Annotated in this window: 65 protein-coding genes and 4 tRNA genes (2 of these 69 running past the window's edge); 40 read left to right on the top strand and 29 right to left on the bottom strand. The window is 52.2% G+C overall.

Annotation, left to right across the window (positions count from 1 at the left end):
- The 4 genes from H3L93_RS08965 to H3L93_RS08950 all read left to right on the top strand — a co-directional run.
- A tRNA-Pro gene (locus H3L93_RS08965) sits at positions 1-19 on the top strand; it begins 59 nt to the left of the window's first position.
- Between the two features lie 22 nt (positions 20-41).
- Positions 42-115 (top strand) — tRNA-Arg (locus tag H3L93_RS08960).
- Between the two features lie 30 nt (positions 116-145).
- A tRNA-His gene (locus H3L93_RS08955) sits at positions 146-221 on the top strand.
- A 72-nt stretch (positions 222-293) separates the two neighbouring features.
- A complete protein-coding gene (locus H3L93_RS08950; RefSeq protein WP_040558104.1) occupies positions 294-920 on the top strand; it encodes an HI_0552 family protein in 627 nt (208 codons plus the stop codon).
- Between the two features lie 6 nt (positions 921-926).
- Here the strand turns inward: H3L93_RS08950 and H3L93_RS08945 are convergent, their stop codons facing one another.
- The gene (locus tag H3L93_RS08945) at positions 927-1082 is read right to left on the bottom strand and encodes a hypothetical protein (RefSeq protein WP_155802942.1); all 156 of its coding nucleotides are present in this window, start codon (positions 1080-1082) and stop codon (positions 927-929) included.
- A 96-nt stretch (positions 1083-1178) separates the two neighbouring features.
- Here H3L93_RS08945 and ppk1 point away from each other — a divergent pair, with 96 nt between their 5' ends.
- The 5 genes from ppk1 (at position 1179) to moeA (ending at position 6032) form a co-directional block, all read left to right on the top strand.
- Positions 1179-3230, top strand: coding sequence for a polyphosphate kinase 1 (gene ppk1, locus H3L93_RS08940; protein ID WP_003793924.1), 2052 nt, complete (start codon positions 1179-1181; stop codon positions 3228-3230).
- A 64-nt stretch (positions 3231-3294) separates the two neighbouring features.
- Positions 3295-3453 (top strand): hypothetical protein, encoded by a 159-nt coding sequence (locus H3L93_RS08935; protein ID WP_155802943.1) that lies wholly within the window; start codon positions 3295-3297, stop codon positions 3451-3453.
- Between the two features lie 83 nt (positions 3454-3536).
- On the top strand, positions 3537-4085 hold the full coding sequence (locus H3L93_RS08930; RefSeq protein WP_003793930.1) for a nitroreductase family protein: 549 nt from the start codon (positions 3537-3539) through the stop codon (positions 4083-4085).
- 147 nt (positions 4086-4232) lie between these two features.
- The gene (locus H3L93_RS08925) at positions 4233-4625 is read left to right on the top strand and encodes a DUF4870 domain-containing protein (RefSeq protein WP_003793932.1); all 393 of its coding nucleotides are present in this window, start codon (positions 4233-4235) and stop codon (positions 4623-4625) included.
- A gap of 183 nt (positions 4626-4808) precedes the next feature.
- Positions 4809-6032 (top strand): molybdopterin molybdotransferase MoeA, encoded by a 1224-nt coding sequence (gene moeA, locus H3L93_RS08920; RefSeq protein WP_003793936.1) that lies wholly within the window; start codon positions 4809-4811, stop codon positions 6030-6032.
- 27 nt (positions 6033-6059) lie between these two features.
- Here moeA and H3L93_RS08915 read toward each other — a convergent pair whose 3' ends face one another.
- Positions 6060-6203 (bottom strand): hypothetical protein, encoded by a 144-nt coding sequence (locus H3L93_RS08915; RefSeq protein WP_155802945.1) that lies wholly within the window; start codon positions 6201-6203, stop codon positions 6060-6062.
- On the opposite strand from H3L93_RS08915, the gene moaA reads away from it, so the two are divergent.
- The 7 genes from moaA (at position 6202) to H3L93_RS08880 (ending at position 12709) form a co-directional block, all read left to right on the top strand.
- Positions 6202-7173, top strand: coding sequence for a GTP 3',8-cyclase MoaA (gene moaA, locus H3L93_RS08910; RefSeq protein WP_003793938.1), 972 nt, complete (start codon positions 6202-6204; stop codon positions 7171-7173). The genes H3L93_RS08915 and moaA overlap by 2 nt on opposite strands.
- A 450-nt stretch (positions 7174-7623) precedes the next feature.
- Positions 7624-8142 carry a molybdenum cofactor biosynthesis protein B gene (gene moaB, locus H3L93_RS08905; protein ID WP_040558106.1) on the top strand — a complete coding sequence of 173 codons (519 nt, stop codon included), beginning with the start codon at positions 7624-7626 and terminating at the stop codon, positions 8140-8142.
- A 94-nt stretch (positions 8143-8236) separates the two neighbouring features.
- Positions 8237-10762: a hypothetical protein gene (locus tag H3L93_RS08900; RefSeq protein ID WP_182077684.1), complete on the top strand. Its 2526-nt coding sequence runs from the start codon at positions 8237-8239 to the stop codon at positions 10760-10762.
- A 105-nt stretch (positions 10763-10867) separates the two neighbouring features.
- Positions 10868-11497 carry a molybdenum cofactor guanylyltransferase gene (gene mobA, locus H3L93_RS08895; RefSeq protein ID WP_081446076.1) on the top strand — a complete coding sequence of 210 codons (630 nt, stop codon included), beginning with the start codon at positions 10868-10870 and terminating at the stop codon, positions 11495-11497.
- A gap of 59 nt (positions 11498-11556) precedes the next feature.
- On the top strand, positions 11557-11739 hold the full coding sequence (locus H3L93_RS08890) for a hypothetical protein (RefSeq protein ID WP_003793948.1): 183 nt from the start codon (positions 11557-11559) through the stop codon (positions 11737-11739).
- 203 nt (positions 11740-11942) lie between these two features.
- A complete protein-coding gene (gene moaC, locus H3L93_RS08885) occupies positions 11943-12437 on the top strand; it encodes a cyclic pyranopterin monophosphate synthase MoaC (RefSeq protein WP_003793951.1) in 495 nt (164 codons plus the stop codon).
- 50 nt (positions 12438-12487) lie between these two features.
- Positions 12488-12709, top strand: a complete 222-nt coding sequence (locus H3L93_RS08880; protein ID WP_003793953.1) for a DUF1653 domain-containing protein — start codon at positions 12488-12490, stop codon at positions 12707-12709.
- Here H3L93_RS08880 and H3L93_RS08875 read toward each other — a convergent pair.
- The 3 genes from H3L93_RS08875 to H3L93_RS08865 all read right to left on the bottom strand — a co-directional run bounded on the left by H3L93_RS08875 (position 12706) and on the right by H3L93_RS08865 (position 14160).
- Positions 12706-12984, bottom strand: a complete 279-nt coding sequence (locus H3L93_RS08875; RefSeq protein ID WP_155802947.1) for a hypothetical protein — start codon at positions 12982-12984, stop codon at positions 12706-12708. The two genes, H3L93_RS08880 and H3L93_RS08875, sit on opposite strands and share 4 nt — an antisense overlap.
- A gap of 94 nt (positions 12985-13078) precedes the next feature.
- Positions 13079-13504 carry a TOBE domain-containing protein gene (locus H3L93_RS08870; protein WP_003793955.1) on the bottom strand — a complete coding sequence of 142 codons (426 nt, stop codon included), beginning with the start codon at positions 13502-13504 and terminating at the stop codon, positions 13079-13081.
- Positions 13505-13608: 104 nt separating this feature from the next.
- Positions 13609-14160 (bottom strand): thioredoxin family protein, encoded by a 552-nt coding sequence (locus H3L93_RS08865; RefSeq protein WP_003793957.1) that lies wholly within the window; start codon positions 14158-14160, stop codon positions 13609-13611.
- 75 nt (positions 14161-14235) lie between these two features.
- On the opposite strand from H3L93_RS08865, the gene H3L93_RS08860 reads away from it, so the two are divergent.
- Positions 14236-14889, top strand: a complete 654-nt coding sequence (locus H3L93_RS08860) for an IS1595 family transposase (RefSeq protein WP_003793959.1) — start codon at positions 14236-14238, stop codon at positions 14887-14889.
- Positions 14890-15034: 145 nt separating this feature from the next.
- On the opposite strand, the gene H3L93_RS08855 is transcribed toward H3L93_RS08860, so the two are convergent.
- The 3 genes from H3L93_RS08855 to H3L93_RS08845 all read right to left on the bottom strand — a co-directional run bounded on the left by H3L93_RS08855 (position 15035) and on the right by H3L93_RS08845 (position 18143).
- Entirely contained in the window at positions 15035-15640 is a 606-nt protein-coding gene (locus H3L93_RS08855) for a phosphatidylserine decarboxylase (protein WP_003793961.1), read from the bottom strand.
- A 150-nt stretch (positions 15641-15790) separates the two neighbouring features.
- On the bottom strand, positions 15791-16783 hold the full coding sequence (locus H3L93_RS08850) for a virulence RhuM family protein (RefSeq protein WP_003793963.1): 993 nt from the start codon (positions 16781-16783) through the stop codon (positions 15791-15793).
- Between the two features lie 454 nt (positions 16784-17237).
- Positions 17238-18143, bottom strand: coding sequence for a hypothetical protein (locus H3L93_RS08845; protein ID WP_003793968.1), 906 nt, complete (start codon positions 18141-18143; stop codon positions 17238-17240).
- Positions 18144-18331: 188 nt separating this feature from the next.
- Here H3L93_RS08845 and H3L93_RS08840 point away from each other — a divergent pair, with 188 nt between their 5' ends.
- From H3L93_RS08840 to H3L93_RS08790, 11 genes are all read left to right on the top strand, one after another.
- Positions 18332-18658 carry a hypothetical protein gene (locus H3L93_RS08840; protein WP_003793970.1) on the top strand — a complete coding sequence of 109 codons (327 nt, stop codon included), beginning with the start codon at positions 18332-18334 and terminating at the stop codon, positions 18656-18658.
- Positions 18655-18918: a hypothetical protein gene (locus H3L93_RS08835; RefSeq protein WP_003793971.1), complete on the top strand. Its 264-nt coding sequence runs from the start codon at positions 18655-18657 to the stop codon at positions 18916-18918. The genes H3L93_RS08840 and H3L93_RS08835 overlap by 4 nt, the downstream gene beginning before the upstream one ends.
- On the top strand, positions 18915-20417 hold the full coding sequence (locus H3L93_RS08830; protein ID WP_182077683.1) for a replication initiation factor domain-containing protein: 1503 nt from the start codon (positions 18915-18917) through the stop codon (positions 20415-20417). Before H3L93_RS08835 ends, H3L93_RS08830 begins: the two co-directional genes overlap by 4 nt.
- 24 nt (positions 20418-20441) lie before the next feature.
- Positions 20442-20708, top strand: a complete 267-nt coding sequence (locus H3L93_RS08825) for a hypothetical protein (RefSeq protein WP_003793977.1) — start codon at positions 20442-20444, stop codon at positions 20706-20708.
- A gap of 75 nt (positions 20709-20783) precedes the next feature.
- Complete coding sequence (locus tag H3L93_RS08820; protein WP_003793978.1) at positions 20784-21113, top strand: hypothetical protein; 330 nt, start codon at positions 20784-20786, stop codon at positions 21111-21113.
- Positions 21114-21310: 197 nt separating this feature from the next.
- Positions 21311-21553: a hypothetical protein gene (locus H3L93_RS08815; protein ID WP_003793981.1), complete on the top strand. Its 243-nt coding sequence runs from the start codon at positions 21311-21313 to the stop codon at positions 21551-21553.
- Positions 21554-21572: 19 nt separating this feature from the next.
- Positions 21573-21881, top strand: a complete 309-nt coding sequence (locus tag H3L93_RS08810) for a hypothetical protein (protein ID WP_003793982.1) — start codon at positions 21573-21575, stop codon at positions 21879-21881.
- Positions 21882-21893: 12 nt separating this feature from the next.
- Positions 21894-22586, top strand: coding sequence for a hypothetical protein (locus H3L93_RS08805; protein ID WP_003793984.1), 693 nt, complete (start codon positions 21894-21896; stop codon positions 22584-22586).
- Between the two features lie 118 nt (positions 22587-22704).
- Positions 22705-24372 carry a virulence factor TspB C-terminal domain-related protein gene (locus H3L93_RS08800; protein ID WP_155802949.1) on the top strand — a complete coding sequence of 556 codons (1668 nt, stop codon included), beginning with the start codon at positions 22705-22707 and terminating at the stop codon, positions 24370-24372.
- Between the two features lie 12 nt (positions 24373-24384).
- Positions 24385-24672 carry a DUF2523 family protein gene (locus H3L93_RS08795; RefSeq protein ID WP_003793989.1) on the top strand — a complete coding sequence of 96 codons (288 nt, stop codon included), beginning with the start codon at positions 24385-24387 and terminating at the stop codon, positions 24670-24672.
- A 90-nt stretch (positions 24673-24762) separates the two neighbouring features.
- Positions 24763-25881: a zonular occludens toxin family protein gene (locus H3L93_RS08790; RefSeq protein ID WP_003793990.1), complete on the top strand. Its 1119-nt coding sequence runs from the start codon at positions 24763-24765 to the stop codon at positions 25879-25881.
- A gap of 1 nt (position 25882) precedes the next feature.
- Here the strand turns inward: H3L93_RS08790 and H3L93_RS08785 are convergent, their stop codons facing one another.
- Positions 25883-26389, bottom strand: a complete 507-nt coding sequence (locus H3L93_RS08785) for a TonB family protein (RefSeq protein ID WP_040558113.1) — start codon at positions 26387-26389, stop codon at positions 25883-25885.
- A gap of 286 nt (positions 26390-26675) precedes the next feature.
- Here H3L93_RS08785 and H3L93_RS08780 point away from each other — a divergent pair, with 286 nt between their 5' ends.
- Positions 26676-27674 (top strand): IS110 family RNA-guided transposase, encoded by a 999-nt coding sequence (locus tag H3L93_RS08780; RefSeq protein WP_003797591.1) that lies wholly within the window; start codon positions 26676-26678, stop codon positions 27672-27674.
- A gap of 317 nt (positions 27675-27991) precedes the next feature.
- Here H3L93_RS08780 and H3L93_RS08775 read toward each other — a convergent pair whose 3' ends face one another.
- Positions 27992-30820, bottom strand: a complete 2829-nt coding sequence (locus tag H3L93_RS08775) for a valine--tRNA ligase (protein WP_003793995.1) — start codon at positions 30818-30820, stop codon at positions 27992-27994.
- Positions 30821-30858: 38 nt separating this feature from the next.
- Complete coding sequence (locus H3L93_RS08770) at positions 30859-31074, bottom strand: hypothetical protein (RefSeq protein ID WP_003793997.1); 216 nt, start codon at positions 31072-31074, stop codon at positions 30859-30861.
- A gap of 17 nt (positions 31075-31091) precedes the next feature.
- On the opposite strand from H3L93_RS08770, the gene H3L93_RS08765 reads away from it, so the two are divergent.
- From H3L93_RS08765 to H3L93_RS08745, 5 genes are all read left to right on the top strand, one after another.
- A complete protein-coding gene (locus tag H3L93_RS08765; RefSeq protein WP_003793999.1) occupies positions 31092-31667 on the top strand; it encodes a GNAT family N-acetyltransferase in 576 nt (191 codons plus the stop codon).
- Positions 31668-31759: 92 nt separating this feature from the next.
- Positions 31760-32269 carry a hypothetical protein gene (locus tag H3L93_RS08760; protein WP_003794000.1) on the top strand — a complete coding sequence of 170 codons (510 nt, stop codon included), beginning with the start codon at positions 31760-31762 and terminating at the stop codon, positions 32267-32269.
- A 103-nt stretch (positions 32270-32372) separates the two neighbouring features.
- Entirely contained in the window at positions 32373-32573 is a 201-nt protein-coding gene (locus H3L93_RS08755; RefSeq protein ID WP_003794001.1) for a hypothetical protein, read from the top strand.
- Between the two features lie 98 nt (positions 32574-32671).
- Positions 32672-33286, top strand: coding sequence for an LOG family protein (locus H3L93_RS08750; protein WP_003794002.1), 615 nt, complete (start codon positions 32672-32674; stop codon positions 33284-33286).
- A gap of 294 nt (positions 33287-33580) precedes the next feature.
- Complete coding sequence (locus tag H3L93_RS08745) at positions 33581-34996, top strand: alanine/glycine:cation symporter family protein (protein ID WP_003794005.1); 1416 nt, start codon at positions 33581-33583, stop codon at positions 34994-34996.
- A 128-nt stretch (positions 34997-35124) separates the two neighbouring features.
- Here H3L93_RS08745 and H3L93_RS08740 read toward each other — a convergent pair whose 3' ends face one another.
- The 8 genes from H3L93_RS08740 to H3L93_RS08705 all read right to left on the bottom strand — a co-directional run bounded on the left by H3L93_RS08740 (position 35125) and on the right by H3L93_RS08705 (position 42557).
- Positions 35125-35286: a hypothetical protein gene (locus H3L93_RS08740; RefSeq protein ID WP_003794007.1), complete on the bottom strand. Its 162-nt coding sequence runs from the start codon at positions 35284-35286 to the stop codon at positions 35125-35127.
- A gap of 114 nt (positions 35287-35400) precedes the next feature.
- Positions 35401-38295, bottom strand: coding sequence for an Eco57I restriction-modification methylase domain-containing protein (locus H3L93_RS08735; protein ID WP_003794010.1), 2895 nt, complete (start codon positions 38293-38295; stop codon positions 35401-35403).
- Between the two features lie 52 nt (positions 38296-38347).
- The gene (gene murU / locus H3L93_RS08730) at positions 38348-39055 is read right to left on the bottom strand and encodes an N-acetylmuramate alpha-1-phosphate uridylyltransferase MurU (RefSeq protein WP_003794012.1); all 708 of its coding nucleotides are present in this window, start codon (positions 39053-39055) and stop codon (positions 38348-38350) included.
- Positions 39056-39193: 138 nt separating this feature from the next.
- The gene (accC, locus tag H3L93_RS08725; RefSeq protein ID WP_003794016.1) at positions 39194-40561 is read right to left on the bottom strand and encodes an acetyl-CoA carboxylase biotin carboxylase subunit; all 1368 of its coding nucleotides are present in this window, start codon (positions 40559-40561) and stop codon (positions 39194-39196) included.
- 218 nt (positions 40562-40779) lie between these two features.
- A complete protein-coding gene (locus tag H3L93_RS08720) occupies positions 40780-41178 on the bottom strand; it encodes a hypothetical protein (protein WP_003794020.1) in 399 nt (132 codons plus the stop codon).
- A gap of 38 nt (positions 41179-41216) precedes the next feature.
- On the bottom strand, positions 41217-41408 hold the full coding sequence (locus H3L93_RS08715; RefSeq protein ID WP_003794023.1) for a YqaE/Pmp3 family membrane protein: 192 nt from the start codon (positions 41406-41408) through the stop codon (positions 41217-41219).
- Positions 41409-41441: 33 nt separating this feature from the next.
- Positions 41442-41903 (bottom strand): acetyl-CoA carboxylase biotin carboxyl carrier protein, encoded by a 462-nt coding sequence (gene accB, locus H3L93_RS08710; RefSeq protein ID WP_003794024.1) that lies wholly within the window; start codon positions 41901-41903, stop codon positions 41442-41444.
- A gap of 294 nt (positions 41904-42197) precedes the next feature.
- A complete protein-coding gene (locus tag H3L93_RS08705; RefSeq protein WP_003794028.1) occupies positions 42198-42557 on the bottom strand; it encodes a hypothetical protein in 360 nt (119 codons plus the stop codon).
- A gap of 470 nt (positions 42558-43027) precedes the next feature.
- On the opposite strand from H3L93_RS08705, the gene guaA reads away from it, so the two are divergent.
- Together guaA and H3L93_RS08695 are read left to right on the top strand one after the other, a co-directional pair.
- Positions 43028-44590, top strand: coding sequence for a glutamine-hydrolyzing GMP synthase (gene guaA, locus H3L93_RS08700; RefSeq protein ID WP_040558116.1), 1563 nt, complete (start codon positions 43028-43030; stop codon positions 44588-44590).
- 218 nt (positions 44591-44808) lie between these two features.
- Positions 44809-45357 carry a hypothetical protein gene (locus tag H3L93_RS08695; RefSeq protein ID WP_003794034.1) on the top strand — a complete coding sequence of 183 codons (549 nt, stop codon included), beginning with the start codon at positions 44809-44811 and terminating at the stop codon, positions 45355-45357.
- A 267-nt stretch (positions 45358-45624) separates the two neighbouring features.
- On the opposite strand, the gene yidD is transcribed toward H3L93_RS08695, so the two are convergent.
- Complete coding sequence (yidD, locus tag H3L93_RS08690) at positions 45625-46242, bottom strand: membrane protein insertion efficiency factor YidD (RefSeq protein WP_050755537.1); 618 nt, start codon at positions 46240-46242, stop codon at positions 45625-45627.
- Between the two features lie 91 nt (positions 46243-46333).
- Entirely contained in the window at positions 46334-46846 is a 513-nt protein-coding gene (locus H3L93_RS08685) for a universal stress protein (RefSeq protein WP_050755538.1), read from the bottom strand.
- Positions 46847-46938: 92 nt separating this feature from the next.
- Here H3L93_RS08685 and H3L93_RS08680 point away from each other — a divergent pair, with 92 nt between their 5' ends.
- Complete coding sequence (locus tag H3L93_RS08680; protein WP_003794040.1) at positions 46939-47730, top strand: tRNA threonylcarbamoyladenosine dehydratase; 792 nt, start codon at positions 46939-46941, stop codon at positions 47728-47730.
- Between the two features lie 372 nt (positions 47731-48102).
- Here the strand turns inward: H3L93_RS08680 and H3L93_RS08675 are convergent, their stop codons facing one another.
- Together H3L93_RS08675 and H3L93_RS08670 are read right to left on the bottom strand one after the other, a co-directional pair.
- Entirely contained in the window at positions 48103-48795 is a 693-nt protein-coding gene (locus H3L93_RS08675; protein WP_003794046.1) for an epoxyqueuosine reductase QueH, read from the bottom strand.
- Between the two features lie 2 nt (positions 48796-48797).
- Positions 48798-49019: a zinc-finger domain-containing protein gene (locus H3L93_RS08670; RefSeq protein ID WP_003794048.1), complete on the bottom strand. Its 222-nt coding sequence runs from the start codon at positions 49017-49019 to the stop codon at positions 48798-48800.
- Positions 49020-49313: 294 nt separating this feature from the next.
- Between H3L93_RS08670 and rpsU the strand changes: the two genes are divergently transcribed.
- The 3 genes from rpsU to H3L93_RS13370 all read left to right on the top strand — a co-directional run bounded on the left by rpsU (position 49314) and on the right by H3L93_RS13370 (position 50350).
- Entirely contained in the window at positions 49314-49526 is a 213-nt protein-coding gene (rpsU, locus tag H3L93_RS08665) for a 30S ribosomal protein S21 (protein WP_003794050.1), read from the top strand.
- Positions 49527-49649: 123 nt separating this feature from the next.
- On the top strand, positions 49650-50093 hold the full coding sequence (locus tag H3L93_RS08660; protein ID WP_003794052.1) for a GatB/YqeY domain-containing protein: 444 nt from the start codon (positions 49650-49652) through the stop codon (positions 50091-50093).
- 134 nt (positions 50094-50227) lie between these two features.
- Positions 50228-50350, top strand: a complete 123-nt coding sequence (locus H3L93_RS13370) for a hypothetical protein (protein ID WP_003794054.1) — start codon at positions 50228-50230, stop codon at positions 50348-50350.
- A 90-nt stretch (positions 50351-50440) separates the two neighbouring features.
- Here the strand turns inward: H3L93_RS13370 and H3L93_RS08655 are convergent.
- From H3L93_RS08655 to ruvB, 6 genes are all read right to left on the bottom strand, one after another.
- Positions 50441-50513, bottom strand: a tRNA-Asn gene (locus H3L93_RS08655).
- Between the two features lie 42 nt (positions 50514-50555).
- Positions 50556-51299, bottom strand: a complete 744-nt coding sequence (locus H3L93_RS08650; protein ID WP_003794056.1) for a uracil-DNA glycosylase family protein — start codon at positions 51297-51299, stop codon at positions 50556-50558.
- Entirely contained in the window at positions 51293-51718 is a 426-nt protein-coding gene (gene rimI / locus H3L93_RS08645) for a ribosomal protein S18-alanine N-acetyltransferase (protein ID WP_003794058.1), read from the bottom strand. The genes H3L93_RS08650 and rimI overlap by 7 nt, the downstream gene beginning before the upstream one ends.
- A gap of 98 nt (positions 51719-51816) precedes the next feature.
- Positions 51817-52710, bottom strand: coding sequence for a Dyp-type peroxidase (locus H3L93_RS08640; protein ID WP_003794060.1), 894 nt, complete (start codon positions 52708-52710; stop codon positions 51817-51819).
- 114 nt (positions 52711-52824) lie between these two features.
- A complete protein-coding gene (locus tag H3L93_RS08635; protein WP_003794061.1) occupies positions 52825-53283 on the bottom strand; it encodes an HAD domain-containing protein in 459 nt (152 codons plus the stop codon).
- 117 nt (positions 53284-53400) lie between these two features.
- A protein-coding gene (ruvB, locus tag H3L93_RS08630) for a Holliday junction branch migration DNA helicase RuvB (RefSeq protein WP_003794064.1) crosses the window boundary here: on the bottom strand, positions 53401-54346 show its 3' portion. It continues 86 nt past the right edge of the window; the window shows 946 of its 1032 coding nt (coding positions 87-1032); the start codon falls outside the window, past its right edge; its stop codon occupies positions 53401-53403.

Genomic DNA, 54346 nt, shown 5'->3' with positions numbered 1-54346 from the left:
AATCCCACCGCCCCGACCATTATTTAGTCCGATAGTTTTATGTGCCCGTAGCTCAACTGGATAGAGCACCGACCTTCTAAGTCGGGGGTTACAGGTTCGATTCCTGTCGGGCGCGTTCATTTTGTTCATCATTGTTCTCCTAGTGGTGGCTGTAGCTCAGTTGGTAGAGCCCCGGATTGTGATTCCGGTTGTCGTGGGTTCGAGCCCCATCAGCCACCCCATTATCTTAGACCGCATTGTTTGATGCGGTTTTTTTGTATTTGTCGTTTCAGGCTGCCTCAAAGGATAGATTTATGCTCACATCGCGCCATTGTGATTTGTTTAACCGCCCTTTTTTCCAATTTGCGCAGTTGAAAAAATACGCGCCCGAAACTATCCCGCAGCTGAAAGCGGACTACAAGGCGGCGTGGCAGGATTGGCAAAGCGTAATCGGGCAGGTGGCACAGCGGCTGGCACGGGATAATCCGCAGTTTGCGCCGCCGCATATTGAGCGTTGGTGCAACGGCTGGCAGGTGCGGGCGCATTTTTTTGCGTTTTTTAAATACGCCAAACACGCCAACGATGCGGCGATTTTGTCTATTTTGTTGAATCGCCGCCGCTTGACTGTGTCGCTGGATTGGCATTGCTACAAGGCAGACCGCTCCACGATTGCGCTGCCGCAATACAACCAATGGCTGGCGGGTTTGGATGCGGACGCGTTTGGCGAATTTGATGTGTGGCACGGCAGCGAGGATGAGTATGCGGATTATGCGCCGCTCAATAGGCAGCCTGAAAATGCGTTGGCGCTACGCGATGCGGATGATTTTTTCTGTATTGGCAAGCACGTTGAGCGCGATGATTTGGACGGCGTGGATAGTGTGGCTTGGATTGTGGCGCAGGTGCAGGCGTTGTTGCCGTTGTATGAGCGATGTTTTGAATAAGCGATTTCAGGCTGCCTTGTGGGTTAGGGCAGCCTGAAACTTAAAATGGAACGGCGATGGCTTGTCGCCGAAGGGTGTATTCAATAGGGTTTGACTGTTTGACAAGCTGTCGGCGAGCCGCCGACGTTCCATTGAGTGCAGCCTGAAACGCGCTTTGCTCATTTTCAGGCTGCCTCAATCCGCAATGTTGAGGCAGCCTGAAACACAAAAAGCGTTATAATCCAACCCATTATTCACACCAACATCCAGGAATAAACCATGCCGCAATCTGCTCACATTCTTTGCCGCGAACTGTCGCTGTTGGCGTTTAACCGCCGCGTGTTGGCGCAAGCGCAAGACCCGCGCGTGCCGCTGTTGGAACGACTGCGCTTTTTGTGCATCGTGTCGTCCAATCTGGACGAATTTTTTGAAGTGCGCATGGCGTATTTGCGCCGTGAACAACGCGCCAACCCCACGCAAGTGTTCCAATCGGGACAAACGCCCAGCGAAACCATCACGCTGGTGGCGCAAGAAGCGCACAAGATTATTGAAGAGCAATATCAAATATTTAACCAAGAATTGCTGCCCGCGCTTGCCGAGGAAAATATTGTGTTTTACCGCCGCAAGCAGTGGACAAGCGCGCAGCGCGAATGGATTGAAGATTATTTCAACCGCGAGCTGCTGCCGATTCTCACGCCGATTGGCTTGGATGCCTCGCATCCGTTTCCGCGTCCGCTGAATAAATCGTTGAATTTTGTGGTGGAATTGGATGGCAAAGATGCGTTTGGACGCGCTTCGGGCATGGCAATCGTGCAAGCGCCGCGCATTTTGCCGCGTGCGATTCGGCTGCCTGAAAATATTTGCGAAGGCAAAGACGGCTTTGTGTTTTTGTCGTCCATTGTGCATGAGTATGTGTACAAGCTGTTTCGCGGCATGACGGTGAAAGGCTGCCATCAATTTCGCCTAACGCGCGATAGCGATTTGACGGTGGAAAACGATGATTTGAGCAACCTGCGCACGGCGGTGCAAAATGAATTGCGCGACCGCGATTTTGGCGACGGAGTGCGGCTGGAAATTGCCGACCAATGTCCTGATTATATTAGCCAATTTTTGCTGGAACAGTTTAAGCTCACGCGCAATGAGTTGTATCAAGTGGAAGGTCCTGTGAATTTGGTGCGGCTGATGTCGGTGCCCGATATGGTGAACCGTCCCGATTTGAAATTCGCGCCGTTCACGCCGCAATATCCGCGCGCGTTGCGCAAATCGGCATCGCTGTTGGACGAAATCGCTAAGGGCGATATTTTGCTGCACCATCCGTATCAATCGTTTGATCCGATTGTGAAATTTATCAACGATGCCACGCGCGATCCTGATGTGGTGGCGATTAAGATGACGATTTACCGCACGGGTAGCCATTCCGAGCTGGCGCGCGCTTTGATGGCGGCGGCGCTGGCGGGCAAGCAAGTTACCGTGGTGGTGGAATTGATGGCGCGTTTTGACGAAGCGAATAATGTGTCGTGGGCAACCAAGCTGGAAGACGCGGGCGCGCACGTGGTTTATGGCGTGTTTGGCTACAAGGTGCACGCCAAAATGGCGTTGGTGATTCGCCGCGAACAAGGCAGCCTGAAAACCTATGCGCATCTGGGCACGGGCAATTATCACCAAGGCACATCGCGCATCTACACCGATTTCGGCTTGCTCACCGCCAACACGGCGATAACGCGCGACATCAACACGCTATTTATGGAAATCACCGGCTTGGGGCAGGCGAACAAGCTGAAAAAAATCTACCAAAGCCCGTTCACGCTGCACAAAATGATTATGGACAGCATCGCGCGCGAAACCGAAAACGCGAAAAACGGCAAGCCTGCGCGGATTATCGCCAAGCTCAATTCGCTGATTGAGCCGCAAGTGATAGAGGCGTTGTATGCCGCCAGCGCGGCGGGGGTGCAGATTGATTTGATTGTGCGTGGCATGTGCGCTTTGCGCCCACAAGTGGCGGGGCTGTCGGAAAACATCCGCGTGCGCTCCATTATTGGGCGGCTGCTGGAACACGCGCGGGTTTATTATTTTTACAACGATGGCGCGGAAAACGTGTTTATTTCCAGCGCGGATTGGATGGGGCGCAATTTTTTCAGCCGCATTGAAACCTGCACGCCGATTGAATCGCCCGCGCTCAAACAGCGCGTGATAGAAGAGGGCTTACTGCTGGCGTTGCGCGACAACGTGAAGGCTTGGCAGATGCACGGCGACGGCAGCTACACGCGGATTGTGGCGGACGGCGACGAGGTGGGCATTCAAGAAACGCTGTTGGCGCGATATACGGAATGATTTTCAGGCTGCCTTTGAATGCTGTTATGAGGCAGCCTGAAATTTAAAATGGCGCGACGATGGCTTGTCGCCAAACATAATTTTGCTGATTAAAGATATGTCGGCGAGCCGTCGCCGCGCCATCGGTTGCAGGTTTTGCGCCGTTTCAGGCTGCCTCTTTATCTCGCCATCAGGCAGCCTGAAAACAGGTTTTCAAATCGGGCAAACACGCATCATTCAATAAATTCCGCTTTTCAGGCTGCCTCTCCCCAGCCATCAATCGCGTATAATCGCGCTTCCCCTCCACATCATCAGAAAAGGAAAAACATGGATACCTTAGAGCTGCTCACCACCCGCCGTTCCAACAAAAGCCTGCGCGCGCCCGCACCCGACGAATTGCAACTGGACAGCATTTTGCAAGCCGCCAGCCAAGTGCCCGACCACGGCAACCTCACCCCTTGGCGGTTTATCGTTATCCAAAGCGAGGCGGGCAAACAGCGTTTTCAGGCTGCCTTACGCGAAACCGCGATTACGCTCAACATGGGCGAAAAAACGCTGGAAAAAGCCGAGCGCGTGGGCAAATTTGCCCCGCTGGTGATTGCCGTGATTGCCAGCCCAAAAGAAGGCAAGCCCGAATGGGAGCAGCAGATGAGTGCCGCCTGCGCCGCCTATGCCATCCAGCTCGCTTCGCAAGCGCAAGGCTTTGATAATGTTTGGATAACAGGCTTGTGGGTGAACTCGCCCGTGTTGCAACGCGAATTTGAATGCAGCGAGCAAGAAAAAATCATCGGCTTGATTATGATTGGCACGGCGGATAAACCCAACTGCGCCGAGCCGAAAAACACCGATGTGGAAGCGTTTACCACGCATTGGTAACCCCGTTTCAGGCTGCTTCAATAGAGCAGGGTAGGGCAGCCTGAAAGCTATTTTATTTTTTGTAAACAAGGAGATGTTATGGAAAACCCTAACCAACCCAACCTGGATAAGCAGCCTGAAAACTAACCCAGCGGCGCACAAGAAGCCTTGCAGCAAGCCGAGCAAACCTTGCGCGATGCCACCCAATCGCAGCCTTACACAGGCAGCAGCGACATCAGCCAAGACGATAAAAACGTTGCCATGCTGGCGCATTTGCTGGCTCCCTTTTTCGGTTTTATCCCGCCGCTGATTTTTTGGCTGATGAATAAAGACAAAGCAGGCAAGGATTTTGTGTGCGACCAAGCCAAAGAAGCGTTGAATTTCCAAATTACCGTGATTCTGGCGGTGTTTGTGTCGTGCTTGTTGATGATTGTGCTGATTGGCATTTTGCTGTTTTGGTTGGTATTGGCTGCCAATTTTGTGTTGTGCATTATTGCCGCCGTTGCTGCCAGCAAAGGCACGGCGTACCGCTATCCGTTTGCGCTGCGCTTGGTTAAGTAGAAAGAACCTGTATTCACGCCAAAGGCAGCCTGAAAAGCGAAATTGGGCTTTTCAGGCTGCCTTATTGTTTACACAATGGGCGGCAAAACCCTTTACAAAAATTCCCCAAAATAACTACCCCGTCCATCCGCCATAACCACTATAATCCTAACAAAACCTTACACATCAAAACGAAAGCTAGCCATGCCGCTCACGCCCATCGCCGAACTGCAAACCATCATCCAAACCCACATCGCCAACCGCCCGCTGGCTCTTGATAGCCAAACCTTGCCGCTTGCCCAAGCCGCAGGGCGCGTGTTGGCGCAAGACATTGTCGCCCCGCTGGCTATCCCCGGCAGCAACGTTTCCGCCATGGATGGCTACGCGCTTGCCCAAGCCACGCCCGCGCACAGCCGTTTAACCATTGTGGGCGAATCCGCTGCGGGTAGCCCATTTACAGGTAGCCTGAAAGCGGGCGAGTGCATCCGCATCATGACGGGCGCAACCGTGCCCGCTTGTTGCAGCACCGTGGTGATTCAAGAAAACGTAATCCGCGAGGGCGATTGCATTGTGTTGCAGCAAGACGCGCCCGCCGCCGCCAACATCCGCTATGCAGGCGAGGAAATCCAAGCGGGGCAAACCGTGTTGAGCGCGGGGCGTATTTTGCGCCACGCCGATGTGATGCTGCTTGCCGCGCAAGGCATCGGCAGCGTTGCCGTGCAGCGCAAATTGCGCGTTGCCATCTTGTCCACAGGCAACGAGCTTGCCGAAGCGGGCAGCCCCATCGCCGCGCACCAAATCTACGACAGCAACCGCCCTATGCTGTGCAGCAAACTGCGCGATTGCCCCGCCGACATCGTGGATTTGGGCAAACTGCCCGACAGCCTAGCTGCCACCGTGCAAATGTTGCACCAAGCCGCCGCAGACAGCGATGTGGTCATTACATCGGGCGGCGTATCCGTGGGCGATTATGATTATTTGCGCCAAGCCGTTGCCCAAGTGGGCACGATTCATCACTACAAAGTCGCCATGAAACCGGGCAAACCCTTTGTGTTCGGGCAACTGGGCAGCGCGTGGTATTTTGGTTTGCCGGGCAACCCCGTTTCGGGCTTTGTCGGCTTTGATTTGTTTATCCGCGCCGCGCTGTGGCAGATTGCAGGCGCAACGCCGATTCCGCAGCCCTTGCGTTTTCAGGCTGCCTTAACCCGCAGCGTGAAAAAAGCCGCAGGGCGCGCCGACATCCAACGCGCCATCATCAGCCAAAACAGCGACGGCACATGGCAAGCCACACCCACGGGTAAACAAGATTCCCACCGCATCCTCGGCGTAAGCCAAGCCAATGCCTACATCATCCTGCCGCAAGAGAGCGGCGATTTGGCGGCGGGGGAAATGGTTACCGTGCAGCCGTTGCATGAAGCGTTTTTGTGATGCGGCAAGCACGCGGTTATCGCCGTTTCAGGCTGCCTCAGTAGGCAAGCATAGGCAGCCTGAAAAACCATCTACCCCACCATCCACAACCACCCCAAAGGCAGCCTGAAACACCATCCAAAAAACCACCAACAGGCAGCCTGAAAACCACACACCCAAGGCACACACCATGACCACCCTAATAGACCCCCACAACCGCCAGCTCACTTACCTGCGCCTCTCCGTAACCGACCTCTGCAACTACCGATGCAGCTACTGCCTGCCCAACGGCTACCAAGGCAAAGCCAAGCCCGACGAGCTTACCCTGCCCGAAATCCAAACCATCGCCGCCGCCTTCGCCCAAAGCGGCACGCGCAAAGTGCGCCTCACAGGCGGCGAAGCCACGCTGCGCGCCGACTTGCCCGACATCATTGCCACCCTAAACGCCCAACCCCAAATCCAACATATCGCCCTCACCACCAACGGGCATCAACTCGGCAAAAAATTCCCCGTTTACCGCCAAGCAGGGCTCACCAAACTCAACATCAGCCTAGACAGCTTCAACCCACAAACCTTCCACAAAATCACCGGCAAAGACCAAAGCCAAACCATCCTGCGCGACATAGAAACCATCCTCAACACAGGCTTTACCAGCATCAAAATCAACACCCTGCTGCTGCGCGAACACGCCCAAGAAACCCTGCACGACGCGCTGGATTACATCCGCACCCGCCCCATCGCCCTGCGCTTTATAGAACTCATGCAAACAGGCGACAACAGCGCCTACTTCCAGCAACACCACCAAAACGCCGCGCAACTGGAACAAAACCTCATCGCCCAAGGCTGGCAACTGCAACCGCGCCAGCCCCACGCCGGTCCCGCCCGCGAATACAGCCACCCCGATTATGTAGGCAACATCGGCATCATTGCCCCATACAGCCAAGATTTTTGCAACAGCTGCAACCGCCTGCGCATCACCGCCCAAGGCAAAATGCACCTTTGCCTATTTGGCAGCGTCGCCCACGATTTGCGCCCCTATCTCAACGACGTAGGCAGCCTGAAAAACCAAATCGACCAGCTTGTCCAACAAAAGCCCGAACACCACTACCTACACAACAAAAAAGTCGGGCTGATTACCAACCTGTCCATGACAGGCGGTTGAATCATCATTTTTCAGGCTGCCCCAACCACACAGAACATAAGCCGTTTTCATGGCGTTGCGCCGCCATACCCACGCCCAGCAGCCCAACCGTTCGCGCCTTAAAAAACAAGTGCGCAACCCCAAGCCATTTTAGCTCCGCTGAACTTCGTTTCAGGCTGCCTCAAACTTGATGCAGCCTGAAACCTAAAATGGAGCGGCGACGGCTCGTCGCCAAATAGCGTATTCAATTGAGCTTTGCTGGTTGAGAAAATGTTGACGAGCCGCCGACGCTCCATCGGTTGCAGATTTTGCAAAGATTTCAGGCTGCCTATCCCATCACAAATGTTTGATGCTACTGCCCTCTCCCCTACGTCCAGCCGAACGCAGCAATCTATTTTCAGACTGCACAACCATGTAACCCAAAGCATCCTAAAACCCCTCTTTCAACCCACCTCCACAAAGGAACAAAAAATGACCACCCCCACCTTCCGCCCCCTCAACATCCACATCCTCACCGTAACCGACACCCGCAGCCGCAAAGAAGACGGCAGCGGCGACTACCTCGCCCAAGCCCTGCAACAAAGCGGACACAATCTCCACTCCCGCGACCTCTGCCGCGACGAAAAATACGACATCCGCGCCCGCGTCTCCGCCGCCATCGCCCAGCCCGAAATCCAAGTCATCCTGATTACCGGCGGCACAGGCATGTTTGACCGCGACATCACCCCCGATGCCGTCTCCCTCCTGTTTGACAAAACCATAGACGGCTTCGGCGAAATCTTCCGCGCCATTTCGCTGAACGAAATCGGCATGTCCACCATCCAATCGCGCGCCATCGCAGGCATCGCCAACCGCACGCTCATCTTCTGCCTACCTGGTTCCACAAACGCTTGCCGCACCGCATGGGAGCAAATCATCCGCCCCCAGCTAGACCCCCGCATCAACGCCTGCGGCTTCACCCGCGTGTTTAATTCGTGGGATAGAGCGTAAACGCGTTTTCAGGCTGCCTTTGGCTATGGTTAAGGCAGCCTGAATTACTACATAAATACACATTTTTTCTTTGAGCAAGATAAAGGGGGTAGTTATGAAATACAAAACTTATGGTGAGAACGTTTTCAATATTGACGAACAGGCATTTCTGACTGCTTGGCAGAGAGATGATCAGTTTAAATTCGTATATGAGAACTGCACGGTTATCTTTATTCATCAACCAAAAATTAAAAATTTGGTGGATACGCATATTGATTTGCTTTTGATTGTGGCAGTAGAAGATGTGCCAAGGCGTTTCGTCAGATTTGATAACGAACATTATTTTAATAACATTATCATGCCGATACGCTTTATTAGGGATTATACCGATCAGCCAGTACGCATCAGCCATAATGGTGGGGATTTAAGTTTGTTGATGGTAGATGACAAAATGGATATTGAAGTCAACGATATTGTTTCCAATTTGACATTTGCAACAAAACAATATCTTGAATCTGTTTGGGATGTAGAAAAGTTGAGAATTTTCCCGTTGGTGTGGGTAATAGGTCCGAATAAACAATCCTATGATTTTCAAAACGGGAAGGTGATTTATGCCCCTGAGTTTGGCTTTTATGAATGGAAAGCTTGTTTGGCATTCGGTATCCGTGAGCATATTACATCGTTTTGGGGATGGAGAAATATAACAGCGAATAGTCATAAAAACCTGTATCCCAAGATGGATGAGCAAATTGAATCACTACTTAAACAGATTGAAAATGATCAGAAAATTGGTGCATTAACCAAGAAAAAACTGGATCAAATTGCCGAAAATAAACATAAAGACGATAAAGAGTATGAAAAATATCTTAGCCAAAAGAATTCATTGGACGATGGCGAATTTGTATTGGGTGTACAAATTAAGCAGAAAAAATTGGAAAACCGAATTTTGGCATATCCGCAATTGGACAAACATTTGGTGTTGATTAGCGGCAAAGCGGGAAGCGGTAAAACAACGGAACTGATGCTGCTGATGAAAAAAGCGGTTTCAGATAATAAAAGAGTACGGGTGTTTATGTATAACCGTATGTTGAAATATGAATTCGATATAGCGGCGCGAAAATTATGGAAAACGTCTCCCAATCAAATTTTGATCCGCACGATACATCAGCAAATTTATAAAATGACTGCGCATCACACGGCTGGTTTGCGTCTTTGTCAGATCATGGGCATTTCAAGAATTAAACAGTTATGCAGTGACTTGGATAGAAAATTTAACCATATAAACGAGATTGTGGAAAAATATTTTCCAGCCAGTCAAGCGCATATTTTGTCTAAATTAAGCGCGGCGGAACGTGAGATTTATTTGAAATTTTCCAATAGTAAAAATGAACGGGATTGGCATAATGAATGGAAAGGGGAATTGCAAAGACAAAAAGACAAAATTTCGGGATTGGTCGGCAAAGATATTTTTCTGACTGATTATTTCCAAGTTGTGCGTAATTTGATGATGGCAATCAATGAGCCAGATGTTTTATTTGATTATTTGAAAATTGATGAGTTGTCTGATGAAGAATGGCATGAATTGTGGGAAAAACAAGGAGATTATTTGCATGGGAAGTCTAGGCGTGATGCGTTTAAAGAACGTATTAATCGTTCGTTAGGTGGATTTCGCAGTGCATTTGATGTGTTGCTGATTGACGAAGGGCAGGATTTTCATGCCTTAGAGCGGGATTGGATACTTCAATTTTTTGGGCGAGAAAATATTGTTGTCAGCACAGGCGGGCAGGAGCAGCTTGTCCGCCTGACCGAGCCTTGCGATTGGACGGTATGTTCGTCTTATCGTTTTAATCAAGAGCAGCAGAAACTGGAAGTAATACAGACACAAAAAAACAGCGTTTTTGAAATTAAAAAACAGAAAAAAAGTTATCGCTTGAAGCCTGAATTGGTTAATTTGTGCAATTTTATTGCAACGCATTATGAAATTGATTTGGGCTTGGAATGTGAAATGCACAATGGCGATATGGGACGCGTGTTTATAGATTACGGGAACGGATCGGGTGGAATGGGAGAACAATTGCGTGCTGTTGTTCAGGCGTGCAAAGGTGAAGGAGAGAGAAATCAATTGTCACCGTATGAAAGCATGATGTTTTTAATGAACTCGGGAAGCGATGTATTGTTTAATAAAATGAAAGTTTCATCAAAAAGGATGCAGATTAACGAACATGACAATGTGGAAGAATATGAGTCAGACAATATCAATCTGAATTGCAGGCTGCCTGAAATGCTGTCTATGGGTAATGAAGCGTTTTATTGGTATTTTGCAGGCAACCAAGATGAACCGATACACGGGCAATATCGCGGCCTATATTATGAATCCTGCCGTGGTTTGGAGGCGTGGTCAGTGTTTTGTTTGGAAATTGACGCATTCTTTGAAATGAAAAAACAAGAGGAACAGGCGGCGCAATATTTGGCAAACGATCTGTTTTTGGATGAAGAACAACGCAGAACACGTTATGCGGCGCATTGGGTATTGCTGGCATTAACACGGGCGATTGATACCTTGTATATCCATGTAAAAGATTCGGCATCTGAGTTGGGGCAGCTGCTCATAGCATATCAGCAAGCACAAAAACAGACTTAACATTAAAACATCTCCACTGGTGTGGAATTCATATTTTTGTATTTTGTTTCCAATTTACTTTTTTATTTTTTTTTTAGTTGATTGGTATAAAACTTCAAAAAAATCATGCCTACTACCAATACATCTCCCCTCCTTATCCTGTGCGGCGGGCAAAGCAGCCGCATGGGCAGCCCCAAAGCCCTGCTTCCCTACCGCAGCCGCCCGCTCATCGCCCACCAAATCGCCAACGCCGCCCCCCATCGCCCCGTGTGGCTCGCCGCCGACAACCACCGTTATCCCGACACCGCCCCCGCCCGCTACCTGCCCGACCAACTGCCCAACAAACAAGGCGCACTCTCCGCCATCGCCCCCGCGCTCGCCCAAGCCCAAGCCCAAGGCTACGCAGGGCTATACATCCTATCCTGCGACACCCTTATCCCGCCCGAAGCCCTCATCGCCGAGCTCAACGCCGCCGCCGATAGCCCCGTTTTCGCGCAAGGCATCACCGCCCTGCAAGACGGCGACCAACTGCTCCCCCTGCTCGCCCACTGGTCAGCCCAACTCGCAGGCAGCCTGAAAACAGCCGTGGCGCAAGGCAACAAGCGCGTGCAACACTACGTCAAATCCCAGCCGCACCAAACCCTGCCGCTGCCCGCCCCGTGGCGCAACATCGCCCACTTCAACACCCCGCAAGAATACGCCCAAGCCCAACACACCGCCCAACAGCTCAATATCTACGCCGATGCAAAATTTTGACCAGAACACGCGTCTTGCCGCGTACCACGCCCCAGTAGCCCCACCCTCCGCCGATTAAATTGCCCGCACCTATCTTTACCATCACGCCCAACCCCATTGCAGGCAGCCTGAAACCTTTGCAAAACCCCAACGGCTGCCTGAAACCCAAAATGGATCGGCGGCGGCTCGCCGCCAAACAGCGTTTAACAGGCTTTACTGGTTGGAACAATATCAGGGATCCACTTGCGCACCATCGGTTTTAGATTTCAGGCTGCTTCAACTCGGGCACGATGATGGCAGCCTGAAACTCAAAATGGAATGTCAGTAGCTCGCCAACATCGCCACCCGCACACACAGCCCATTCAAAGCACCACGAGGCAATACCACGCCCGTTTACCCTTTTTCAGGCCGCACTACACACCACAAAAGGCAGCCTGAAACCATCCATCCACCCAAAGGAAACCCCATGCCCCTCACCCACCTCACCGAACACGGACACACCCACATGGTAGATGTCTCCGCCAAGCAAACCACCCACCGCACCGCCATCGCCGAAGCCAGCGTTTTCTTCCCGCCCGAAGTCTATGCCCAAATCCAAGCCGCGCACGGGCAAACCGCCAAAGGCACAATAACCGAAATCGCCCGCATCGCAGGCATTATGGCCGCCAAAAACACCGCCGCCATCATCCCGCTGTGCCACCCTATGATGCTGGAACGCTGCCAAATCCACATGGCATACCAAGACCACAACCACAGCCTACACATCCGCGCCGAAGTTGCCGTAACCCACAAAACAGGCGTGGAAATGGAAGCGCTCACCGCCGCCACCGCCGCCGCGCTCACCGTGTACGACATGACCAAAGCCCTCAGCCACGACATCGTTATCAGCAACGTGCAACTGGTGCACAAATCGGGCGGCAAAAGCGATTTCAACCGCCCGGACAGCCCAAAGGCAGCCTGAAACAGCTTTTCAGGCTGCCCTCGCGTTCCGATTATGTTTACAGGTCCTCTATGATTACTCCCCCGCTCGGCATCTACCGCCACTACAAAGGCAACCTTTATCAACTGCTGCACATCGCCCGCCACAGCGAAACCGAAGAGCCGCTTGCCGTGTATCGCGCGTTATACGGCGATTACGGCGTGTGGGTGCGCCCGCTGGCGATGTTTACCGAAAACGTCGTAACGGAGCAGGGCAGCGTGGCGCGGTTTGCGTTGGTGAAGGCGGTGGATTAGGGGCGGTTTAGGCTTTTGCCGCCATGCCCAAAGGCAGCCTGAAACAGAGAATACGGTTTCAGGCTGCCTTTTGTTGGTGGAATGGGCAAAGGCCGGGGCAGAATACTTGGGGCTCGGGTGGCAATGTTCCCCGCGTAGGTACGCCGCGATGCGCGGTGTGGTATGGCAAAAATAAAGATGAGGCAGCCTGAAAGGCAAAATGGAACGGCAACGGCTCGTCGCCAAATGGCGCGGTGGATAAAGCTGTGTTTGTCGGCGAGCCGCCGACGCGCCATAAAGGCAGCCTGAAACAAGCATGGCGAAACCAAAGCGCAAAAAAACAGCCCAAAACCGCATCACACGATTTCAGGCTGCCTTATCCGTCTCAAACTATTTTTTCACCGCCAGCACCACCGCCGAAGCCTTAAACAACGCCGTCGCCGTTTGCCCCACCTGCAAATGTAAGGCTTGCGCGCTGTGCAAGGTAATCCCCGCGCTTACCGCCAAGCCATCGGCATCCAATTCCACCACCGCGTTCACCGTGCCGCGATGGATTTGGCGAATGGTGCCGCTCAGCTGGTTGCGCGCCGAAAACGCATAATCATCCGCATCCGTTGCCAGCAGCACGCTGCCCGCTTTCACCCAAGCCAGCACGCTTTTGCCCACCGCCAAATCCAGCCCTGCCACGCTCTCGCAAGTAATCGCCGCCGCAATTTCTTTGCCGCCGGCCAGCTCAATGATGATTTCGCTGTTTACCGCGCCATTTTTAATACTTTTAACCGTGCCTTCAAATTGATTACGCGCACTTGTTTGCATGATTTTGATTCCTTTGTGTGGTTGAAAAAAGGGTGTATGGTAGCACAAACCCAAAGCAGCCTGAAAACGGGTTTTCCATTTTCAGGCTGCCTTAATCCTTGGCGTTACAGCTTGTTCAGCTTCAACCACGCTTCAATATCCTGCGGCGACATCTCGCCTTTTTCTTCCTTGTCCAGCTTGTTGATTTGCTTGCCGCCGCTGTATTTTGCCAACACGGGCGTGCCCAGCAAGCCATATTGCTGTTTAAACGCCGCCCACGCGGCTTTGTCTTGCTGCAAGAAATGCACGTTCACAAAATAGAGCTTGCCGCGCAGCTGATGCGCCTTGATGTAACGCTTGAAAATCGGCTCAAACGCGCTGCAATCGCTGCAACTGGGCCGCCCGATGTAGGCATAAAACGTGTCGCCTCGGGCAACTTTGGCTTTGAAACTTTCCACCGTTAAGCTGTCCAGCTCAAAATACATATCGGTGTATTGCTTTTCCAGCTCGGTCGTGCGCTGGGCGGAGAGCTTGACCGCCATTTCTTTTTCGGCCAGTTTGGCGTTGAGCTGTTTGATTTCATCGGCTTGGCTGTTGCCTTGCTGGGCGTTTTGTTGCGCGCAGGCGGTTAAAAGCAGCGCGAGGCTGGCGGCGAATAAGGCGGGTTTTGTTTTCATGGTGAACTCCTTTTCGTTAGAAAACGCAAAAATTATGGGGCTGTACTAGATAAGCAGTCATGTTAGACTGCAAAAATGAAGATAACCCATTGTAAACTAAAAAAGAGTATACGAAAAAAGTTGCTCCAATTTTTTGTACTTGAAGTAACCGCCCGTTCGGCTGCTGATTTGTTGGGCATTCACCCCAATTCAGCAGCACTGTTCTACCGCAAAATCCGCGAAGTCATCAGCTACTATCTTTCATTGGAAGCCAATACAGTTTTTGATGGTACGGTTGAGCTAGATGAGAGTTACTTCGGCGGACATCGCAAAGGCAAACGCGGACGCGGAGCAGCAGGAAAAGTAGCTGTCTTTGGTATTCTTAAGCGTGGTGGTAAAGTTTATACCGTAGTAGTGAAGAATGCCAAAAGAGAAACCTTAATGCCTGTTATCACAAAGAAAATCATGCCTGATAGTATTGTTTATACCGATTGTTTGAGCAGCTATGATGTGTTGGATGTAAGTGGTTTTACCCACCACCGTATTAACCACAGCAAACTGTTTGCTGACAAACAAAACCACATCAACGGCATTGAAAATTTTTGGAATCAGGCGAAACGTGTTCTGCGTAAATACAATGGAATTGACCGTAAATCTTTCCCATTATTCTTGAAAGAATGCGAGTTTCGTTTTAACTTTGGCACACCGTCTGAACAGCTTAAAGTGCTGCGCAGATGGTGTGGTATTTAGGGCTTATCTAGTACAGCCCCAAAATTATACGCTTTTGGGCAGCCTGAAAGTTGTGTTAAGTCATGCGCTTGGCTTTTCAGGCTGCCTTTTATGAGCGCGCATGAAAAAACACGTTTGGCGCGGAGCAAAACGTGTTTTTCCGTTTTCAGGCTGCCTCTGCCGCGCGTTCGGGCAGCTGCGCCAGAATGCTGCTGCTGGCTTGGACGCTGTCGCCAATGGCCACGGTGGGGACGCTGCCCGGCGGTAAATACACGTCCACGCGCCCGCCAAAACGGGCAAAGCCGATGCGTTCGCCGCGCACAAGGCTGCCCGTTTGCGCGTGGCAATCGCCGTAGTTTTGCACTAGGGTAACGGCTTGCTGCTGGCTGGTTTGCAGGCGCAAGATGTGGCGTTTGCCGCTTGGCTGCACTTGCACGCTGCCGTGTATTGGGCTGCGGATGGCGTAGGCGCGGAAAAAATGGGTGCGGATGCTGATTTTCAGCGCGTCTTGCTCGGCGTAGGGATTGTGCGCGTTTTCCACCAAAATCACGCGCCCATCGGCGGGAGAGAGCAAGGCGTTAGCATCCATCGGTATATTGCGCACGCGGTCGCGGAACAGATGCGCACTCGCCAGCGTGGCAAGCAGCAGCCACAGCGCGAGCTTGGGGCTGTTGGTGGCGCAGAAAAAGGCAATCAGCGTGAGCGCGGCAAGCGTGGCGATGATGCGCCAGCCTTCGCGGGCAACAACGGGATGGGGGTAGAAGCGGTTCATTTTCAGGCTGCCTTTATTTGTTTGATGGGAAAGGGGATTTTATGTTGCTTGGGCGGGGGTGTAAATGGTTTCAGGATGCCTTTTAGGGTAAGGGCAGCCTGAAAGGTGGGACAAGCCAATCTCTGCTTGCCTGCCGTTGCAAACCGCTGTTTACCGTTTCTCCAACGCCGCCTGCCAGCGTTCCAGCTCGCGCAAATCTTCGGCTTCGTCGGCGGCCAGTTTGGCAGCTTTGCGTGCCTGGTTAAACAGCGCGTATTGTTCTTGGGCGAACAGCTCCATTTGGCGGTGCGTGCGGCCGCCTTTGTCTTGCAATACGGGGAAACCGTTGAAACCAATCAGACTATCCACATTGCCGCGCCAGAAATCCAGCGTCAGGTCTTGGCGGTTTTTCACGCGCAGTTCTGCGCTTTCGAGGAAAATCATCACCAAGCGGTTGAGCGTGTCCAATTCGTCGGCAGAGAGATAGTTTTTCGCCACCACGATATCGCCTTTGCGCACCACTTTTCCTTTCCACGCCGTCAAACCCATATTCGGCAGCGCGGCATTGGCGCGGGCGCAGACCAGTTCCGCCGCCGTTTGTCGGGTAACGGCGAAAATCAGCTTGTTTTGCGTTTCGGCAAAAAACATCTGCGCCGCTTTGTCGGTTTTGTCGTAGTCGCTGGATAGGGCGAACAAATCGCGCACTTTCTGATAAAACCGTGCTTCGCTGGCACGGATTTCGCGGATTTCCGCCAGCAGTTCGTCAAAATAGTCCAAACGCCCCTGCGGATTTTTCAGCCGTTCTTTGTCCAGCAAAAAACCTTTGTCCAAATAGGTGCGAAGCTGCGTATTCGCCCAACGGCGGAACTGCACCCCGCGCGGGCTGCGGACGCGGAAACCGACTGCCAGAATCATATCCAGCGCGTAATGCTTGACCTGATACTGCTTGCCGTCTTGGGCAGTTATTAAGAAATCCTTAATAACTGAAACCTCGTTCAACTCTTTGTCTTCCAATATGTTTTTAATATGCGTAGCGATATTGGGCACAGAGGTGGCAAAAAGTTCGGCAAGCTGGTTTTGCGTAAGCCAGGCTTCGCCGTCGGACACCAGCAGGGAAACATGGCTTTGGCCGTCGTCGGTGTTGTAGATGATGAGATTGTCCATAGGGATTCCGTTTGCGGCAGCCTGAAAGTAGGGACGGTTTCAGGCTGCTTGGGGTTGTGGGGTTGCCGATGGTATTTTAGCCGTATCCCGGTGGCGAGGCAGCCTGAAAACAGGGAGGCCGTCTGAAAAACAAAAAACACCGTCATTCCCGCGCAGGCGGGAATCTTGTTTGGGGTTTGGAGGGCGTTTATTTATACGTTACCGCAGCCGAACCAAGATTCCCGCCTGCGCGGGAATCTTGTTTGGGGTTTGGAGGGCGTTTATTTATACGTTACCGCAGCCGAACCAAGATTCCCGCCTGCGCGGGAATGACGGTGGCGGGTGGTTTGGGGTGGGGTAAAGGTTTCAGGCTGCATTGGGAAAGGCAGCCTGAAAATGGGGAGGCCGTCTGAAAATTCAGTTTCAGACAGCCTTTTTGTAGATTGGGTTGTAAACCCAACAAATTTTGTGGGTTTTAAGGAATCGTTGGGTCTTGACCCGACCTACGCTTGCTTTCAATAATTTTTGCTAGCTTCTCTTGCCATTCGTCTCTATTGAAATTTCCTTTTGCTAATTGTATTTCTCTTACTTGTTTTTGATATTCAGGAAGAGTAACACTTGGAATTTGTTTCATTTTATTAAAATAATGTGGGGAGTTTAAAATTTCTTCAAATTCTTCTTGTGCTTCTTTTAATAAATTTTCGATGCCTAGGCTAGTAACACTAACTAATTCAGCAAAGCATTGAATAAATATTTCATTCTGATAAAAATATATTTTTATATTTTCCTTATCTTCAATTACTATTTTTCCTGTATTGCTATTGTTGTATATGCTTAAAATATGAGAGCCATGTGATAAGTCTTTATGTGAAAAGTGTTTGTCTCTGACTAATTTTACACAGTTAAATATCTCCAAAATGAAGTTTTGATTTTCAATTTCCGTATTTTTTAATAATTTTATATTTAGTCTTGAGAAATTTTTACCATCTTGAAAAAAAGAGCAATATATATTTAAACACCCTGCTAAAATCATTTCTTTCGCATCATCAGATAGATTATTTTTGCGAATAGATAATAATCCATCTGTTATTTGAATTAATTGTGTTTTTATTTCTAAATAAGAAGATATTTTAGTTTGATAAGATTTTATTTTTTTACAATCTTCTTCTTTAAATATATTATCTTTATAGCTTGGTAAAAGTTTATGCTTTGCTACAAAATTTACGCCTTCTTCATCTATCTGGCATTCGAAATCTATCGGATCAAATCCTTGTTTCTTTATTTCACATATAAATGCTTGGAGTTTTTGTAATGCATCGAGTTGATTGGTTTCTTTTAAAAAATGTATCAATTCATTTAACTCCATAAAATTTTCTTTCATTTTACATTCCTAAATAATAGTTTGGCATTTACATTAAAATAAAGCAGCCTGAAACGTTAATTTTCAGGCTGCCTTGTATATTCAAAGCTCCACAAGGGGCATCATATCTAACAGTATCTTAGGCAACAAGCCATCATACGCCGCAAGGCTGATAGCCCCTTACTTTTAATGAGTTAGGGGCTTTTATCATGGAAAAAACCAACACACGAGCAAGAAACAGCGCAAGAAGATACAGAAACAGAGACACAAGCAGCGTAGTAGAAATTGACCTGCAAATCATTGTTGACAAATACAACAAGCAAATAGAGCTGTTAGAAAAGCAACTAGCCAAAAACCCAGCAGAATTATCAGTATGGTCAACATACTACTTAGAAAAAGAAATCACATTTTTGCTAGATCTACTAGTTAGTCAAAGCCTAATGGACAACCATCATTTCAAACAAATAGAAACGTTAAAAAACAAAGTAGACGAGATTGAAGCTGAGAGAGAAAAACGAAAGGTAATTAACCTATGAACATCGATCTATCCGTCCAAATCAAACGCAACGCCGAAAGCCAAAATTACCAGCTAAACATGCTGGTCATCAACCCATGCAACACAGGCGCAATGGAAACAAACATTTGTCAAACACTCGCCGAAGTCTGCGAAAGAGTAGCCCAATTTGAAGCCAAACATTTAAGCGTATTTGAAAACACGATTGACTACACCAAAACCGACTGGCGCGAGCTAGCAAGACAAAACCAAGCAAAAAAGAAAACAGGGGCAAGCAAATGAATACCTGCCAAATCACCCAAAACGAACAAGGTACATTTGATTTATACATCAACGGTCAATTCGTCCGCAGCTACACCCGCAAAGCCGATGCCAAACGCGGTTTTTCACGCCTAGAAAAGCAAGCGGCGAGCGGTTGCGACGACGTGGCGGCAAGCAGCCGTCAGGCGATTGCAGACACGGCGGCGCAAAGCGCCCCCGCTAGTAACACGGGGGGACAAAACGGCGCAGCTTGTGAAACGGCGGACAAAAGCAGCAAAGCCCAAAAACCCACCCTACACGCCCACAGCACTAAAACCAGTCAATTCGTCATGGTAAACGGCAAACTCAAAGAAATTCCACTACGTCAAGGCAACGCAACTGCAGCCCACATAGACACACTCACATTTACCTTTACCCAAGACGTATTAGTTGAACCCGACCTACCCATAGACGGCCAACACCCCGAAAACATCCGCCAGCTTGCCGAAAAACTCTCCGAACTCATGCACACCCTAATGGGCTTCGGCATCTACCAACAAAAAAACGGCATCAACGGCTACAAATACAGCTTTCTAATGGGTACGGAAACAGCCAAATACGGCGTTATCGCCTTTGGCGGTCTCAACCAAAAAGATAGCATCATGATACACCTATACGGCGACGGCTTAACCGCAGCCCAAGACGGCTGGGAAAACCGCCTATATAGCTGGCTAGAAGTATTCGCCCCCTTTGCCAAAATCACCCGCATAGACTTAGCCCACGACTTCATCAACGGCGAATTCACCCCCGACCAAGCCAAAACCGCATGGGAAAGCGGTGGCTTTGACAACAAAGGACAACGCCCAAGAGCAAGGCTACACGGCTACGACTGGCTAGACGACAAACGCACAGGCAAAACCTTTTACGTAGGCACACCCAACAGCAGCCGTATGGTACGCGTTTACGACAAAGGCTGCGAACAAGGCGACAACAGCAGCCCATGGGTACGCTTTGAATTACAGCTCCGTAACCGCGATTACATCATCCCACACGATATTTTAATCAGCGCAGGTAGCTACCTAACCGCCGCCTATCCCATCTGCCAAGACCTATTCAGTCGGTTTCGCGAACAACTCAAAAAAGCCGAGCGCATCAAAAAAACCGAAATGATTAACCTAGAACACGTTTTAAAGTACGCAAGCCAAGCCTGCAGCCCCTGTATTAACGCACTGGAACGGTTTGGCTTTGACGACGAAGAAATCAAAGTTTTGTTGAAAGGGGGCAAAACCAAACTACCCAAACGCCTAGGCGCAGACAAACACGACTGCCGCCAAGCCAACGTCCAATACATCCACCAAATGAAAACCATCGCCAACCAGCATAACAGCGAAGTCAAAAACTACATGAACGAAATAAGCGAAAGAGAACGGCAAGCCAAATTCCATCAACGAATGGACAAGCTCGCCCAAGAAGCCAAGCTATTCCGAATGCAGCAAGCCTTTGACAACAGCTGGCAAGCAGCATGGTACGACCAACTTTAACCAACCGCCAAGAAAGGGCAAAAAATGAAAAAGCAAACCAAGCATGAAAAGTTTGTAAAAGCAATCAAAGAAGCCGAAAAGCGCGCAAAGCAGTTTATTGAGCATTGCGAAGCCAAAGGTTTAGAGCCGATTGATATTTTTATTCTTTTGGCAGAACAGCAAAAGAACAAAAATGAAAACAAACAACAATCCCGCGTCTATGAAAAAACCGATAGCCAAGAAGCTAACGGCTGGCAACGAATGGAAGTTCGTTTCGGCGCAAGAAAAAACAAACGCAAAAAAGCAAAGTAAAGAATAACCAATCAACCTTTTTTTAACCAAGACGGAAACCGCAATGGTTGCCGCAAAATCTGAAAGGCAAAAACCATGAAAGCACAACTTCGTAAAGTCAAATGGAACAAAGGCACAGTAGAAGGTTCAGGACAAGAATACGACTACACTCGCGTTTACGTAGAAATCCCCGTTTACGAGCAACAGCAAAAAGAATTCGGCGTAGACGTCTTAGAGCTGGAATACGGCACCGAAGCCGACCACATCAAATTAGCCCACCTACGCGGCAAACTCCCCTGTCAAGTAGAAGTGGAATTCATGCCCGTTAAAAAAGGCAACGGCATGATAAACCTAGTAACCAAGCTAGAAGTGCTGGGTCAAGCAGGACAAACCACATCCAGCAGCCAAGACAAAGCCAAAGGCTAAACAACCCAAAACCTTGCCGCGTGTCGGGCGGTCGCGCGGAACAAAAGCCCCTAACCGCCCACAAATACTCGAAAGGCAAAACCATGTATCACTTCCTAATCCTGTTCATGTTGATGCACTAACCCCTTTCCCGACGACTCTACCGCAGCCGACAAGTAGAGAAGTCTATTTAAACCCGTCGGCATGGAGCTTCAAAAATGAAAGCACTTCAAACACTCAAAAAAATCGGCGCGTCCGTAAACCAAAAAGCCACCGCAGCCGTTGTAGCAACAACAGCATTCATTGCCACCAACAGCTATGCTGGCGCAATGGCAGACGCAGTTAAAGCCGAAACAGCCGACGTTAAAACCGACTTGTATGCAGTTGGTGCAATCGTAATTGGCTTCGCCGTTGTAGGTGCAGTTGTTGGCATGACGATTAGCATGATTCGCCGTCGTTAATTTCTAAAAGGGGAAGGCTATGGGCTACCGAGTAGGAGGTCAATGCTTCGCCACTTCGGAGGAAGCGTCCGATTATCAAATGTCAATGGTCGTCCCCACCATAACCGCGGATGGCAGTTTAAAAATGCCCGTGTATCAAAACAAACAATGGTATTACGGCTCACAAAAAATAGCTCTAACCCATCCATACTGCGACCCAATCCAACCACTCAAAGACGGCATAGAAGTAGGCATATACCTATCCGCCCTTTTTGCCATCGCATTCATCATCAAACTCATCATCAGCATCATCAATTCAGCCCAAACTCAACAAAATACACAAGACTAAGCGAGAAAAACCATGCCCGACATCACAAAAAAGCCCGGAGAAATGGAATTTATAGGCGGCAATGGCGGCAAAGCAGCCATGTTTAAATCTGTCAAACAAGAATTAGCAGGCGACGACGGCAAAAGCGGTGCGCAATCCGACCTATGGATAATCGGCGCGATTGTTGTTGGCTTATATCTCGTCATGCTGATTGTCGCAATCATTGTTCGGATGCTGAAAAAAGGCGCAAACCAGCCCACAAAAGAAGATGAGCCAGATGAAAACGAAGACGCGAAAAGCGAAGATGGAGAAGAGCTGTTTTATGAAGATTTGGATTTAGAAGAATTAGAAAGAAAACAACAATTAGAAAGAAAAGAATATTTATCAGGATTAAGCGAAGAAGAGAAACAAGAACTTCGGCGACAAATAGAAGAAGAATTAGATTATCTGTATGAACTGCCAGATGATTGGGCTGATCGTGATAGCAGAGAATATGAAGAAGTGGATAACAGAATAAATGAATTGGCATCTCAACGCAGAGAGTTAATGAGCGAAGAAGAATTGGAACAAGAATTAGAACAAGTGGAAAAAGAATATAGAGAAACGTATTGGCGAGAAGATTTAGAAGTAATTGTCAAAGAGCTTGAAGACGAAGAAGAACAAGACAGCGAAGACAAACCCGATGCGCAACACGACAAAGACGAGCCGAACGAAAAAGAGAGTTAAATCATGTACGACGCAATCATGTTTGTAATCGGTGTTATCTGCACCGTTCCGATATGGCTGTTGTTCATCAGATAAAAGCATCCATTCAAGCCACCGTATCCAAACCAAAGGAAACCAAATGAACCCCAAGCTACTGCTAGTTATCGCCCTAATCGCCAGCCTAATGTTGGCAAAGCCTGCGCTGGCGGCAGCGGATGGTGGACATATTAAGGCTAGAGAGTATAACGGAACAATGTATTATCTAACTGCTCCACCTGAAGGCGTTGATCCGTTAGATGATGCTCGCCCGTCTAACGATCAGTTACGCAAATATTATGCGAGTTGTTATCGTCATGATTCTCCTTTTGGTGCTAATGGTTCAAGGATATTAAGACCTGGCGAAACTTCACTTTGGTACGGCTGGTACTGTCCTTCAAACAAACCCAATCCCAAACCAACTCCAACCCCCGACGATCCCAACAAAACCCCAAATCCCACCCCCAATCCCCAACCTAACCCCAACAATCCCAAAGGCTGCGGAAGCATGGTAAACGGTAAATGGGTGGAAGTCCCATGCGACTTTGATAAAAAGCCCAACCCCGTCCAACCGAGCGATCCTACCAAACCTACACCGCCCGACGATCCCAAAATTCCAACCGTCCCCACCGTTCCCACGCCAACAGTACCTAGCAACCTAGATCCCGAGCTACTAAAACAGCTAAGGCAAGCATTAGAAGCCCTAAGCAAAGCCTATCAAAGCAAATTTAATTCTTTAAGGGATGAAGCGATTGGCATTAAAAAAAGACTTGCGAATAATTTAAATGACTGTGTAAGAATGTATCAAGGCAAAGTTTATACAGAATGTGCAGAAAGTGCCATAAAGAGTGCACAAAAGAAATTGGAGGAAGTGCAAAAGGAAATTGATATTACCCAAGCCCAAATGCAAAAAGACTTCGCCGAGCTGGCGAAACAAATCGCATCCGTCCCCAACGTGTCAGGCATCAGTATCAACATTCCCAGCGGTTCAAGTACAGGCAGCATCAGCATCAACGGTGGCGGCAATGGCGACGGCAGCAACGGCAACGGCGGCGGTGACGGCACAGGTGGCAGCGGAGGCGGTGGTAATGGCGGCGGAGGCACCACCAACATTTACAATAATGTCGTCAACCACAATACCACCATTAACAACAACGGCGGAAGTGGTGGCGGTTCAGGTGGTGGAACAGGCATAGGCGGCAACGGCTCGCAACAAGGCGGCAAAGACTATTCCAATGCACTAAAAGAGATTAACAACTCACTCAACAATATTGAAAAGCAGCTTAGCAAAGGAAGTAATGACAAAGGCAATAACGATAAGGGTAACGACGGCAAAGGAAACGATGCCAACGACGGTAAAGGCGACAAAGGCAACCCCGACGGCAAACCGGACGGCAATCCCGATGGCGATGAAAAAGGCGAAACCCTAAGCGAATACTGCAAAAACAACCCTAATGCCCTAGCGTGTGTCAAATTGGGCGATAAGGAAGAGATAGACAAAGCCATAGCCGAAAGCAAAGGCAAGGACAAAGACGGTCGCCCTTTTGGTATGGGTGAACATGAAATAGGCATTCCACAAATCAGTCGCAGTCATGACTTCGTAGAAAGCGGCGTATGCCCAGCTCCTAAACAAGTGATGATATTAGGCGCGATGCAAGAATTCAGTTATCAGCCCATGTGCGACTTTGCTAGCAAAATCCGCCCAGTCGTGATTGTGAGCGCGATACTGTTAGCTTTCTTTATCGTCCAAGCGTCTATTTCCAGAGCTTAAAAAGGAAAAACCATGCCAGCAGCATTACTCCCGCTGTTAAGCAGATTGCTAACTACCTTAATCGGGCAAATCTTTATCGCCCTAGGCATCTCCGCCATAACCTACAAAGGTGTTGAGAATCTGCAAGCCTATTTCGTGCGCGTGATACAAGACGAAATGGGGCGTTTCCCCTCCGAAGCCCTACAACTCTTTTACATGGCAGGCGGAGGTGTTGCCCTCAACTGGATATTCGGCGCGGTGGCATTCGCGTTCACATTCACCGCGACAACCAAAATCGGCAGCGTATTGAAAAGCAAATAGCGGTAAGTGAGAGCAATAGCAGCAAAAGGCAGCCTGAAACCATTTCAGGCTGCCTAAACAATCACAAACAGCAATAAAACAGGGGCAAACATGATTAGTTTAATAACAGGCTTACCGGGCAGCGGCAAAACCTCGTTGATGGTGCACATGCTGATGACGCGCGACGATTTAAAAAATCGTCCGCTCTATGTGGATGGCATCCCAGAACTCAAAATACCCACCCAGCCCATTCCTGACGGCGAAGATATGACTACATGGTACAAATGGGCACCCACCGGCGCAGTCCTCGTGATTGACGAAGCCCAGCGCGTATTCCGCCCCCGCCCAGCAGGTTCAAAAGTGCCCGACTACGTCCAAGAGCTGGAAACCCACCGGCACAAAGGCATAGACTTTTTTATCCTAACCCAACATCCCCGCCTGATTGACGTCAATCTTCGCTCTCTTATCGGCGAACACAGAAACATCAGCAATACCATGCTCGGCATCAAACGCATCAGCTACTGGCAAAAATGCGCCAATCCCGAAAGCAGAGCCGACGTCGCCGAAGCCAAAAACAGCATCTTCTTCACCAAAAAAGATGCCTTCGGCATGTACAAATCCGCCGAAGAACACAACAAAGTCAAAGGCAAATTGAGCGCAGTCATTTGGATATTTCCAATAGTGGTCGGCATCCTAGCCTACCTAGGCTATTTCCAGAACCAGCGCTGGAAACAACGCATGGGCGAAACCGCCCAACAAGTCCAAACCGCAGAACAAAGCAACCCAAACAACGAAGCAAGCAACCCAACAGGCATCTACAAAGACGAAGCCCCACCACCCTCCGCCACCCAACCATTAAGCGCATCCGACTACGTCCCCACCGTAGAAAACCAACCGTGGAGCGCGCCCTTATACGACGGCTTAAACCGCAACATCCAAACCATGCCCTATCCCGTCGCTTGCATCAAATCAACCAACACTTGTAACTGCTACACCGACCAAGCGACAAAGATTAAAGGCATCAGCGCGGAGCAGTGCATAGACTGGGCGGAAAACGGCATTTATAACCCCTATATCCAATCCGAATATGCCAACAATGGCAACAGCCCAACTAACGCGCCCAGAGCCGAAAGAAGCCCAAACGAAAGCCCAGCCGTGTTAGAGCTGGGCGGGAAACCGCTGCCGAGTTTGGATCACACCGGCGAAGGATCGGTGGCGGTGATTCAGTAGGTTAAAAAATTTCGTAGGTTACTGGAACAAGGTAGCGTGTTTTAACTGGCTGCCCGTTAATGATTTTGGGGGGGATTTTTGTATTTCTAACGTGTTCAAGTATGCTTTTATCAGCATCCTTGCGATTGCTGCTATTGAGCAAATCAGCTTCCATAACCTTACCGTTTTCATCTACAACGGTTACAATTTGCAAAACGATTGTTTTTTTAGGTTGAGGGTCGCTTGGGTCTCTGACTTCAGTTGATTTGTTATCATAAACCCCACCATTAACAATCTCATCCGTAGGCAACCCAGCCGTTTCCTTAATATCCTGCACTGCTAAATCTGCTTCCACTACCGCGCGATTAAGCTGCTCCGACGTTTGCGCGATCTGCTCCTGCACCGCTTGGACACTTTGAGCCGTTTCCGTTTTGGCTTTTGCTTGCCGTTCTTCATAAACCTGCGCGCCCACCCAGCCGAGCAAGCCGCAAATGGCGGTCAATAACACGATGATGATGTTCTGTTTCATGGAAGCTCCCATTAATAAAAGAATGGCGGGATTATATAGCAGCGCTTCTCAAAAGCAAAATATATAGAAATGTATAATTAGTTAAAATATAGTATTTATATATACTTACTTTAATTTCACCCGAGTATGGCACGGCGCCCGCCCTACGGTAAAATTTAAAACTGCACGACACCCGCAAGACTGCCTTGGTTAAACCATTGAGAAAGATTGGTGCGTGCAGTTTTTCTTTTGACACAAAACATAACAGTATCATTGGCAAAAGCCATTATTGCAAGGATTGCAACACATGCACTATCTAGGATTGGACATTTCAAAGCATACGATAGACACTTATTCAGACATCTGCGGGCATTGCAAAATTGATAACACTATTCAAGGTATTCAAGGTTTATTGGGGCATTTGCAAGCAAATGGGTTAGGCAAAGAAAACACGCATATCTGCTGCGAAGCAACAAACGTGTACTACCTGCTTGTAGCGACAACGCTACATCAGAATGGCTATGCTGTATCAGTGGTTAATCCGCTCGCAATCAAAGGCTACGCCAAAATGCAGCTAAAACGCATAAAAACAGACAAACAAGATGCCAAGCTAATCGCAGATTTTGCCAAAAAAGAAAAACCGCAATGCTGGCAACCAAATAACCAAACCGGAAAAGCCATACAATCACTACATCGTCGAACAGAGCAGCTAAATAGCCTACTTGTCGCAGAGAAAAATCGTCAAGAAACAGCCGATGAGTACACCAACGCATCTGTTGAAAAAATGATTGCAGCCTTGGAAGAAGAGCTGGAAAACATCAGAGAGCAAATCCAAGCCATTATTGAAAGCGATGAGCAGCTAAAAGCAAAACAAAAGATACTGGCTACCATTCCCGGAGTAGGCAAAAACACTGCCCAAATCCTGCTATCCGTCCTCGTTGATTTGGACAAATTTCAAACGGCGAAACACTTAATAAGCTACTTAGGTCTATCGCCGATTATCAGAGACAGCGGCAAATACAAAGGCGCGCAAAAAGTGTCCAAGATGGGCGATAAAACCCTACGCAAATCATTATATATGCCCGCAAGGGCTGCCTGTACCCGCAGCAAATTATGGCGCGGTTGGTTTGATGCGCAAGTCGCAAGGGGTAAACATCCAAAGCAAGTTTATGTCATGATGATGTGCAAAATACTACGCTATGCCTACACCTGCCTGAAAACAAACGCGCCCTTTGATGCCACCCTGCACAAAAAGGCGGATAAGGCAGAGCGGAGCTGGAAAACAGTCAAGGGGGAAGCTTTGTAAAGGCGAAGCCTTTATGAATACCCCCTTTACTGTTTGGAAGCGACCCAACACTCTGCCGAAAGGGCAGGTGAAAGGGGCAACGCCCCGGCCGCCTGCCCGCGCGGCGTCGCAAGTGAGACTGGGGGTGTGGGGGCTAGCCCCCGCAAAGCGGCAACCCAACTGCAACGCCAATTCAAATCCCAGCAAAAAGCGGGGGTATGGCGGCGCAACGCCATGCACTGGCAAAACATTAACAAAATTTGACGCAAATCAACAATTTTTGCGTTTTAGCCTTGACGTGAAATACAGTATCTTTCTCCATTTAATCAACCAAGCAATCAGCCTTTCAGTTTCGCCAACTGCCCTTCCACTTTCCCCATCTTATCCATCAACTCCGCCAAATCAGCCTTATCTTTCTCCACCAGATGCGCGGGGGCTTTGTCGGTGTAGCCAGGTTTGGAAAGTTTGGCGTTGAGTTTGTCCAAGGCTTTTTGCAGTTTTTCGGCTTCTTTGGTCAGGCGGGCGGTTTCGGCGGCTTTGTCGATTTCCACTTTGAGCATCAGGCGTGCGCCGTTGCACACGGCGACGGGGGCGTCTTCGGCTTCGGGCAGGGTGTCGACCAGCTTGGCTTCGGTAAGCCGCGTGAGGGCGGGCAGGTATTTGAGCAGGTCGGCCAGTTCGCTGCCGCCTTCGACAAACAGGGGGGCTTTCACGTTCGGTGCGATGCCCATTTCGCCGCGCAGTTTGCGCACTTCTTCAACCAGCTCTTTCAGGCTGCCCATTTTGTCGAAGGCGGCGGGGACGATTTTTTCTTGGTCGGCAACGGGGTAGGCGACGAGCATGATGCTGTCGCTGTGTTTGGCGTTGGCGAGCGGGGCGACGGTTTGCCACAACTCTTCGGTGATAAAGGGCATGATGGGGTGCAAGAGGCGCAGGATGGCTTCGAGTACGCGCACGAGGGTGCGGCGGGTGGTGCGTTGGGTGGTGGGGCAGCCGGTTTGGATTTGCACTTTGGCAAGCTCGATGTACCAGTCGCAGTATTCGTTCCACACGAATTCGTACAGCGTTTGCGCGGCGAGGTCGAAGCGGTAGGTTTCAAAGGCTTCGGCAACGGCGGCTTCGGTTTGCTGGAGTTTGCCGATAATCCATTGGTCGGCAAAGGTGTATGCCAGCGGCTGGGTTTCGTCTTGGCCGCAATCCTGCCCTTCGGTGTTCATCAGCACGAAGTTGGTGGCGTTCCACAGTTTGTTGCAGAAGTTGCGGTAGCCTTCGGCGCGTTTGAAGTCGAAATTGACGCTGCGGCCGAGGCTGGCGTAGCTGGCCATGGTGAAACGCAATGCGTCTGCCCCCATGGCGGGGATGCCTTCGGGGAACAGTTTTTCGGTGGTTTTTTTCACGGCGGGGGCGGTTTCGGGCTTGCGCAGGCCGGTGGTGCGTTTGACAAGCAGCTTGTCCAAGTCGATGCCGTCAATCAAGTCCACGGGGTCGATGACGTTGCCTTCGGATTTGGACATTTTTTTGCCTTCGTGGTCGCGCACGATGCCGTGGATGTACACGTCTTTAAACGGCACTTTGCCGGTGAAATGCGTGGTCATCATAATCATGCGGGCCACCCAGAAGAAGATGATTTCGTAGCCGGTTACCAATACGTTGCTGGGCAGGAAGGCTTTGAGTTCGGGCGTTTCAGACGGCCAGCCGAGGGTGGAGAAAGGCACGAGGGCGGAGGAGAACCATGTATCCAATACGTCTTCGTCGCGGGTGAGTTTCAGGCTGCCTGCCTGTTTTTGCGCGTCTTCTTCGCTGCGGGCAACGTAGCAGTTGCCGTTTTCGTCGTACCACGCGGGGATTTGATGCCCCCACCAAAGTTGGCGCGAGATGCACCAGTCTTGGATGTTGTTCATCCATTGGTTGTAGGTATTGACCCAGTTTTCGGGGATAAAGCGCACCGCACCGCTGTCCACCGCGCGTTTGGCTTTGTCGGCGAGACTCAAGCCTTTGTATTCGGACTCGGGTTCTCCGCCGTTGGGCTTCGCGCTCATGGCGACAAACCATTGGCTGGTGAGCATCGGCTCAATCACGCTGCCGGTGCGGTCGCCTTTGGGGGTCATCAGCGTGTGGGCTTTGATTTCTTGCAGGTAGCCTTGTGCTTGCAGGTCGGCGACGATTTGTTTGCGCGCGGCAAAGCGGTCTAAGCCCGCATAGGCTTCAGGCAGCCTGAAACCGGCTTGCGCTTCGCCTTTGTAGTTGAACACTTCGGCTTCGGGCAGCACTTTCGCGGTTAAATCAAACACGTTTACCAGCTTGGTGTCGTGGCGTTTGCCGACTTCGTAGTCGTTGAAATCGTGCGCGGGCGTGATTTTCACGCAGCCCGTGCCGAAATCTTTTTCCACATATTCGTCGGCAATCACGGGAATGGTGCGGCCTGTCAGCGGCAGTACCAGCTCTTTGCCGATGAAGTGCGCGTAACGTTCGTCTTCGGGATGCACGGCCACCGCCACGTCGCCCAGCATGGTTTCGGGGCGGGTGGTGGCGACGATGAGGCCGTCTGAACCGTCGGCCAGCGGATAGCGGATGTGCCACATCGAGCCTTGTTCTTCCACGCTTTCCACTTCCAAGTCCGACACCGCCGTGCCCAAAACAGGATCCCAGTTCACCAGCCGTTTGCCTCGGTAAATCAAGCCCTGCTCAAACAGGCGCACGAACACTTCGGTAACGGTTTGCGCGCGCGCCTCGTCCATCGTGAAATACTCGCGCTGCCAATCGGCCGAGCAGCCGACGCGGCGCATCTGCTGCGTAATCGTGCCGCCGGAGATGTTTTTCCATGCCCATACTTTTTCCAAAAACGCTTCGCGCCCCAAATCGTGGCGCGACACGCCCTCGGCGGCCAATTGCCGCTCCACCACAATCTGCGTGGCGATTCCTGCGTGGTCGGTACCCGGAATCCAAGCGGTGTTGCAGCCTTTCATGCGGTAATAGCGCGTGAGGCCGTCCATAATCGTCTGGTTGAACGCGTGCCCCATGTGCAGCGTGCCGGTTACGTTGGGCGGCGGAAGCTGGATGGCAAACGAGGGTTTCGCCAAGTCCATATCGGGAGCGAAATAGCCTTTGGCTTCCCAGTTTTGATAGTGTTTGGTTTCGATGTCGGAGGGGGAGTATTTGTCGAGCATGATTTTCAGGCTGCCTATGTAAGATTAAAAACGCCGAATTATAGCGAAAAACGGGGTTTCAGGCTGCCTAAACGCAGCCCAAATAGGCAGCCTGAAAACAGGTGGGGCAGCATGGGCAGCCTGAAAACGCCGCATGGGTTTTTCAGGCTGCGCGTGATGGCGATTGCGTCGCAGGTGTGGGGTGCAGGCGAATGTGGTATGGTATCGCGGCGGGCAGCCTGAAAACCGCTCAGGCGAAGATGCTCGCGCCACACTTCAACCAGGAGCCGTCATGCAAAATTTTCTCCAACCCGTTACCCTATCCGCCAACCAAGTGCGTTTGGAACCGCTTGCGCCGCAACACGAAGCGGGCTTGCGCCAAGCCGTGCAAGACGGCGAACTTTGGAAAATGTTGGTAACCACCGCGCCCGCGCCCGAGGATGTGGCGGGCTATATTCAGGCTGCCCTTGCCACGCGCACGGCGTTTGCGGTTATCGACGAAACCACGGACGAAGTGGTCGGCACCACGGCGTTTTATCAGCCTGATGCCGCCATCCGCCGCGTGTACATCGGCTACACTTGGTATCGCCAATCGGCATGGCGCACGCGCATCAACACCACCTGCAAATACCTGCTGCTGTCGCACGCGTTTGAAACGCTGGCTTGCCGCGTGGTGTGCTGGGAAACGGATGTGTTGAACACGCGCTCGCAAGCGGCGATTGAACGCTTGGGCGCAAACAAAGACGGCGTTTTGCGCTGCCACAAAATCCGCAAAGACGGCACCGTGCGCGATACCGTGGCATACAGTATGCTGCGCGAGGAATGGGCGGCGGCAAAAGCCGTGCTGGCGCAGAAACTGGGGCTGTGAGGCAGCCTGAAAACTGCCGTGCGGCGAAAACGGTTCAGGCAGCCTGAAAGCAGGGTTGTGAACTTCTGAGAAGCAAGCCCAAAGGACAAACCATGCTCACCATCCAAATCATCCGAATCCAATGGCGGCCCGCCGCGCACAACCCCGCTTGCGCCACCATCCGCAACCGCCTGCCGCGCGTGTTGCCTCTGCCGGACGCATGGCTGGACAGCCCGTTTGGCGGCATCCATCAGCAAGATTTTGTCGCATACGATGCGGGCGGCTTTTGCGACAACGGCAGCCGGTTCAAACCGCTCGGCAACATACCTCCGCTTCTCAACGGCTTGCGTTTTGCCGAAGAAAACCAAACGCTAAGCGTCTGGTTTGCCGATGAGCAAGGCGTGCACGGTTTGCCCATCCGCTCGCACCGCCATTTGTTTGCCCTGCAACGCGGACAAACCGTGCAGTTTCGCATCAATGGGCGGCAGCCTATCGGCTATGATGATGACGTGGTTTACAAGCAGCACACTTACAATATTGCCTACCACGCGAACGGCGACGAGCGGCTGTTTGTGAGCAAGCCGTTTGATTGCAGCGTGTCGCCGGAAGCAGTGCTGTTTTGAGGCAGCCTGAAAGTAAACAACGCGGAGTTGCAACGAAGCCAAAACAGCGTTTCAACACGTTTTCAGGCTGCCTATGCAGCCCAAGTTATAAGGAGTAAACAAAATGCCATCCCCAAACCAAAAAGCCGCGCAAACCATCCGCCAAACCAAGCAAGATTTAACCGCCGAGCAGCGCGTGCAGGGCTGGCAGCAGGCGCGCGTACAGCAGGGGTTGAGCGGCGAATTTGCCGTGGCGGCGAAGCTGGGCGAGCAGGCGGCAAGCGAAGAGCAGATTAAATGGATTGCCGATATGTATGGGCGGTAGGGCATGTTGCGTTTTCAGGCTGCCTTAGCCCGAAGCGACAAGGCAGCCTGAAAACGCAAAACGCGCTACAATGCTCCCTTTTTTCCATGCGCCCCGTTATGACCAGCCCGCTCCCGCAAATCGCCCAAGAATGGCAAATCGCCGATGCCCGTTTGCCCGATGTTTCCCCTGCCGTCAGCATTTTCGGCAGCGCCCGCCTGCCCGCCACCGCGCCCGAATACGCATTGGCGGAGCGCGTGGCGCGGCGGCTGTCGGATGCGGGTTTTGCCGTGCTCTCGGGCGGCGGGCCGAGCATTATGGAAGCGGCAAACAAGGGCGCGCACGCGGGCAAAAGCGCGGCGGTGGGGCTGAACATTGCGTTGCCGCACGAGCAGCACCCCAATCCGTATCAGGATTTGTCGCTGCAATTTCAATATTTTGCCTCGCGCAAATCGGCGTTTGTGCGCTATTCGCAAGCGTTTGTCGTGTTTGCGGGCGGCTTGGGCACGCTGGACGAATTGTTTGACACGCTAGCGCAAATGCAAACGCGCAAGGTTGCCGCCAAGCCGATTATTTTGGTGGGCAGCGCGTTTTGGCAGGGTTTGCTGGATTGGCTGGATACGCAGCTGGTGGCGCGGGGCTTAATCCGCGCGGAAGATTTGGATTTGCTCACGCTGCTGGATGATGAAGATGAGATTGTGGCGGCGGTGTTGGCGGGAGTTGGGGCAGCCTGAAAATTTTTTGCGCGATGCGCGATGAACGAGACCGGGCAGCGTTGCCCGGCTTTTTTGTCGGACAACGCGGTTCGTGCTTTGCGGCAGCGCGTAAACTGGTTTTCAGGCTGCCTTGGCATGCCAACAATGGTAATCGGCAGCCTGAAAACCCTCTTTCCCCATTTCGTGCCGCCCCGCACGCCGCCTTTTTTGCGTTTTAACAAAATATCCGCGCATTTCTGCAACGCCATTTCAAACCGCTCCCCGTTTCGGGTATTATCCGCCCTTCTTAAAACAACTTAACCTTTCTCAACTATGCAAGCATCACTATCAAACATCGTCGGCGCGATTAACACCGCGCTGTGGAGCTATCTGCTGATTTACGCGCTTATCGGCATCGGGCTGTTTTTCACCGTTTACTTGGGCGCGCCGCAAATCACCAAATTTGGCGCGGCGTTCAAATCGGTGTTCGGCGGCTTGTTTGCCAAGAAAGAAAAAGACGCGCAGTCGCTGTCGCAGTTCCAAGCCTTGGCGGTGGCGATTTCGGCGCAAATCGGCACGGGCAACGTGGCGGGCGTGGCAACGGCGATTGTGTCGGGCGGGCCGGGCGCGATTTTTTGGATGTGGGTTTCCGCTTTTTTGGGCATGGGCACGATTTTTGCCGAAGCGCTGTTGGCGCAAAAATACCGCGTGATTAGCCACGGCAAATACATCGGCGGCCCCGCGTTCTACATCACCCACGGTTTGACCAAAAAAATCGGGCGCGGCAAGGCGCGTTTTTTGTCGGGCTTTTTTTCCATCGCGCTGATTATCGCGCTGGGTTTTATCGGCAACGCCACGCAGGCGAATTCCATTGCGGGCGCGGTTCATATCGCGTTCGGGCTGCCTGAAATCGCCGTGGGCTTGGTGCTGGCGGCGGCGGCGGGCGCGATTTTTATCGGCGGCATCAACCGCATCGCCAACTTCGCGCAGTTTGTGGTGCCGTTTATGGCGGTGATTTACATTTTGTGCGCGCTGGTGATTTTGTTTCAGTATGCCGATTATGCGGGCGCGATGATGCGCCATATTTTTCAGGCTGCCTTTGACCCGCAAGCGGTGCTCGGCGGCGCGGCGGGCATCGGCATGAAAGAGGCGGTGCGCTATGGCGTGGCGCGCGGCTTGTTTTCCAACGAGGCGGGCATGGGCTCCACGCCGCACGCGCACGCCACCGCCAATGTGGCGCATCCCGCGCTGCAAGGCATGGCGGCGTTTGTGGGCGTGTTTATCGACACCATTTTGGTGTGCACGGCAACGGCGTTAATCATCTTGCTCACCGAAGCCAACACGCTGGGCTTAAACGGCGCGGCGGTTACGCAACAGGCGTTTAGCATGGCATTTGGCGGCTGGGGCGCGGGCTTGCTGGCGGTGTGCCTCACCTTTTTCGCCTTTACCACGATTATCGGCTGGTATTATTTTGGCGAATCCAATGTGCGCTTTTTGTTTAAGGGCAGGTTTTTAAACCTTTATCGCGCTTTGGTGCTGCTGGCGATTGTGCTGGGCACGCTGGGCAAGGTGGATTTGGTGTGGGATTTGTCGGATATGTTTAACGGCTTTATGGTGATTCCCAACTTGATTGCGCTGTTTTTGCTGCGCGGCGAGATTAAGGCGGTGTACGATGATTATTTGGCGAAAGTGCGCGCGGGCAAGGCGGTGGATTATGATTATGAGGTGCATGAGTACCACGACAAATAGCCGTTGAGGCAGCCTGAAACGCCATTGGGCGCGGGGTGGCTCAACCAAACGGCAAACGGAAAAACCGTGTCCCGAATGGGCACGGTTTTTGTTTGCGGCGCAAGACGGCGTTTCAGGCTGCCGACGGGTTAAAACCAATAATCCATCAGCGTGAGCAGCAAGCCCGCCGCAGCGCATTGCCACAGGCGCGGCTTGGTTTCAAACGGCAAGCCGTCAGACCAAGCGTCCAGCATCGCCATCGCCAGGCAAACGCTGGTGTAGAGCAAATACCATTTGATGAATTCGGCCATGGTTTCTCCTTTTGTGTTTTAGCTACGCTGAACTTCGTCTCAGGCTGCCTTTGGGGCGTGGTAACTGAGGCAGCCTGAAAATACGAAATGCGTTTTCAGGCTGCCTTTTGCGTGTTAAACCGCTGCTTCAATCAGCGCGATTTCGTCTGCGGTTAAGCCGTAGATTTGGTACACGGCTTGGTTGATGCGCTGCTCTAAGCTGGCGATAAAGCGTTCGTGGAAGTTTTTGTCGCTGTCGGATAGGGCGGCGCGGGCTTTGGGCTGGGCGGCGAGCATTTGTTCCACCAGTTTGACGATTTCGTTGTGCAGTTTTTGCTGTGCTGCGCTGCGGATTTTGGGCATAGGCAGTTGCTCAACGTGTGCTTTTTTTACTTCGGCTAAGGATTCGCCGCGTTCGGGGTTGATTTGGTAATAGCAAAAATTCGCCAGTTTGCTGTTTAACACGCCCAGCAAAAATTTATGGTTGCGCTGTTGGGCGATAACGATGTGCAGATTATTGCGGCAGATGATGTCTTTACCGATAACGGTGGCAATGATGCGGTCTCCCGTTTGGCGCACAACGATTTTTTCTTCGGCTTCAAAAATTTTGCTGTCTCGCGGTGCTGCCAGCCATTCGCCGTATTCTATCCAACTGTCTTCGCTCCACAGGTTTTCGTAGCGGTTGATTAGGCTGCCGCGCAACAGCGGTTTCCAGTGTTCGCCTGCGGGCTTGGGCTGATTTTCTTTCACAAAGGGCTTGGTTTCAACGATTTGCTCAGTTTGCGGTGGTGTGCCTTTGCCTTTTTCAAATGGTTTTATGCCGTTGTAAACCATTGCGGCTGTTCCCAGCGTTTCTGAGGCAGCCTGAATTTTCTTAAACAGGGCGGTGGCTTCGGGTTTGGCGAGAATGTTGATGATGCCGCCGTTTTTGTCAAAGCTGTTTTGGTCTAGCTGCTGATAGAAAACGATGGTTTGGTTTTCGGTGATGTCCACGTCAAACAGACTTTTGCCTTTCAGGCTGCCTTTTTCAAATACCAAAACGTGGGTGTCCACTACTGCGTCAAAAATATGCTCTTTGCCGTGTAGGATTTTGTGCCAGCGGTAATCGCCCAACAGATGCTTGCGGATTTTGGTGAACGTTACCGATTGCAACCATGTGTTCGGCACGATTACGCCGAGCAGCCCTTTTTCTTTGAGCAGCGCGTGATAGCGTTCCAAAAACAGCAGGTATAAATCGTATTGGTAATTCTGATGCTGGAAATGCTGCTTGAAATAAGCCAGCAGTTCTTTATCAGACACTTTCACATACGGCGGATTGCCCACTATGGCATCAAAGCCGCCTGCGGCAAATACGCTGGCAAAGGCAGCCTGAAAATCAAAAGGGTTGATTTTGCGGCGGATGTCTTCGTCTTGGGCGAGTTCGTCGCCCATGATGTCCATGATTTCGTAGCCGATTAGGGAGTTGCCGCAGCAGATGTTGCCGCTGAGGTTGGGCAGGATTTTGTCGGCAAACAGCACTTGCATATCGTTGGCGCTTGCCATGGTTTCGTCTTCCAGCAGTTTTAAAAACAGGGATAGCTGGGTTACTTCGGTGGCTTGCAGGTCTATGTCCACGCCGTAGATGTTGTTGAGCAGGATGCGCTGTTTTTGTTTGATGCTTAACACCCATGTGCCTGTGGCTTCGTCAAAATGGCAGCCTGCGGATTTGGCTTTGTCGGGATAGCGGTTGTAGTAGTTTTTGTGATAGTCCAGCAGGCAGTCGTACACACCGATTAGGAAGCTGCCGCTGCCGCAGGCGATGTCGGCGAATTTGAGCTTGGTGATGTAGTCGGGGTTTTTGCCTGCGATGATTTTGCCGACTGTGTTTTCTACGATGTAGTCCACGATGTATTTTGGGGTGTAGAACACGCCGCCTGCTTTGCGCACTTCGGGCTTTTGTTCTATCGCGGCTTTGCCGTTGTCAATGGCGATGATGTTGCCCAAAAAACGCTCGTAGATGCTGCCGAGTATGTGGACGGGGATGTAGTTGAAGTCGTAGGGGGTGTTGGTGTGGTCTAGGTCGGAGGCGATGTCGCGGAAGGCGGTTTCGTCTGCGCCGAGAAAGCTGTTTTGGTCGATGAAGTGGGGTTTGAAGACGATGCCGTTGTATTTGGTGTCTAGCCGTTTGCATTCGGTGATGAATTTTGCCCATGGGTGGGCTGCGCTGGCGATGTTGTAGAGCAGGGTTTCGGGTTCAATTTGCTTGTCTTCCAAAAAGCGCATAAACACAAGGCGGTCGATGGTGCGCTGGGTGGCTTCGGTGAGCTGGTAGGAGTTGAGCGCGGGGTTGTTTTGGTAGAAGGCTTGGGCAAGGTGTAGGCGGATGTCGCCGATGTAGCTTAAAAAGCTGTCGTCGATGGAGAGGTAACGCCCACCGAGCAGGCGCAGTTGTTTGCCGCTGCTTTTGGCTTTGGGCAAATCGGCGATGTAGCGGCGCAGGTTACCTGCGGCAACGGCTTCGCGGGAGAAGAGCCAGTAGAACTCGGCGAAGGTGTCTTCGTCTTGCAATTCGGTGTATTTGAAGTAGCGCAATTCGTTTTGCAGGATGGTGTCAAAGTCGGGCTTGGCGCGGCAGTCGATGATGACGATTTCTTCAAAGTCGGTGAGGATGGATACGCCTGTTTGCGCGTTCCAGCCGTATTTGGCGGTTTGGAAGTAGCCGTCGCGGTTTTGGCGCAGGGTTAAACTGGGCTTTTTGGCTTCTACGAAAAACTGCACAGTTTTGTAGTCGGGGGCGAGGGAGAAGGCGTAGTCGGCGCGTTTTTGCGATGCGGCATCGGCTTGGCATTGGGCTTTTTCTACTTTGACTTCTTGGGCGTAGGGGTTTTTCTGATAATCGTGCGCCACGTCCCAGCCCAGCGCGGTGAAGAGTTTGTCGATAAAGTCGGCGCGCACTTCGGCTTCTTGGTATTTGGGCGAGAGGTAGTGGGATGAGTGGGCTTGGAATTGGGCGATGAGTTGTTTGACGGTTGCGTGGGCTTGGGAGAGCATGGGATTTTCCTTTTTTAAAAAGATGAGTGGGTTATATTGTTTTCAGGCTGCCTCAACGTATCGCAAACCGTTGGCGCACAATATTATCCGCTTCGGCTAAACGCTCGGGCGTGCCCACATCCAGCCACAAGCCTGTGTGCAGGCAGCCTGAAACTTGGTTGCGCTGCATGGCTTGGCGCAGCAGCGGGGCGAGTTTGGCGGGCCGGCGCGGCGGCGTGTGGCGAAACAGCTCAGGCAGATACACGCCTGCGCCGCTGAATGTGGCGGGCGTGCCGATGGCTGCGCTGGCGTGGACTGCGCCATGCTCGTCCAGCCCAAAATCGCCGTTGGGATGATGCGGCGGGTTGGGCACCAGCCACAAATGGGCGAGTTTGCCGCTTTGCGGCAGCGCATCGGCGATGTGGGCGGCAGCCTGAAAATCTATATCGGTGAGCACATCGCCGTTAATCACCAGAAACGGCGCGTCGCCCAGCAAGGGCAGGGCGGTGGCGATGCCGCCTGCGGTTTCCAAGCCTTTGCCGCCCTCGGGCGAATAGGCGATGTGCACGCCGTATGCCGCACCGTCGCCCAACGTGGCTTCAATTTGCGCGCCCAGCCATGCATGGTTGATCACGATTTGGCTGATGCCTGCGGCGCGCAGACGGCGCAAGTGCCAGCCAATCAGCGGCTCGCCGCCTGCCATCAGGAGGGGTTTGGGGGTGTGGTCGGTGAGCGGGCGCATTCGTTCGCCGCGCCCTGCGGCAAGTATCATGGCTTTCATAGTGTTTCCAATGGGTTAGTGGTTTTCAGGCTGCCTTATCATCGCGCAACCCAATACAAAGGCAGCCTGAAAACGGATAAACAGGTTTAGCCAAGCTCAAACCATTTTCCATTTTCAGGCTGCCTATTTATCTCAAACTTACTTCTCGCTGCGCATCCGCGCTTTACGCTCTTCCAACCAATGCTCCAAATAATGGATGCTTACGCCGCCTTGCGCGAAGCCCGTGTCGTTGAACAGCTCGCGGTGCAGGGGCGCGTTGGTTTTGATACCGTCCACGGTCAATTCCGCCATCGCCACACGCATTTTTGCCATCGCCTGCGCGCGGTCTTTGCCATGCACGCAGATTTTGCCGATGAGGCTGTCGTAGTTCGGCGGGATGCGGTAGCCCTGATAAATGTGGCTGTCCACGCGGATGCCGAAGCCGCCGGGCAGATGGCAGCTTTCAATCACCCCCGGGCTGGGGATAAAGGTGTACGGGTCTTCCGCGTTGATGCGGCATTCAAACGCATGCCCTTCAATCACAATGTCTTTTTGCGTGTATTGCAAAGGCAGCCCCGCCGCCACGCGCAGCTGTTCCTGCACAATGTCCACGCCCGTAATCAGCTCGGTAACAGGGTGTTCCACTTGCACGCGCGTGTTCATCTCAATAAAGAAAAACTCGCCGTCTTCATACAAAAACTCAAACGTGCCCGCGCCGCGATAGCCAATGCGTTTACACGCCGCCACACACGCTTCGCCAATTTTCTTGCGCTGCGCAGGCGTGATAAACGGCGCAGGGGCTTCTTCAATAATCTTTTGATGACGGCGTTGCATGGAGCAATCGCGCTCGCCCAAATAAATCGCATTGCCGTGTTCATCCGCCAGCACTTGAATTTCCACATGGCGTGGGCGTTGCAAAAAGCGTTCCATGTACACCATCGGGTTGCCAAATGCCGCTTCCGCTTCGGCGCGGGTCATTTCCACCGCTTTGAGCAAATCTTCTTTCTTTTCCACCACGCGCATACCGCGCCCGCCGCCGCCGCCCGATGCCTTGATAATCACAGGGAAGCCCACCTTATCCGCCGTTTTCAAGATTTCGCTCGGGTCGCCGGGCAACGCCCCGTCCGAGCCCGGCACGCAAGGCACGCCCGCTTCAATCATCGCTTTTTTGGCGGATACTTTGTCGCCCATCAGGCGGATGGTATCGGCGCGCGGGCCGATGAACACAAAGCCCGAATTTTCCACCTGCTCGGCAAAATTGGCGTTTTCCGCCAGAAAGCCGTAGCCGGGGTGGATTGCATCCGCGCCGGTAACTTCGGCGGCGGCGATGATGGAGGGAATGTGCAAATAGCTCTGCGGGCTGGGCGCAGGTCCGATGCACACGCTTTCGTCTGCCAGCTTAACGTGCAAGCTGTCTTTATCGGCTTCGGAATGCACGGCAACGGTGGCAATGCCCATCTCGCGGCAGGCGCGCAATACGCGCAAAGCAATTTCGCCTCGGTTGGCGATAAGAACTTTTTTTAACATAAGATTTTCCTAGATTGTCGGGGTAGATTGAACGCCCTTTTTGTTTATGCGCCCTATTTTGAAGCAATATCTGAACCGCGTCGCAAAAGCGTTTTCAGGCTGCCTGAACGTGTTTTTTGAGTGGCACGTGCCACGCGCTTGATGCGCGGAAATGAAAGGCTCGGGCGGTACGCCACCGCCGCTGCGCAGAAACCAGCCGTTTCAGGCAGCCTGAAAAGCTAATCCGCAAATTCGGCGGTAACGTCTTCCCATTGTGTCAAATCAGTCGGCGTTTTCAACTCGGCAAACCGTTTGAATTCCGCCATCAGCGGGCGAAACTCGGCAAACGTGCGGTAATGCTTGAAATCGCCGTTTTGCTCCCAAATCCGCGTTTCCAAAAGATAGCGGCTTTGGGGGTTGCCGTCGTCTTCCAACGTGGTTTGGATATAGTGGTGGTTTTGCGCGTATTTGGCAGACGGAATGTAGCCCAACACCACAAAATCTTCTCCGTTTTCATAAAGACGGGCAACGATGTCTTCCAAAGCAAAATAATCCAACGGGCTGCGATCGGGTTCAACCGAGATGCGAATGTCGCGCGTTTGTGTGGAAAGATAGAAAAAAGGGTATTTTTGCCGCATGGTTTAACTCGCTTGAATCGGATTTCAGGCTGCCTCAATCAACGCTCGCCCAGCGCGCGGCGGATTTTTTGGTCGGTTTTATATTGGCTGAGCGCGTAAACCGACCAAATGGCGGCCGGTATCCAGCCGATAACGGTCAGCTGCAAAAGCAAGCAAACCAATCCGGAAATGGGCTTGCCGATGGTGAAAAATTGCAGCCACGGCAGCAATAAAGCCAAGAGAAAGCGCATGATGTTTTCCTTTTTCAGGCAGCCTGAAACGCATTATTCAATGATAAACAAGGGTTCGCCGAATTCCACAGGCTGCCCGTTTTCCACCAAAATCTCTTTTACCACGCCCGATTTTTCCGCTTCGATTTCGTTCATCAGCTTCATCGCTTCAATGATGCACAGCGTGTCGCCCGCTTTCACCGTTTGCCCCACTTCCACAAACGCAGGCGTAGAAGGGCTGGCAGCGCGATAGAATGTGCCCACCATGGGCGATTTTTGCGCGTTGGACAAATCGCGCGCCGCAGGGGCGGGCGCAGGCGCAGCCGGTTGGGCGGGCGCGGCAACCGGCGCAGGGGCAGCCTGAACGGGCGCGGCGGTTGCGTAGACCGTTTGCATGGCAGGCGCGGCCACGCTGCGCGTGATGCGGACTTTTTCTTCGCCCTCGGTTACTTCAATTTCGGCAATGCCTGATTCTTCAACCAAATCAATCAGTTTTTTGAGTTTGCGTAAATCCATTTTGAGCAATTCCTATAAAAATAAAACGGGTTGTTTCAGGCAGCCTGAAACGCGGTTTTTGGTAAAATCTGTTGCGATTGACGCGCTATGTTTGCGCAGCGCAAAAAAAGGTAATTTTCCCGAAGTTAGGCGCAAAAGTCTAGCAAAATATCCGCAAAACGCTGCAAAACACGCTGCTTGTTGAGCTGCCGGCCGCTTGTTGTTGATTTGCTAGATTTTTTATTCTATGATTTGTTTGACCACAAAAAAACCGAGCGAAAATCACTCGGTTTGCAAATTCGTTGAACGGCTAAATTAAGCGTCTAAGTGGCGTTCAGTATCAATCAACGCGCGGCGAGCCAAAGCTAGGTTAGATTTAGAACGATCCAATACGGTGTAAAGGAACAAGCCTTCGTGTTTAGCCAAGGGGCGCAATAGGTGGTATTGTTTGCCCAGAGTAATCAAGATGTCTTCAATGCTGTCTTTCAAACCAAGCATTTGCATGGTTTTCATTTTGGCACGCATCACTTCGGTGTTACCTGCGGCAGCGATTTCCAAATCAATGCCAGAAGTGCCGTTACCAGCCAACAGCATGCCGCTGGCAAAGTCCACAACGGCAGCAGCCAACGCGCCATCAACATTCAATAATTCTGATACTGCACCTTCATAGTTCATGATAAAACTCCGTAAAATTTAAATAAAATTTATACCGCAAAATAGCGGTTTAACCAAATAAACATAAGGCATACGGATGTATTGCTTATTCGTTACCAGGTTCCCACTAGCCAGTACAAATTCGCTTGCTGGTTTGTTTTGCTGCCTAGGAACTAGGGGCAAATTATAAAACTAGTGCCTTATTTAGTAAAGGTAAAAGCTGTGATTGTTTACCCAATTCTGGCTGTTGAAATAATGAGATAGGTTTGCGTTTTGATGGGTTGGTAAGCAGGGCGGCTTGTTGATTTGTTTTAATTTTTGTTAAAAAATAATTGGTTATGGTTAGTATGGCGGGGTTGTTTTTGGGTTTGCTGTGATAGTTAAGCCCTGAATTTCAATCCATTATGCTAAAATATGCGTTGTTTTTCAGTCCTTATTGTGTTGCCAATCGCGCCACAATTCTTTCTTTTTTCTTTACAAGATTAAACATCATGACCCAAGACAAAATTCTGATTTTAGATTTCGGCTCGCAAGTAACCCAGCTTATCGCCCGCCGCGTGCGCGAGGCGCATGTTTATTGCGAATTGCATCCTTATGATATGCCGTTGGACGACATCAAGGCGTTCAATCCGAAAGGGATTATTTTATCGGGCGGGCCTAATTCGGTGTACGACTCGGATTACCAAGCGGATACGGGGCTGTTTGATTTGGGCGTGCCGGTGTTGGGGATTTGCTATGGCATGCAGTTTATGGCGCATCATTTGGGCGGCGAGGTGCAGGCGGGCAATCAGCGCGAATTCGGCTATGCTCAGGTGCGCACGGAAGAGGGCGATTTGACGCGCGGCATTGAAGATGCGCCGCATACGCTGGATGTGTGGATGAGCCACGGCGATAAGGTTTTCAGGCTGCCTCAGGGTTTCCGCATCACGGGGCACACGCCTTCTTGCCCGGTTGCCATTATGGAAAACAGCGCGAAACGCTTTTACGGCATCCAGTTCCACCCCGAAGTTACCCACACCAAGCAGGGGCGCGCGCTGATTAACCGCTTTGTGCTGGATATTTGTGCGGCAAACCCAAGCTGGACGATGCCTAATTATATTGACGAGGCGGTGGTAAAAATTCGCGAGCAGGTGGGCAATGATGAAGTGATTTTGGGTTTGTCGGGCGGGGTGGACAGCTCGGTAGCGGCGGCGTTGATTCATCGGGCGATTGGCGACCAATTAACCTGTGTGTTTGTGGATCATGGTTTGTTGCGTTTGGATGAGGGCAAGAATGTGATGCAGATGTTTGCGCAGAATTTGGGCGTGAAGGTGGTGCACGTGGACGCGAGTGCGCAGTTTATGGCGAAGCTGGCGGGTGTTACCGACCCTGAACAAAAACGCAAAATTATTGGCGCGGAATTTATTGAAGTGTTTGATGCGGAAGAGAAAAAGCTCACGCAAGCAAAATGGTTGGCGCAGGGGACGATTTACCCTGATGTGATTGAATCGGCGGGCGCGAAAACGAAAAAGGCACACGCGATTAAATCGCATCACAATGTGGGCGGGCTGCCTGAAAACATGAAATTGAAGCTGCTGGAACCGTTGCGCGATTTGTTTAAAGACGAGGTGCGCGAGTTGGGCGTGGCGTTGGGTTTGCCGCGCGAAATGGTGTATCGCCACCCGTTCCCTGGTCCGGGCTTGGGCGTGCGGATTTTGGGCGAAGTGAAGCGCGAATATGCGGATTTGCTGCGCCAAGCGGACGCGATTTTTATTGAGGAATTGCGTAACACGACCGATGAAAACGGTGTGTCTTGGTATGATTTGACCAGCCAAGCGTTTGCGGTGTTTTTGCCGGTGAAGTCGGTGGGCGTGATGGGCGACGGGCGCACTTATGATTATGTGGTGGCGCTGCGCGCGGTGGTTACCAGCGATTTTATGACGGCGCATTGGGCGGAGCTGCCGTATGCGCTGCTGGGGCGCGTGTCTAATCGGATTATCAACGAGGTGCGCGGGATTAACCGTGTGGTGTATGACGTGAGCGGCAAGCCGCCTGCCACGATTGAGTGGGAATGAGGCGGGGTTGAGGCAGCCTGAAAGTGGGTTTTCAGGCTGCCTTTGGTGTACACATGAGGCAGCCTGAAAATGAGTTTACGCGCTTTTGCAAAGTTAAAACGAAGGCTGCCACAAAGTTAAAACGAGTTTCAGCGAAACCCAATTGGCATTTAAAACATTTTCAGGCTGCCTATTCGCACAACCCATAGGCAGCCTGAAAACCAAAAGGAAAACACATCATGCAACAGCGTTACACTGTTCAAACTACGCCGCAAGGCATGGAAATTCGCATTCCCGCCAAGCGCACATGGCTGCTGCCGTTTTTATTGGTTTGGCTGGCGGCTTGGACAATGGGCGGCGTGTTTGCCAGCAATGTGGCATGGCAGTCATACGAAGCGGGCAAACCTGATACTTTTGTGTTGATTTGGTTGCTGGCTTGGGCGTTTGGCATGGTAAATGGATTATGCGGTCTTTTGTGGCAACTGGTGGGCAGCGAAATTTGGCGCATCGGCAACGGCGAATGGCAGATTAGCTACACCATTTGCGGCATGGGCAGAACAAAAATGTATGCTCAGCCGCTGATTAGCGATTTCAAAACACGCGCGTTCAACCCCAATCAAGCGAATAGGTATCCTTCTATCAGCTGCTTTTTTACAGGCGAGATTGCAGATGGCGCGTTGTCGTTCAACTATCAAAATCAAACCATTTACTGCGGCGCGGAGTTGGATGAAGCCAATGCCAAAATATTGCATCAGCAAGTGGCGGCAATAGGGATTAGGGCAGCCTGAAAACATTAAATGGAACGGCGCATCACCCACGCCCTATTGGCTAATTGGCTTTGCAAACATTTTCAGGCTGCCTATTCATGCACACAATAGGCAGCCTGAAAACCTTTGCAAAACCTGCAACCGATGGCGTGTTAGCGGTTCGCCGACATCGTTTCAACCCGTAAAGCCCTGTTAAATGCCATTTGCCATTTGACGACGAGCCGCCGCTCCATTTTTAAGTTTCAGGCTGCCTATTCATTGCAACGAATAGGCAGCCTGAAAACCCATTTATCTCAAATTCGGCATCCGAATCGGTTTCTTCTTCGGCTCGCGTTCTTCCTCCTTGCGCCCGCAATCCGCCACGTCGCACACATCACACGCATCGCAGGGGCAAGCGTCGGCATAATCGTCCACGATACCGCGCAACTGCGTTCTCGCATGGCTGCAATCGCAGACATCGCAATGGCAAGTATCCGCGCAATCGCCCACGGCGTTGCAAGTGTGCGTTTTCACATCGGCGCAATGGCACGCATCGTGCGCATCGCAATGGCAAGCATCGGGCGCGCCCAAGTCGCATGAATCGCAACCGCCCACATCCAAGCAGCCCGCATCGCACGGCACGCAATCGCCGCGCTGGTAATACGCCATGCCGTTTACTCGTTTTACTGCGGGGGCAGGCGGTTTAGCGGGGGCGCAATAATGCGTGTAGGCAAAACGGCAATGCGCCAAGCGCAGGCGCAACAAGCGGCAGCCTGAAAACACGCCATACCGCCGAATCAACCGATAGCCCACGCCCGAGCAGCCGCAGCCGCCATACACAATGCGATAGGCGCAGCTAAACCCTTTTTTGGGCGACAAATGGCGTTGGTAAAGCCGAATGGCAAAGAGGGCAAGAGAACGGAGCATAGTGGCGCAATCATCAAATCAAAATATATACAACAAAGGCAGCCTGAAACGCGCTTTATCCGTTTTCAGGCTGCCGACTATCCATAGCGGTTTACATCGCCGAAGATGAAAACTCTTCGCGGTCATTTTCGCTTTCATCCGCATCTTCGCTGTACACGCTGCGAATCACCAGCAAAGGCAAATGGCTTTGGCGCATCACCGTTTCGGCAAAGCTGCCCATCAGCAAATGCATCAAACCCGTGCGGCCGTGCGTGCCGATAACAATCAAATCTGCGCCGTGGCTGTCGGCATAATCCACCAAGCCTTGCGCCATTTCCTTCGCGCCTTTGGATGACACCAGTAAATGCGCTTGCACATCCGCCACACCCGCGTTTTTCGCCGCTTCGCGCGCCTCGGCCAACACTTCGTTGCCGCCCGCAACCGCCGCCGCTTCGTAGCTATCGTGTTGCAAAAACTCAGGCGCAAGCGTCATGTATTCGCTTGGGTTGGCGACCGTAATCAGCGTCAAACGCGCATTGCCCGCCACCGCAAGGCTGGATGCGTGCTGCAACGCATTCAAAGAAGTTCTACTACCATCAACAGCCACAACAATATGTTTGTACATCACACACTTCTCCTTGTTAAACATGGGTTCACGATAAAGATACTACACATACAGTATAATCCAAATCAGCGAAATTTTCTTGGAAACGCAACATGGAAACACATACCAACCGCCGCTTCGGCGGCATCGCACGGCTTTACGGCGAACACGGTTTGCACGCCTTGCAACACGCGCACGTTTGCGTGGTGGGCGTGGGCGGTGTCGGCTCGTGGGCGGTGGAAGCGCTTGCCCGCAGCGGAGTCGGTAAGCTCACGCTGATTGATTTGGACAATATCGCCGAATCCAATGTAAACCGCCAAATCCACGCGCTCACCGCCGATTTTGGCAAAGCCAAAGTAACCGCCCTGCGCGAGCGCATCGCGCAAATCAACCCTGCTTGCCAAGTGGTTGAAATAGAAGACTTTGTGGACGAGGGCAACCTTGCCGAGCTTTTCAGGCTGCCGTTTGATTTTGTGATTGACGCGATTGACCAAGTGCGTATCAAAACCGCGATGGCAGCGCATTTTGTGCGCCACAAGCAGCCGTTTATCGTGAGCGGCGGCGCAGGCGGACAACGCAATCCCGCGCTGATTGCCACCGCCGATTTAAGCCAAACCACGCACGACCCGTTGCTGTCTAATCTGCGCTACACGCTGCGCAAAAAACACGGCTTTCCGCGCGAGGGCAAAATGCGCGTGCCCTGCGTGTATTCGCGCGAGCAAATCACGCCGCCGCAAATCGCCCAAGCCTGCGATGCGCCACGAGGCAGCCTGAAAGCCGAAGACAGAATGAATGCGCCACAAGGCTTATCCTGCGCGGGCTACGGCGCAAGTATGCTGGTAACCGCGAGTTTTGGTTTACATTGCGCCACGGCGGCGATTGAGCATATTGTGCGGCGGGGGTAGGTTTCAGGCTGCCTATGCTTACGGTTTGGTAAACAGAGGCAGCCTGAAAACGAAAATGGAGCGGCGATGGTTCGTCGCTAAATGGTGTATTCAACAGGACGTTACTGGTTGGCATGATGTTGGCGAGCTGCCAACACTTCATTGATTGCAGGTTTGACAACGTTTTCAGGCTGCCTCAATGCGTGTGCAATAGGCAGCCTGAAAACACGAAATGGCATGACAACGGCGTATCGCCAAATCAACGACAATGGCACGCTAAACAAAACCACAACCATCAACAACCCTTATCCATGTAACCACGTTTACAAACATTTCAGGCTGCCCCTGTTGATACGACAGAGGCAGCCTGAAAACATGGAGCGCAGCAAAAACCTACCGCCCTTCGTTGGCATCGTTGGCATCATCATCGCCGTAATATTTCACGCCGATTTTAATCGCCTCGCGCCCTTTCTCGCGCCGCCAAGCGTTGGTGTCGCGCAGGGAGTACACGCAGCCGCAGTATTCTTGTTGATAAAAATGCTCGCGCTTGCTGATTTCTATCATGCGCGCTGAGCCGCCGCCTTTGCGCCAGTTGTAATCCCAATACACGATGTTGGGATAATGCGCGGCGGCGCGGTGCCCGCAGTCGTTGATTTGCGCCATGTTTTTCCAGCGCGAAATGCCTAGGCTGCTGCTAATCACGTTAAAGCCGTGTTCATGCGCATACAGCGCGGTGCGTTCAAAACGCATATCAAAACACATGGTGCAGCGAATGCCGCGCTCGGGCTCGTATTCCATGCCTTTGGCGCGGGCAAACCAGTTTTCGGTGTCGTAATCGGCATCAATAAACGGCACGCCGTGTTGCTCGGCAAAGCGGATGTTTTCGTTTTTGCGGATTTCGTATTCTTTGAGCGGATGGATGTTGGGGTTGTAAAAATAAATGGTGTAGTCAATGCCGCTGGCAAGTAGGGCTTCCATCACTTCGCCCGAGCAGGGGGCGCAGCACGAATGCAGCAGGAGTTTGTCTGCGCCGTTGGGCAGCACCAGCTTGGGGCGGTCTATGGGGGTTACGCGCGGTGTGTTCATGGTTAGTGCCCGCCTGAAAGAGTGGGGGCGTGGTGATGCGGCAATTCGCCGTTGAGCTGATAGATGGTGCCGCAGTAGGGGCATTCTATTTCGCCGTTGCTTTGTATCGGTAGGAACACGCGCGGATGCCCGTTCCATGCGTGATGCGTGGCGGCGGAGCCGTCGCAGTGCAGTGGCAGGTCTTGCGGCGTGATTTGGATGGGCGGGGTGGTGGCGTGGGTCATGGTTGTGTGCCTTGTGTTGATTTTTGAAAAACGCGCATTTTAGCGCAAAACTCGGTTTCAGGCTGCCCAAACGTTGACAAATACCCGCTGCGCTGCGATAATCTCGCCCAGTTTTAATTGAATATGCCGTTGTTTAAACGGCTTAATTTTTTGCGGTATGCGCCAAGCGCAATGCCGATTGAGTTTGGAGGTGATGTTTGCATCATCAGGGCGCAGTATCTCGCCCTTTCAGGCAGCCTGAAAAACCTTGGATACAATTATTTGATTTAAACCCATTTTTAAGGATGAAAAACAATGCCTTCTATTAAAGTAAAAGAAAACGAACCCTTTGAAGTTGCGATGCGCCGCTTTAAACGCGCGATTGAAAAAACCGGTCTTTTGACCGAACTGCGCGCGCGCGAAGCCTACGAAAAACCGACCACCGAGCGCAAACGCAAAAAAGCCGCAGCCGCCAAACGCTTGCAAAAACGCCTGCGCAGCCAACAGTTGCCGCCAAAATTGTACTGATTTTGCGCTCGCGCATTCGGCAGCCTGAAAACATACACAGCAGGATTGCCGCCGCGCCATGATTTTTAACCGACACCGCAAGCGTTTGAGTTTGCGGTGTTTTTGTTTACAAGGAAGAACAGCATGACTTTAAAAGCAAAATTAACCGAAGACATGAAAGCCGCCATGAAAGCCAAAGACAGCGCCACGCTGTCCACCATCCGTTTGGTGAACGCGGCGATTAAGCAGTTTGAAGTGGACGAGCGCACCGAGGCGGACGATGCCAAAGTGCAGGCCATCATCAGCAAAATGATTAAGCAGCGCAAAGACAGCGCCAAAATCTACGCCGATGCGGGGCGTGCGGATTTGGCAGACAAGGAAAACGCGGAAATTGCGGTACTGCAAGGCTATCTGCCCGAAATGCTGTCGGCGGAAGCGATTGCGGCGGAAGTCGCCAAAGCGGTTGCCGAAACGGGCGCGAGCGGCATGGCGGACATGGGCAAGGTGATGGGGCTGCTGAAAACGCGCTTGGTAGGCAAGGCGGATATGGGGGAAGTGAACAAGGCGTTGAAAGCGGAGTTGTCGTAAGCGGGTTTTGCTGCGCGATAACGGGTTTCAGACTGCCGATGCGCTTGCCGGAAGACAGCCTGAAAATGTATGGTTGATGAAAATCGCCGTCTCATTTATTTTAATCAACGGTATTTTTGACGGAAGGAATCGTGATGAAGAATATTTTGGTTTTGACATTGGCAGCGCTGATGCTGGCAGCTTGCGCCAACACGGCGGGTTCTGGCAATACGCAAGCCTACGGCGAGCTTAAAGGCGGCGTGGAAGCGGCGAAGTAAACGGTTGCGTTTCAGGCTGCCCAAGCCGTTGCCCGAATCTGAATATCCAAACAGCAAAAAGCCAAGTTTCGAAAAACTTGGCTTTTTTAGCTCCCCGAGCTGGGCTCGAACCAGCGACCTGCGGATTAACAGTCCGTCGCTCTACCGACTGAGCTATCGGGGAATGAAGTCGCGCATTATGCGGATGTTTGGCTGCCTTGTCAAATCATTTTAGCGCGGCTTGGAGTTTTTGCAGGGTTTCCCACGCGCTGCGTTTGAGCTGGGGATTGCCGGCCAGGCGCATGGGGTGGGGGATGTGGTAGCGCGCGGCGGCTGGGGCGATGGCGTTGAGCGCGGCTTGCACTTCGGGGCGGTGGAAAAAGTCGCCCAGCAGGAGCATGGCTTGGGCTCGGGTTTGCTGCCATTCTCGGGCGATGTCGGGGGCGGCGGCGGTGATGGTTTGCGCGTCGGGGCGGGGGTTGAAATCGGGGCTGTTTTTGAGCCATGTGCTGAAATGGGCTTGCTCGGGCGGGAGGGCGATGGCGTTGAGCATGTTGTGCAGCATTTCGCCGTCTGCGCCGCTGAATAATTTGCCTGCTGCCATGTCGTCCACGGAGGGGCAGACGCTTAATACGAGGAGTTTGGCGGGGCGGAGGGCGGGGGTGTGGAGCGGGTTGCCGGGTGGTGCGGCGGCGGGTTGCGGGGCGCTTGGGGTGTGGCTGGGGGCGCTGCGTTGGCGGATTTTGGCTAGGGCGTTGCCTTGAGCGGCCGGGTTGGTGGGTGTTTGGGTTGGATAGCGGGGTTCGGTTTTCACTTCGCTTTCGCCAGAATGCGTATTACTCGTTTTAACTTCGTTGAAGCCTTCGGCTTTCAGGCTGCCTTCGGGCGGGCGGATGCGGGCTTGTTGGTTGAGCCACATGCTGCCGAGTCCTAGGGCTTGGTGGAGGTGGATGTAGCGGCTGTTTAGCATGTTTTCTCCATGATGACGGCGTCTTCGTTGCCGTAATAGTTTTTGCGGGTGGCGATGGGGGCGAATTGGTGTTTGCGGTAAAGGGCTTGGGCGGTGTGGTTGCTGGCGCGGACTTCTAGGATGATGCGGGCGCGGTGTTGCCGGGCGGTGGCGATGAGCTGTTGCAAGAGTTGGCTGGCGATGCCTTGCCGGCGGTGGGCAGGGGCGGTGGCGATAAGGTGGAGTTCGATTTCGTCTTGGATGTGTTGCCATGCGATGTAGCCGATGATTTGCTGGTCGCGCTCGGCGATGAGCAGGGTGCGGACGGGGGGGCGGTGGGCAGCCTGAAATTGGGCGGCTGTCCACGGGTGGGGGTTGGTTTGGCGGTCTAGGGTGGCTAGGGTGGGGAGGTCGTCGGGGGTGGCGGGGCGGATGTGCATGGGGGTTGTTTGGCGGTTTTGTGTTTGGATTTTGCCGAAATTTGTTTTGCGGGTTTCAGGCTGCCTTTATCTTCCAAAGGCAGCCTGAAATGGGATGTTTACAAATCGCACAGTCTTTCAACGCTGGGGGCGTAGTAATACGCACCGCTGATGGCGGTGGAGATGCGTTCTAGCAGGAGATCGGTTAGCCCGTCTTCGCTGTCGCCAAACATGTGTTGCAGTTGGATTTCTATGTTGCGCAGTTTGCCAGCGTAGGCGATGAAGGCGAGTCCGTGTTCGCCTGATGCGGTGCCGTAGGGCAGGCTGCGGCGGATGATTTTGAGCCCTTTGCCGTTTTCTTTGATGTTGGTGCGGGCAAGGTGGGATGCGGGCAGGCGTTCTGTTTTGGGGAATTCTTCGTTGCTCTCTTTGCTGCGCCCGATGCTTTCTTCTTGCTGGGCGACGGTGTAGGCATCCCATTTGGCGAGGTCGTGCAGGTAGCGTTGGATGAGTACATAGCTGCCGCCGTGTTCGTTCAGCCCGAAGTTGCTGATGGCTTCTTCGCCTGTGGGGTTTTCGGTGCCGTCCACAAAGCCGTCTAAGCCGCGGTCTTGATGGCGGCGAAAGCCGTGGGTTTCGTTTTGTACGGCGATGCTGTCGCCAAATGCGGCGAGTACGGCTAGGGCTAGGGTGAAGTTGGTGTCGTGGTTTTGCGATTGGATGTGGATGAGCAGGTCGTGCTGGGTGGCGGGGGCTTGGATTGCGCCTTTGCCGTAGCCTGGGAAGTTTTTCAAATCGGGGGCTTCGTTGTGTTTCAGGCTGCCCCAGTAGTTTGCGCCAAAGGCGATGGTCATGCCGAGTTGGTCGTTGGGGAATTGTTGTTGCACGTTGGCAAGGACTTGTTGCGCGGCGCGGCAGGCGGCGGGGATGTTTTCAGGCTGCGTGATGTTGGCTTCTATGATGATGGCGTTGAGCGCGTGTTCGTTGAACAGGGGGGATTGGGGGGTGGTCATGGCGGTGTCCTTGCGGGTTGTGGTTGGTTAACATGGTTGGTGAAATCGCAATGGTGCTGCGTTGCCAACGCCCATATGCGATTCGTTTTCGGGGCGTGATTTGTGTTGCCGTTTTCAGGCTGCCGAATCGTGGCTGCGGATGCGGGCGATGAGTTGGGCTAATGCGGGCAAATCGCGTTCGGTGAGCCCTGTGTCTGCGGCGCAGAAGTGGACGCGCTGGCTGTGGTGGTGAAAGTAGCTGCGGGCATCGTCTAGGGCGAGCCACGGTTCGTTGGGGATGAGGTTATCGGCAAGGTAGCACAGGATTTCTTGCTCGCGCGGGGCGATGGGGCTGGTGGCGACGTGTTCGGGTGTTTTGCCGATGATGCGCTGGGCGATGTCGGGGGAGAAGGGGCGGCGTAGGGCGGCAAGGTCGCGCCCGTGTCGCCACGTGGATGAGATGACGAATTGGATGCGGGCGTTTTCAGGCTGCCTGAAAAAGCGTTCAAAGAGGGGGACTTGGCTGAACATTTGTTCTTGGCGAAAGGCGTAGGCGGAATGGAGTACGCCGTCGAAGTCTAGAAATAGGAGCATGGGAGGCAGCCTGAAAGGGGGGATGGGGTTTTAGCTTCGCAGAAGCTCATAAATTCGTTTTCAGGCTGCCTAAGATGGGTGTTCGCCTGCTATAAGGCAGCCTGAAAATGAAGTGGCTTACTCGGGCGCGGTTAAGCCGAAATGTTCAAATGCGCCGGCGGTTGCCATGCGCCCGCGCGGGGTACGCTGCAAAAAGCCTTGTTGAATAAGGTAGGGTTCAATCACGTCTTCTATGGTGTCGGTGGATTCGCCGATGGCGGCGGCGATGTTGTCTAGTCCAACGGGGCCGCCGCTGAATTTGTGCAACACGGCTTCTAGGAATTTTCTGTCCATCATGTCCAGCCCGATTTTGTCCACGTCTAACATGGAGAGGGCGGCATCGGCGATGGGGGCGGTGATGCTGCCTGTGTGTTTGACTTCGGCGTAGTCGCGCACGCGGCGCAGCAGGCGGTTGGCAATGCGGGGGGTGCCTCGGCTGCGGCGGGCGATTTCTAATGCGCCGTGTTCGTCTAAATCCATGCCCAGCAGTTGGGCGGAGCGGGCGACGATGGTGGCTAAATCGCGGGTTTCGTAAAATTCCAAGCGGGCTACGATGCCGAAGCGGTCGCGCAGGGGGTTGGTGAGCATACCTGCGCGGGTGGTTGCGCCGATGAGGGTGAACGGGGGCAGGTCTATTTTGACGGAGCGGGCGGCAGGGCCTTCGCCTATCATAATGTCTAGCTGATAGTCTTCCATGGCGGGGTAGAGGATTTCTTCTACCACGGGGCTGAGGCGGTGGATTTCGTCGATAAACAGCACGTCGTGCGGTTCTAGGTTGGTGAGCAGGGCAGCGAGATCGCCTGCGCGTTCCAGCACAGGGCCCGAGGTTTGGCGCAGGTTTACGCCCAACTCGCGCGCGATGATGTTCGCCAGCGTGGTTTTGCCTAACCCTGGGGGGCCAAACAGCAGGCTGTGATCCAGCGCTTCGCTGCGCTTTTTGGCGGCGGCGATAAAGATGGCAAGCTGTTCTTTGGCTTTGTGTTGCCCGATGTAGTCGGCTAGGGTTTTGGGGCGCAGGGCGCGT

Origin of the sequence: Kingella oralis, from assembly GCF_014054985.1 — a bacterium.
Taxonomy (GTDB): domain Bacteria; phylum Pseudomonadota; class Gammaproteobacteria; order Burkholderiales; family Neisseriaceae; genus Kingella_B; species Kingella_B oralis.
Note: the sequence above shows the minus strand (reverse complement) of the source record. Positions and strands in the feature narration are given on the sequence as shown.

Bases quoted from the DNA above. Each gene is read 5' to 3' on its own strand.
- H3L93_RS08950 (WP_040558104.1), top strand. From the start codon at position 294: ATGCTCACATCGCGCCATTGTGATTTGTTTAACCGCCCTTTTTTCCAA.
- H3L93_RS08945 (WP_155802942.1), bottom strand. From the start codon at position 1,082: ATGAGCAAAGCGCGTTTCAGGCTGCACTCAATGGAACGTCGGCGGCTC.
- ppk1 (WP_003793924.1), top strand. From the start codon at position 1,179: ATGCCGCAATCTGCTCACATTCTTTGCCGCGAACTGTCGCTGTTGGCG.
- H3L93_RS08930 (WP_003793930.1), top strand. From the start codon at position 3,537: ATGGATACCTTAGAGCTGCTCACCACCCGCCGTTCCAACAAAAGCCTG.
- moeA (WP_003793936.1), top strand. From the start codon at position 4,809: ATGCCGCTCACGCCCATCGCCGAACTGCAAACCATCATCCAAACCCAC.
- moaA (WP_003793938.1), top strand. From the start codon at position 6,202: ATGACCACCCTAATAGACCCCCACAACCGCCAGCTCACTTACCTGCGC.
- H3L93_RS08915 (WP_155802945.1), bottom strand. From the start codon at position 6,203: ATGGTGTGTGCCTTGGGTGTGTGGTTTTCAGGCTGCCTGTTGGTGGTT.
- moaB (WP_040558106.1), top strand. From the start codon at position 7,624: ATGACCACCCCCACCTTCCGCCCCCTCAACATCCACATCCTCACCGTA.
- H3L93_RS08900 (WP_182077684.1), top strand. From the start codon at position 8,237: ATGAAATACAAAACTTATGGTGAGAACGTTTTCAATATTGACGAACAG.
- mobA (WP_081446076.1), top strand. From the start codon at position 10,868: ATGCCTACTACCAATACATCTCCCCTCCTTATCCTGTGCGGCGGGCAA.
- moaC (WP_003793951.1), top strand. From the start codon at position 11,943: ATGCCCCTCACCCACCTCACCGAACACGGACACACCCACATGGTAGAT.
- H3L93_RS08880 (WP_003793953.1), top strand. From the start codon at position 12,488: ATGATTACTCCCCCGCTCGGCATCTACCGCCACTACAAAGGCAACCTT.
- H3L93_RS08875 (WP_155802947.1), bottom strand. From the start codon at position 12,984: ATGGCGCGTCGGCGGCTCGCCGACAAACACAGCTTTATCCACCGCGCC.
- H3L93_RS08870 (WP_003793955.1), bottom strand. From the start codon at position 13,504: ATGCAAACAAGTGCGCGTAATCAATTTGAAGGCACGGTTAAAAGTATT.
- H3L93_RS08865 (WP_003793957.1), bottom strand. From the start codon at position 14,160: ATGAAAACAAAACCCGCCTTATTCGCCGCCAGCCTCGCGCTGCTTTTA.
- H3L93_RS08860 (WP_003793959.1), top strand. From the start codon at position 14,236: ATGAAGATAACCCATTGTAAACTAAAAAAGAGTATACGAAAAAAGTTG.
- H3L93_RS08855 (WP_003793961.1), bottom strand. From the start codon at position 15,640: ATGAACCGCTTCTACCCCCATCCCGTTGTTGCCCGCGAAGGCTGGCGC.
- H3L93_RS08850 (WP_003793963.1), bottom strand. From the start codon at position 16,783: ATGGACAATCTCATCATCTACAACACCGACGACGGCCAAAGCCATGTT.
- H3L93_RS08845 (WP_003793968.1), bottom strand. From the start codon at position 18,143: ATGAAAGAAAATTTTATGGAGTTAAATGAATTGATACATTTTTTAAAA.
- H3L93_RS08840 (WP_003793970.1), top strand. From the start codon at position 18,332: ATGGAAAAAACCAACACACGAGCAAGAAACAGCGCAAGAAGATACAGA.
- H3L93_RS08835 (WP_003793971.1), top strand. From the start codon at position 18,655: ATGAACATCGATCTATCCGTCCAAATCAAACGCAACGCCGAAAGCCAA.
- H3L93_RS08830 (WP_182077683.1), top strand. From the start codon at position 18,915: ATGAATACCTGCCAAATCACCCAAAACGAACAAGGTACATTTGATTTA.
- H3L93_RS08825 (WP_003793977.1), top strand. From the start codon at position 20,442: ATGAAAAAGCAAACCAAGCATGAAAAGTTTGTAAAAGCAATCAAAGAA.
- H3L93_RS08820 (WP_003793978.1), top strand. From the start codon at position 20,784: ATGAAAGCACAACTTCGTAAAGTCAAATGGAACAAAGGCACAGTAGAA.
- H3L93_RS08815 (WP_003793981.1), top strand. From the start codon at position 21,311: ATGAAAGCACTTCAAACACTCAAAAAAATCGGCGCGTCCGTAAACCAA.
- H3L93_RS08810 (WP_003793982.1), top strand. From the start codon at position 21,573: ATGGGCTACCGAGTAGGAGGTCAATGCTTCGCCACTTCGGAGGAAGCG.
- H3L93_RS08805 (WP_003793984.1), top strand. From the start codon at position 21,894: ATGCCCGACATCACAAAAAAGCCCGGAGAAATGGAATTTATAGGCGGC.
- H3L93_RS08800 (WP_155802949.1), top strand. From the start codon at position 22,705: ATGAACCCCAAGCTACTGCTAGTTATCGCCCTAATCGCCAGCCTAATG.
- H3L93_RS08795 (WP_003793989.1), top strand. From the start codon at position 24,385: ATGCCAGCAGCATTACTCCCGCTGTTAAGCAGATTGCTAACTACCTTA.
- H3L93_RS08790 (WP_003793990.1), top strand. From the start codon at position 24,763: ATGATTAGTTTAATAACAGGCTTACCGGGCAGCGGCAAAACCTCGTTG.
- H3L93_RS08785 (WP_040558113.1), bottom strand. From the start codon at position 26,389: ATGAAACAGAACATCATCATCGTGTTATTGACCGCCATTTGCGGCTTG.
- H3L93_RS08780 (WP_003797591.1), top strand. From the start codon at position 26,676: ATGCACTATCTAGGATTGGACATTTCAAAGCATACGATAGACACTTAT.
- H3L93_RS08775 (WP_003793995.1), bottom strand. From the start codon at position 30,820: ATGCTCGACAAATACTCCCCCTCCGACATCGAAACCAAACACTATCAA.
- H3L93_RS08765 (WP_003793999.1), top strand. From the start codon at position 31,092: ATGCAAAATTTTCTCCAACCCGTTACCCTATCCGCCAACCAAGTGCGT.
- H3L93_RS08760 (WP_003794000.1), top strand. From the start codon at position 31,760: ATGCTCACCATCCAAATCATCCGAATCCAATGGCGGCCCGCCGCGCAC.
- H3L93_RS08755 (WP_003794001.1), top strand. From the start codon at position 32,373: ATGCCATCCCCAAACCAAAAAGCCGCGCAAACCATCCGCCAAACCAAG.
- H3L93_RS08750 (WP_003794002.1), top strand. From the start codon at position 32,672: ATGACCAGCCCGCTCCCGCAAATCGCCCAAGAATGGCAAATCGCCGAT.
- H3L93_RS08745 (WP_003794005.1), top strand. From the start codon at position 33,581: ATGCAAGCATCACTATCAAACATCGTCGGCGCGATTAACACCGCGCTG.
- H3L93_RS08740 (WP_003794007.1), bottom strand. From the start codon at position 35,286: ATGGCCGAATTCATCAAATGGTATTTGCTCTACACCAGCGTTTGCCTG.
- H3L93_RS08735 (WP_003794010.1), bottom strand. From the start codon at position 38,295: ATGCTCTCCCAAGCCCACGCAACCGTCAAACAACTCATCGCCCAATTC.
- murU (WP_003794012.1), bottom strand. From the start codon at position 39,055: ATGAAAGCCATGATACTTGCCGCAGGGCGCGGCGAACGAATGCGCCCG.
- accC (WP_003794016.1), bottom strand. From the start codon at position 40,561: ATGTTAAAAAAAGTTCTTATCGCCAACCGAGGCGAAATTGCTTTGCGC.
- H3L93_RS08720 (WP_003794020.1), bottom strand. From the start codon at position 41,178: ATGCGGCAAAAATACCCTTTTTTCTATCTTTCCACACAAACGCGCGAC.
- H3L93_RS08715 (WP_003794023.1), bottom strand. From the start codon at position 41,408: ATGCGCTTTCTCTTGGCTTTATTGCTGCCGTGGCTGCAATTTTTCACC.
- accB (WP_003794024.1), bottom strand. From the start codon at position 41,903: ATGGATTTACGCAAACTCAAAAAACTGATTGATTTGGTTGAAGAATCA.
- H3L93_RS08705 (WP_003794028.1), bottom strand. From the start codon at position 42,557: ATGAACTATGAAGGTGCAGTATCAGAATTATTGAATGTTGATGGCGCG.
- guaA (WP_040558116.1), top strand. From the start codon at position 43,028: ATGACCCAAGACAAAATTCTGATTTTAGATTTCGGCTCGCAAGTAACC.
- H3L93_RS08695 (WP_003794034.1), top strand. From the start codon at position 44,809: ATGCAACAGCGTTACACTGTTCAAACTACGCCGCAAGGCATGGAAATT.
- yidD (WP_050755537.1), bottom strand. From the start codon at position 46,242: ATGCTCCGTTCTCTTGCCCTCTTTGCCATTCGGCTTTACCAACGCCAT.
- H3L93_RS08685 (WP_050755538.1), bottom strand. From the start codon at position 46,846: ATGTACAAACATATTGTTGTGGCTGTTGATGGTAGTAGAACTTCTTTG.
- H3L93_RS08680 (WP_003794040.1), top strand. From the start codon at position 46,939: ATGGAAACACATACCAACCGCCGCTTCGGCGGCATCGCACGGCTTTAC.
- H3L93_RS08675 (WP_003794046.1), bottom strand. From the start codon at position 48,795: ATGAACACACCGCGCGTAACCCCCATAGACCGCCCCAAGCTGGTGCTG.
- H3L93_RS08670 (WP_003794048.1), bottom strand. From the start codon at position 49,019: ATGACCCACGCCACCACCCCGCCCATCCAAATCACGCCGCAAGACCTG.
- rpsU (WP_003794050.1), top strand. From the start codon at position 49,314: ATGCCTTCTATTAAAGTAAAAGAAAACGAACCCTTTGAAGTTGCGATG.
- H3L93_RS08660 (WP_003794052.1), top strand. From the start codon at position 49,650: ATGACTTTAAAAGCAAAATTAACCGAAGACATGAAAGCCGCCATGAAA.
- H3L93_RS13370 (WP_003794054.1), top strand. From the start codon at position 50,228: ATGAAGAATATTTTGGTTTTGACATTGGCAGCGCTGATGCTGGCAGCT.
- H3L93_RS08650 (WP_003794056.1), bottom strand. From the start codon at position 51,299: ATGCTAAACAGCCGCTACATCCACCTCCACCAAGCCCTAGGACTCGGC.
- rimI (WP_003794058.1), bottom strand. From the start codon at position 51,718: ATGCACATCCGCCCCGCCACCCCCGACGACCTCCCCACCCTAGCCACC.
- H3L93_RS08640 (WP_003794060.1), bottom strand. From the start codon at position 52,710: ATGACCACCCCCCAATCCCCCCTGTTCAACGAACACGCGCTCAACGCC.
- H3L93_RS08635 (WP_003794061.1), bottom strand. From the start codon at position 53,283: ATGCTCCTATTTCTAGACTTCGACGGCGTACTCCATTCCGCCTACGCC.